The following is a 57671-nucleotide window of genomic DNA, read 5'->3' on the forward strand; positions in this document are numbered from 1 at the left end:
ATGAGCCGGCGTCCCGGAAACTGGGCGCGAACACTGTGTGCGGCTGCGGTTCTCGGCGGTGCGCTGCTGGGACCGCAGGGCACCGCGGAAGCCACTGTCACCCAGCCCGACCCGGACCTCTCCCATCTCGGGGAGGCGCAGGCGTTGGCCGGCAAACCCGCGCCACCGGTGCCGACTCAGAAGAATGCCCTTTGCGTGGAACAGTCGCTGAAGGGTGACACCCCGCGCGATGAACCCGTCGCGCAGAAGGTGCTCGATCTGCCCGCGGCCTGGCAGGCCAATCCGGGGCCGAACCGCAAGGGCGCGGGGCAGAAGGTCGCGGTGATCGACACGGGTGTGAATCGGCACCCGCGGCTGCCCAACCTGCAAGGCGGTGGGGACTTCGTCTCCGACGGCGACGGCACCACCGAAGACTGCGATGGCCACGGCACGTTGGTCGCGGGCATCATCGCCGCCCAACCCAGCTCGGACGACGCGTTCGTGGGAGTCGCGCCGGACGCGGAGATCCTGTCGATCCGTCAGCTCAGCGACGCCTACAAGGCCAAGGACTCGACCGGCGGCGACACGCCGGGCAGCATGAGCAAATCGGGGTACGGCAATATGCAGACCCTCGCCGCCGCCGTGGTGCGCGCCGTGAATATGGGTGCGACCGTCATCAATATCTCCGAGGACGCCTGCACGGGCGCCGGTGGCGACACCGCGGACGCGTCGCTCGGGGACGCTGTGCGCTTCGCCTTCGAACAGAATGTCGTGGTGGTCGTCGCCGCCGGCAATCTGGACCAGGCCAACGGCTGCGGAACTCAGAACGACCAATTCAGCAATAGCAAGACCAGCTGGGACAAGGTGAAGACGATCTCCAGCCCGGCCTGGTTCAGCAAGTACGTATTGTCGGTCGCCTCGGTCGATCCCAGCGGCGGCCCCTCCAGTTTCTCGCTCTACGGCCCGTGGGTGGGCGTCGCGGCGATCGGGACCAATATCATCTCGCTCGACAGCAAGCCCGGCGGGACCGGGCTCGTCAACGCCACCGGCATCGACTCGGGCCAGAAGGCCATCAACGGAACCAGTTTCGCCGCACCCTACGTTGCGGGCCTGGCGGCGCTGGTGCGGGCGAAGTACCCGGACTGGACCGCGCGGCAGGTGATGAACCAGATCATGCTCACCGCCCATCAGCCCGGTACCGGACGCGATGACCGCCTCGGCGCGGGCCTGATCGATCCGGTCGCCGCCCTCACCACACAGTTCCCGGCGAGCGCGCTCGGTGCGGAAACGCCCGAGCTGCCGATCCACGTCGGCGCCGCGAAACCCCAGGCCTTCCCCACACCTCGAAAACCGTCCGGCCCGCCGCGATTGCCGCGGCTCGTCGCCACCGTCGGCACCCTCGTCTGTCTGTCCGCGCTGGGAATCGGTCTCGCCGTATCGATTCCGTTCCGGCGACGCCGCCGCGACGACGAGCTGCCCGACCTCGATTCCTAACGACCGGAGAAATACCCATGGCTACCGAAGGTTTCGTGCGCCGGCCCCGCATCGCGCCACCCCGCGCACCGGGCGGTGAGATGGCGCTGACGGCGCCGCCGGAGATCCCGCGTCCGGTGCCCGCGCCGCTGATGAGCAAGCTGATGCCGGTCGTGATGGTGGTCGCCATGATCGGCATGCTTGCCATGTTCAGCCTGATGGGGCGGTCGGTGCTGACCAACCCCTACATGATGATGATGCCGATGATGATGATCATGTCGATGGCCGGCATGCTCATGGGCCAGCGCGGCAGCAGCAAGAGCTCCGCGGAGCTGAACGAGGAACGCAAGGACTACTTCCGGTATCTCGACCAGACTCGCCGCGAGGTCCGGCGGACCGGACAGAAGCAGCTGGAGACGCTGATCTGGAGTCATCCGGAACCGGCGGACCTGCCGTCCATCGTGGGCAGCCGGCGCATGTGGGAGCGGCGGCCCAACGATCCGGACTTCGGGCATGTGCGGGTGGGCATCGGCACGCACCGGCTCGCCGCCAAGCTGGCGCGGCCGGAAACCGGACCGCTGGAGGATCTGGAACCGGTCTCGACCGTGGCGTTGCGTCGGTTCGTGCGAACACATTCCGTGGTGCATCACCTGCCGACCGCGGTCTCGCTGCGCGCCTTCCCCGCCATCAATGTCGAGGGACCGGTCGAGGACGCGCGCGGGCTGGTGCGGTCGATGCTGATGGAGCTCACCGCGTTTCACGGGCCCGACCACGTCGCCGTCGCCATAGTCACCGCAGAACCCGATTGCACCGCCTGGTCATGGTCGAAATGGCTGCCGCACGTACAGCATTCGAGCGAACGCGACGGCATGGGCGCGACCCGCATGATCTACGGCTCGCTGGGCGAGCTGGAGACCGCGCTCGCCGACGACCTGCTCGAGCGCGGGCGGTTCATGCGCAATCCACAGCCGACGGCGGGTCGGCTGCACCTGGTCGTCGTCATCGACGACGGATATGTCAGCGGCAGTGAGCGTTTGATCAGCGAATCCGGTCTGGACGCCGTCACGGTCATCGACCTGAGCGCCGCCGAGAACAGCCTGGCCGCGCGGCGCGGGTTGCAACTCGTCGCCGCCGGGGGAGAGGTGTTCGCCAAGAGCGCGGCGGGCACCGAGAAGTTCGCCGATGCCGACAGCGTGACCCTCGCCGAGGTGGAATCGTTCTCGCGCAGCCTGGCTCGCTTCCGCATCGCTACCGCGGCGCAGATCGTCAGCCTCGGCGACAACACCAGCGCCAGCGACCCGGGCCTGATGAGCCTGCTCAAGATCCCGGACGCGGCCCAGATCGACCCGGCGAAGGTGTGGCGGCCGCGCGCCGGGCGCGAACGTCTGCGCGTGCCCATCGGCATCACCCCCGACGGCACACCCGTCGAGATCGACATCAAGGAATCCGCCGAGAATGGCATGGGTCCGCATGGCCTCTGCATCGGCGCGACCGGCTCCGGCAAGTCGGAATTCCTTCGCACGCTGATTCTTTCGATGGTCACCACGCACTCGCCGGATCAGCTCAACCTGATCCTGGTCGACTTCAAGGGTGGCGCGACCTTCCTCGGCATGGATCCGCTTCCGCACGTGGCCGCGGTCATCACCAACCTCGAGGAGGAGCTCTCCCTCGTCGACCGTATGCGCGACGCGCTCGCCGGTGAGATGAACCGGCGGCAGGAACTGCTGCGCTCCGCGGGCAATTTCGCCAATGTCAACGAGTACGAGAAGGCGCGCGCCGCCGGTGTGCCGCTCGACCCGCTGCCCGCGCTGTTCGTGGTCATCGACGAGTTCTCCGAGTTGCTTTCGCAGAAGCCGGATTTCGCGGATCTCTTCGTCATGATAGGCCGACTGGGCCGCTCCCTGCACGTCCATCTGCTGCTCGCCTCGCAGCGGCTGGAGGAGAACAAGATGCGCGGCCTCGATTCGCATCTGTCCTATCGCATCGGTCTGCGTACGTTCTCGGCCAACGAATCTCGCGCGGTACTGGGCATCACCGATGCCTACCACCTGCCCGGCGTCCCGGGTTCCGGCTACCTCAAGAGTGACGCGTCGGATCCGTTGCGGTTCAACGCGACCTACGTATCGGGCCCCTATGTCGCGCCCCGGACCGCCCGGCAGGCCGCGGACGGCACCACCGTCGTCGAGGCGCCACCGCGCGAATTCACCGCCGCGACGGTCGAGGTCCTCGAGCGGCCCGAACCGGAGAATCCGCTCGATCCGCTCGACCTGCTGCCGCCCCCGCCGCCGTCAGGCGACGAAGGTCTTCCCGACAGCCTGCTCCAGGTGGTCGTGAAACGCCTGACCGGTCACGGCCGCCCGGCGCACGAGGTCTGGCTGCCGCCGCTCGAGGAATCACCGACCGTCGACATGCTGCTCCCGGATCCGGACTGGCGTTCGCCGGTCAACCGGCACGGACAGCTGTGGATGCCGATCGGTATCATCGACAAGCCCTACGAGCAGCGCCGCGATGTGCTCACCATCAATCTCGCGGGCGCGCAGGGCAATGTGGCGGTGGTCGGTGGTCCGCAGTCCGGTAAATCCACCACGCTGCGCACCATCATCATGGCCGCCGCGGCCACGCACACGCCCGAACAGGTGCAGTTCTACTGCCTCGACTTCGGTGGCGGCTCCATGGCCGGTCTGGTCGGTCTGCCGCATGTCGGCTCGGTCGCGGGCAAGCTCGACTCCGACCGCGTCCGGCGCACCATCGCCGAGCTCACCACCCTGCTGCGCGAACGCGAAGAGCGATTCGCCGCGCTGGGAATCGAATCGATGGCGGAGTTCCGGCGGCGCAAGCACGCCGCGCTGGCCTCGGACCGGACCGACGACCCGGTGCTGGCCGACCGGTTCGGCGACGTGTTCCTGGTCATCGACAACTGGCAGGTCGTCCGCGAGGAATTCGACAGCCTGGAGCCGCTGGTCGGACAGCTTGCCGCCCAGGGGCTTTCGTACGGCATCCATGTGGTGCTGGGCGCGAACCGCTGGGGTGAGATCCGCGCCTCCGTGAAGGACATGATCGGCACCCGCATCGAGCTGCGCCTGGGTGACCCCTCGGACTCCGAGATGGGCCGCCGCGTCGCCGTGAACGTCCCGCTCAACCGTCCCGGCCGGGGTCTCACCCCGGACCAGCTGCACATGCTCATCGCCATGCCGCGCCTGGACTCCGACACCAATGCCCAGAACCTGGCCGAGGGCGTGGCCGCCGCGCGTACCGAGATGCAGGCCATCTGGGGCGACCGCCGCGCGCCCGAGGTCCGCACCCTGCCCGGCAGCGTGCCCCGCGAGCAGGCGCTGGAACTGGCTCGCCGCCACGGCATTACGCAGAGCGCGACCAAGGTCGTCATCGGCATCGGCGAGTCCGAGCTGCAGCCGATCGTCCTGGACTTCGGCTCCGACCCGCACTTCATGGTCTTCTCCGAGGTCGAGTCCGGCAAGACCACTGTGCTGCGCAACATCATTCGCGGCCTGGCGGAAAGCTCCGATGCCGACACGGCCCGCGTCATCCTCATCGACTACCGCCGCACCCTGCTGGGTGTGCTGGAAGGCGATCAACTGGCCGGGTATTCGACGTCCTCCCAGACCTGCGGCGGCATGATCAAAGAGGTCGTCAACTACCTCTCCAAGCGCATCCCGGGCTCCGATATCACCCCGCAACAGCTACGCGATCGCGACTGGTGGACCGGCCCGGAGATCTACGTCGTCGTCGACGACTACGACATGGTCGTCGCGGGCGGAAACCCCCTGGGCCCCTTGGTGGAATTGCTGCCGCAAGCCCGGGACATCGGCCTGCACGTCGTCATCTCCCGCAATATGGGCGGCATCTCCCGAGCCCTGTACGACCAGGTCCTGGGATCGATGAAGAACCTGTCGGTTCCCGCCCTGCTGATGAGCGGTTCCCGGGACGAGGGCAAGCTCATAGGCGATATCCGCCCCATGCGCCTACCCCCCGGCCGCGGCATCCTCTGGTCCCGCTCGCGCGGCGACGAAATGATCCAGATCGCCGACCTCCCCGCGCTGTAACCCCGTACCGGACAACAACGAAGCCAACCGGCCGAGCCGTGATGGAGCGGCCGGAAGGGGGCTCATCGCCATCCTGGCATGGGGTCGTCGCCGTCGCGATGGCGGCGCTCTGATCGCAGGGCTCAGGTGGTGGCGGCTGGGCCCGGTTCGGGGATCGGGTTGGGGTTGCGGGTGAGGGACCAGGTTGGAGTGGGGCCGGGGGCGAGGGGGAAGCGGGTGGATTCGCCGGCTGTGAGGGTGGGGCGGGTGGAGGTGAAGGGGGTCGTCCAGGCGGCGGTCGGACGTTCGAAGAGGGCTCGGGAGGGGCCGGTGGCTTCGGGGCCGGCTATCCGGGCCAGGCGGAAGCCTGCGCGGCGGTAGTAGGCGTGGAGGGACTCGTTGGTGGTCCAGGCGTCGAGTCGGACCCAGGCGCGGTGTTGTCGGCGGGCCAGGTGAGCGGCGTGGGCCAGGAGGGCTTCGCCGATGCGGTTTCCGGCGAAGCGGAGGTCGACGATCATGTAGTGGATGATCACGGCGTCGGCGAGTTCGCCGGGGGACCACAGGTTTTCGTCGGCGCGGTCATTGACGGTGATGGTGCCGGCGGGTTCGCCGTCCACCTCCGCGATCCACGTCTCGCCCTCGCGGACCGCGTGGGCCACGCACCGGACGAAGGCCTCGATGGGCAGACCCCCTCCGGGTCGGGTCCACTGGTCACTGCCGCGCGCCGCCAGCCAGCCGGTGCGTTGCAGCCGGAGCCGGGTGATGGTCCCCAGATCCGCCATGCGGGCCCGACGTAGGTGCGGTTTCATGACGAACCGGGTAATAGGGAATTTCCGAAGGAATGGGAATTTCCGGGCGGAAAGGGAGCGCTTAGTGTTTTACGAATAATGTCCGTTCCCTCACTATCGCCCAATTCGTATGCCAAACGGTTGCGAGCCGCTGTGGAACGATGCCGGGTCACTCGTGTGATGCGTTGGCGGTTGGCTCCGATGCGTAAATGATCGAGCAAGATCGTACCCGGACCGACGCCCAGCAGGGCCGCCTCCTCGGCGGTGGCGGGGCGTGCGCCGACGATGTCGCGGTGCGCGGTCTCGGCGTACCCGCGTTCGGCCAGTCGTCGCGTGGTGCCCTCCGGAATGTCGTGTGGTGCGTCGATTCCGGTGGCCTCGGCCAGATCTCGCGGATAGAAGCTGACCTCCCACGACCACGGCTCGTTGTCCAAGTACTGCATGATGGTGCGCGACACCACCCACTCGTCGCACTCGACGCCCAGCCAGTGCGCCACCTCCGGACTGGCCGGTTCCATTCTGGCGCTGAACTGTTTGGACGGCTCCCGTCCCGCGGCGCGCGCGATCTCGGAGAAGATATCATGCGCCGCCTTCGGCCGGTCCGGCCGAATATGGTTGGTGACAACCGATTCCAGCACCCCCTGACTGCGCACGATAGTGCCTCGGGAAGTTGCTGTGTAAACTAGATTTTCCGCCACCAGCAGTTGAATCGCGTTGCGAGCCGTCGTAATCGACACCTGCATCTGCTCGGCCAACTCATTGTGACTCGGCAGTCGATCGCCCGGTTCCCACTTGCCGGCGCGGATCTCCTCGCGGAGGAGGTCTGCGATCCGTTGATATCTCGGACCGTCCGCCATCTCGCTCCTCGGTTGTTGCTTCAAGGATCCGAAGTCTACTCCGGTAGTACTACTGCCGTGTAATGCTTGACACCAGCATTCTGAGGTTTATTGTAATGAACGTCCTGAATGCGGTGTTGTTATACGTCGAAGAACGCGAGGCAACGTGGCAGGTTCGGAGACATCAAACACGGTCGTTGCGGCATGGCCCGACATGTCCCCTGCGTGTGCGGACATGGAAGCGCAGCCCTTGGCTGCCGGCCTATTGCCGACCTCCGACCTACTCCTGCGCGCTTGTCGCGGTCACCGGGTGATCGGCGGACCCCTACTGTGGTTCGCCCACGACCTCGCGGTGCTGCACGAGCGGCGGCTGGTGGGCCGGGGCGGCATCGGTCCGGAAACCGACTCGACATCGATCATCGAAACAAAGCGTCGCCGAATCGAATTGGTCATGGCCATCGATGATTGGATCGTGCGCTCGGTTCCCCAGCATCGGATGGGTGCGACCTTGCATACCGAAACGGTCGGATCGGTCATCGATCGACTCGCCGAGGCTTCGGTTCGCGCTCATCACGCGTTGATGACCCTTGACGCGAATGATGAAATGCTACACGGTGCTTGGCACCATTTAGCCGAATTGTCGGACGCCTACGACGATCTCGTGCGCGATGTGCTGGCGGGTCGGCGTCGGCTGCCCGCCTGGTAAAACGAAACCTCACGCGCGGTCCGGGCTGAGGGCGGCCCGGACCGCGTATGCGTTCGGCGTGAAAGGTCATCCGCAATGACAGCCGCGGATGATTACTTCGGCAATCGCGGAATAGCGTCGTCGAGCAATTTCACGGCTTTACCGCAGGCGTCCGGTGAGCTCGACAGATCGGACACGGTGAGCTTCAACTGCTCGGCATTTCCTTTGCCAGTGGGGCGAACCAGGTAGCTCAGGTAGCAGTCGTTACTGGAGCGTGCGCCCGTGACGTATGCGGTGATCTCCCCGGCCTGCAGGGTCTCGTAGGTCCACTCGCCCTGATCGGGCCGGGTCTGATCAACCAGATCGATGCGCACCCAGCCGTCGCGGCCTATGGTGGCACAGGCATGCGGGGTGCGCTGATGGTCGGCGATATCGCCCGCGATCTCGCGAATCATGCTGTCCTGCACCACCGAACACGGATCCAGGCGCAGGATCGAATTCGACGGCACCTTCCGCTGCGGCACGTACTCGGTGAGCTGCTGCGCGACCGCGATCAGCGCCTGCTCCGCCGCGGCGCAGGCCGCACCCGGTTGCGCCGACGGATCCAGCTCGTCGGCCGACATCCGCAGCGGCACATTGCCGCCGGACTGGGTGACCAGCACGGTGTCGCACTTGTTCTCGACCGCTCCGGCGCTCAGGATCGGGCCCCAGGCCGCGGTCCGGCCCGTCGGCGTCAACTGGTCCACCCCGATGGCATGGTCGGGGATATCCAGGTTGTAGCGGACCTGTCGCTGCGTGGAGTCGACCACCGTGGTGCCGCAGCCGCCCTCGGGCGACGCCTCCGGATCGCCGGTGCGGGTACCGAGCTTCCCGGGCACCGCCTTGTCCATGACCGCGCAGAGATCCAGCAGTCGCAGTTCCGCCGCCGTCAAGTCCAGTGAAGGGTTCGCGCGCGGCTGAGCCTGCCCATCGGTCTGCGACCATCGGCTCATCCCCGCCAGCGCGCCGCTCACCACCACCATGCCGGTGATGGCCGCCGCCGCCCAGCCGATCGTACGCCGCCGCCGACCGGCCAAGCGCGCCAACTGATCCCGGTACCGGGTCTCCTGCTCGCCACTGGAGGACCACCATTCGGCATCGGCCCGGTGCGTCTCGAGGAACTCCAGAACCGGTTGCGGCCACGCCGATTCCGCGGGAATGCGCTCCGCCTGTTCGAGCAGCTGCCGCGCCGAGGGCCGATGCGCGTGATCCGGGGCCAGGCAGGACTCGACCAGTTTGCGCAGTGAATGCGGGACCGCCTGCAGGTCCGGGGTGGCGGACATGGATCCGGTGGCGGCCAGGACCAGCAGCATGCCGACCGCGTAGATATCGACCGCGGAGGTCACCGGCTGCCCCTCGGCCTGCTCGGGAGCCAGATACGCCGGAGCGTCGGATACCGCGTCCCCGGTGTCGTGCGCCCGGACGATGCCGAAGTCGATGATGCGCGGGCCTTCCGCCGTGAGCAGCACATTGCCGGGCTTGAGATTCCGGTGCACCAGCACCGCCCGGTGCACCTCGATCAGGGCCGTGGCCAAGCCGATCGCCAGCAGACGTAACCCCGACACCGGCAGCGGACCACATGCCGCGATGACCGTCGCCAGATCCGGCGCGGGGACGTATTCGGTGGCCAGCCACGGCTGTGCGGCATCGGGATCACTGTCCACCACCGACGCGGTATAGGGGCCGGTCAGCTGCTTGCCGGTCTCCAGCTCGCGCTGGAACCGCGCCCGGAACTCCAGGTCCGCGGTGTGCGACCGGTGAATCTGCTTGACCGCCACCAGCTTCCCGGTCGGCGTGCGGCCCAGCAGCACCCGGCCCATCTCGCCGGTGCCGATGACCGCGATCATGTGGTGCGGGCCGATCCAGCGCGGATCGTCGGGCAACAGCGCCTTCATCGCGGATCCCCCATGATCGCGTACTGCGCCGCCGCCAGCTGCCGGACATCGGTCTCGGTATTGCTGTAGACCACGGCCACATACCCGTCGCGCACCACCACACAGCGATATCGGCGCGCCTGCACGGATTTCGGATCCGGGCGGGTTGCCTGCGAACAGGTTGCGGCGGTCAGGCCGCGGACATTACGCATCCAGGTGTACTCCGAGTTCTCGGGGTCGTCTGCGAGGAACCGGCCATACTGTGCGGCGGCCTGCGAATCCCGCATCCGATACAGGTATTTGTTGTGGGACACCGCCAGCGCCGTCACACCGCTGCCGGAATATTTGCCGAAAGTGCGCGGAGGCTCGGGTGAGAGCGCCGCATAAGCGCGGACCCCGAAGGCGGCGAACATCTTCGGATCGGCCAGCGGATCGCCGGTGCGCACCAGGCGGGTCAGCAGGCCATCCGGATCGAGCGGCACCTCGGCCGGATCCGGGATCGGGGAGGCGTCGAAACCGGACAGCTCCGACACCTGTTTGCGATAGGTCGTGGTGACGACGTCGACCAGGCGGCCCAGATCGGGATCCGGCAGCTCGGCGTACACCCGGATCACCACGTTCTTCCACGCCATGATGCTGCCCAGCGAAGGAAGGCCGGGCCGCCAGTGACTCAGCGCGGCGGGGAAGGCATCCACTCCGACCGGCGCATTGTCGGGACTCGCCTCGAAATCGACCCGGGCCATCTCCGCCGCGGCGGACGCGGCCGAGCGCTCGTCCCGAAAAGCGGTGAGGGACACCGCCAGATACTTCCGCGGCGGACCGTCGCCCGTGGCCGCCCGATTCGAGGCGGCCATGCCGAACGAACCGGCTACCCCGAACGGCGCCGCCGCACCCCGCTGCCGCGGGGACAGCGCGGGCTCGTGGAGTCCGCGGTCGTCGGCGGAGATCCCGCCGCCGCGCACCGTCGTCAGGTCGGGATCGACATCGGTCGCGAAGACGATGTGATCGGCCAACCGCAATGATTCGGCGAAGACCCCGCGGATCCGGCTCGGCTGCCGATCGAAGGCGTCGTCGCCGTGGGTCGCGTACGGTCCGTAATCCGGTGCCCCGCCGTCATTTCCGCACGCGGTGGTCAGGACCAGCACTGCGGCGCCGATTCCGGCGAGGCAGCACCGCCCGAACCTCAGAGGCATGCGTTCCCCTCATCCACCGGTCAGTGGCGGGCCGGCCGTACGTGCAAAACCCGCATCGCGCCGAGGCGACCGGCGCGATCGAGCCACAAACTAGCACCCGTTCGAAGCCGTGTCATGTGCGGACGGCCCGGCCGAAGCCGCTGCCGCCGAACGGATTCGGAACCGGTCCCCGGACCGGCCCCGGCTCAGCCGCGATAACGCCGGTGATCGGCCCCGAAATCGTCGGCGACGGTGGCCGCCAGCTCGACGTACGCGCGTTTGACGGGCTTGCTCAGACGGTGCAGATCGATCTCCGCGCCCTCGCCCAGATGCGCGTCGTAGGGGATGATGTGCACCGCGCGGCAACGCGACAGGAAATAGTCGCGCAGCTGGTTGATGCCGACGTTCGGGGAGCCCGGCCGCGGCAGGTTGATCACCACCACGGCATTGCGGACCAGATGGTCGTGGCCGTGCAGGGACAGCCAGTCCAGAGTGGCGGCGGCACTGCGCGCGCCGTCGATGGCCGAGGAGGAGATCAGCACCAGCGAGTGCGCCAGATCCAGCACACCCGCCATGGCCGAATGCATCAGACCGGTACCGCAGTCGGTGAGGATGATGTTGTAGAAGCGCTGCAGGATGCGCGCGACCGCGCGGTACTCCTCCTCGCTGAATGCCTCCGACGCCGCCGGATCGCGCTCACTGGCCAGCACCTCGAGCCGGCTGCTGCCCTGCGAGGTGTGGCGGCGCACATCCGAATACCGCTGAATGTGCTCGTCCAGCAACAGATCCCGCACCGTCGACCGCGTCTGCAACGGCACCCGCTGCGACAGCGTCCCGAAGTCCGGGTTCGCGTCCACGGCGATCACCCGGTCCCCGCGGATCGACGAGAAGATCGAACCCAGACCCATGGTGGTCGTCGTCTTGCCGACGCCGCCCTTCAGCGACAGCACCGCGATCCGGTAATCCCCGCGCACGGGCTGCCGGATCCGGGCGACCAGCTCCTGAAGCCGTCGTTCCTCCGCCGACATCCCGGGATTGATGGCTCCACCGGACATGTGGTGCACGGCGCGCCGCCACCCCGAGCCCGGAGCCTTCTTGGCCCGCCGCAACGGCACATCGTCCAGTGAGGGCACCTGGCCACCCGCATAGCCCCCGGGACCGGCCGTACCCCAAACCCCCTGCGCGGGCCCGCCGGCCTCCGGCTGTCCGGGAGCGGAGACTCCGTACTGGTTGGGAGGGCTGTAGCCGGGCCGCCCGGGGTTGCCGTACTGCCCCGGTGCGCCTGCCTCGGACTGCCCCGGGGCTCCGAATCCGGGCTGTCCCGGGCCATCGGGCAGGTTGCCCTGGCCGGACCGATCGGTGTGAGCTGCGCCGTGTTCCTGCCTTGGTGCAGCCCAAGGCGTTTGCCCGCCCGGACCCCGCGGATCGGCAGTGGGCTGTCCGGACGTGCCAGGACCCCAATGCACCTGTCCCGAAGCGTCTTCACCCGGCACCCCCGTGCCGTGCGGCGCGGGCATAACGGTGTGCGGCCCGGTCAACCCGGCGGCCGCAGCCTCCGACAGGGGCGCGTTCGCCCATGGGTTCGCATCCGCGTCAATGGCATCCGCAGACCCTGGCCCGCCGGTCGTCGGCGTCGGCTGACCCGACGCAGGCGCGCCGGACGGGTTCGCCCACGCAGTCGGCTGCGGCGCACCGACTCCTGCCGGAAATCCCGGCGTCGGCGAAATCCCGGAATCGGGTTGGCCGGGACCGACGGCGTGTGGTCCGGTCGGACCTGCCGCGGCGGCCTCGGACCGGGGCGCGTTTGCCCACGGGTTCGCATCCATGCCGGGGTTGCCGGCCGCGGCGTTCGGGTTCGCGGTGTTCAACCCCTGGGCCCACGGGTTCGAATGCGGCGGAACGGGTCCCGCGGGGGCCCCGGAGTGGGGCGACGCAGGCCGGCCCCGGCCGTTCGAGAACTGCGGCGGCACAGGCGGTGCGGGCGGCATCCACTGGCCATCGCCGGGGATCCGCGACCCGGATCCTGGACCATGAGGCAGCGGACCCGGGATCGGGCCGGAGTCGTGTGCGGCGTCGTCGGAATGCGCGGGTCCGGAATTCTGCGGGCCGGTTCCAGGGTTCCTGTGATCGGGGATGAAGCCCCGCGCGGCGGACTCGGACGGGCGCTGCGCAGCGCCGCCGGGCGCCGGGGGGAGCGGCGGGCGATCACCGCGCGCGGAATCGTCCTGCGGTGCGGGCGGAACCGCGTCACCGACGCGCGGGTCCGCCGGCGGAGGGATCGGAACCTCCAGGGCGCGGTGGCGGCCGGGGGGCATCGACGGATCGAAACCGGGAGTCGGGTCGGGCTGTTCGCCGTCGCCGGGTGTGCCGGTGAGGTCTGCGAGCTGCGCGTCGAGCAGCCCGTGAGCTGCGGCCATCATGTTCGGCACGGGTGGGATCTCATTGCCGACCGGAGGGCCGGGCATCCGCGTGGTCGGGTCGGCGGGCGGGCGCTCGGCCGAAGGAGCCTGCGGCGCATCGGAATTCGCACCCGCTGTGCCGGACCGGTCCGCCCCTGCGGTGGAACCGCCGTCGGGAACCGGGGGGATCGGCGCGCGCGTGGTCGGCGGCGCCGGGGTGATGATGCCGGAGCCGGTGGCGTCGAGTTCGCCCGGCGCCGGGGGCAGCGGGGGGTGCGACATCTCGGTGGTGACACCGGCGAGGTCGGTGCTGCCCGGGCCTTCGTGCTCCACTTCGCCGGGAGCCGGGGGGAGCGGCGGGCGGGCTGCCCGAACCACCGAAGTGGCTTCGCCCGGCGAGGGCGGAAGCGGCATCCGGGTGGTCGGATCCGCTGGCGGGCGGACGGGGGCAACCGCGTCCGGGGCGCCCGTGGTGGGTGTTCCCGCAAGGGACGCGCCGGCCTGCGCCTCGACCGGACCCGCACCGTGCCGCAACGCGGGGGACGGCGGCAGCGGCGATGGCGTGAAGTCGGGCTGGCCGGGCTGCCCGGACTGGTCAGCCGGGTCCGTTGGTTCGGCCGGGGGCACCGGAGGCGCGGAGAAGCGCGAACCCTGGCTCGGCCCGAGCGGGCCCGAATGTGGCGCCGGCCGAGGCGGTTGCGGATCGGTCTGGCGCACGGGCTGCCCGCTGTTGGCGGGTGGGATGTCGAAGCGCGGGCCCGGTGCAGGCGTCGGCGGCCGACCGGGAGGCTGCGCCCCGGGCAAGCCCTGACCGTTGGGCGGCATGAACCCTTGGCCGTTCGGCGGGAAGGGGGCCGATGCCTGGCCGTTCGGCGGAAACGGTGCGGGGCTTTGGCCGTTCGGCGGTTGCGCTGGACCGTGACCGTTGGGCTGGGGCGGTTTCGTGCCGTGGCCGTTCGGCTGCCGGTTTTCGGACTGAGGGGCCGCACTACCGGACTGGACGGGGTTGGGAGGGTTGAAGTGGGTGCCCGGGTCGCGCTGCGGGATCGGAACGTTCTGCTGCGGAGGAGCCCACCGGTTGAACTCGGCCGAGTCGGCGCCCGGGGGCGCGGAGCGGTCCGGGCTCTGCGCGGGCTCGGCGGGTGCGTCCTTGCGGGGCTTGCGGGGCCGGCGGTTGCCGAAGAGACGGCGGCCGCCCTTCTCCTCGGGGATGACGTCATCCTGGGGGAGGTTCTCGACGGGAGCCTCGTACCCGGTAGTGGAGACGTCGCTCTCGGACAGCCAGGGTGGGAGCATGGGGAGGCCGTCGTTCTCGCGACTCACATCTACCCCCGGGTGCTCGATCGATCGTGCAAGACAGGGCGTAGTTTAGCGATCTCCGGCGGGGGTGCGCCCGGCGTATGTGACCGCCCGGTCGCATGCGCCGGGCATCGAGGCACGTTCCCCGTGCGCGGCGAGGATCATCCTTCGCGCACGGCGGGACCCCATCGCGGCACCTGTATTTGGCCGGATCTGGGGAAACAGGTAAGCTAGGTCGCTGGTGACTTACATAGTGGTTGTGGCATGTCCTTGTGCCGCCTCCAGTGAGTATGTCACCGGGTTGGCCGCGGCGCACCACCGAACCTACCGGTGCGCACCACCGAACATCAGGGCCGACCTGCCGTAATGAGCTTGAACCAACCAGGTTCAGCCTAACCGGGATCGCGGAGGATATGGCGAAGAAGGAAGGGGCCATCGAGGTCGAGGGCCGGGTGATCGAGCCGTTGCCCAATGCGATGTTCCGGATCGAGCTGGAAAACGGCCACAAGGTTCTGGCCCACATCAGCGGCAAGATGCGGCAGCACTACATCCGCATCCTGCCCGAGGACCGCGTCGTCGTGGAGTTGTCGCCCTACGACCTGACCCGTGGTCGCATCGTCTACCGCTACAAGTGAGTCACCCTCGCGGGTGCGTCAAAGACTTCCGGGGCCTCGAGTCCCGGGTTTTCCCCGGTCAAACCGGCCGGGGAAAAACTGTGTTCACGGCCAGTGAACACCAACCCAGATTGGATCTGACGTGAAGGTTCAGCCGTCCGTCAAGCCGATCTGCGAGAAGTGCAAGGTGATCCGCCGTCATGGTCGGGTCATGGTGATCTGCGAGAACCTGCGCCACAAGCAGCGTCAGGGCTGATTGCGGCCTAGTGCCGTGGTCGCCGGGACAGTGATTTCCTCACGTTCCCGGTCGCTCACCGCCAAGCACCGAACGCGGTTCGGATTGGCAATAAAAGAAGAACTCCCAGCGCCAGTCGCCGTCGCCGAGTCCCGTAGGGGACGGATGGCGGCCTACCCCCGGTACGGAGGCCGGGGCCCCGCTTACGAGGGGACGGACAGGGAGCAGACCTCCGCAAAAGTAAGGAATCGCCAACCATGGCACGTCTGATGGGCGTCGACCTCCCGCGCGAAAAGCGCATGGAGATCGCGCTGACCTACATCTACGGCATCGGCCGTACCCGCGCCAAGGAGATCCTCGACGTTACCGGCGTCAGCCCGGACCTGCGTTCCAAGGACCTCAGCGACGACGACCTGACCAAGCTCCGCGACTACATCGAGTCGCAGGACTTCAAGGTCGAAGGTGACCTGCGCCGCGAGGTGCAGGCCGACATTCGTCGCAAGATCGAGATCGGCTGCTACCAGGGCATCCGCCACCGCCGTGGCCTGCCCGTGCGTGGCCAGCGGACCAAGACCAACGCCCGCACGCGCAAGGGTCCGAAGAAGACCGTCGCCGGCAAGAAGAAGTAGGGATAGCGCATGCCTCCGAAGAGCCGGGCCGCTGGCCCGAAGAAGACTCAGAAGTCGCGTCGCCGGGACAAGAAGAACGTTCCCCACGGCAACGCGCACATCAAGAGCACGTTCAACAACACCATCGTGTCCATCACCGACCCGCAGGGCAACGTCATCTCCTGGGCGTCCTCCGGCCACGTCGGTTTCAAGGGCTCGCGTAAGTCCACCCCGTTCGCCGCGCAGCTCGCTGCCGAGAACGCTGCCCGCAAGGCGCAGGAGCACGGCGTCAAGAAGGTCGACGTGTTCGTGAAGGGCCCGGGTTCGGGCCGTGAGACCGCGATCCGTTCGCTCCAGGCCGCCGGCCTGGAGGTCGGCACGATCTCCGATGTCACCCCGCAGCCGCACAACGGCTGCCGTCCGCCCAAGCGGCGTCGCGTCTAGCGGGAAGGAAGAGTAGAAGACAATGGCTCGTTATACCGGCCCTATCACCCGCAAGTCGCGTCGTCTGCGTGTCGACCTCGTCGGAGGCGACCAGGCGTTCGAGCGTCGTCCTTACCCGCCCGGCCAGCACGGCCGCGCGCGGATCAAGGAGTCCGAGTACCTCATGCAGCTGCAGGAGAAGCAGAAGGCTCGCTTCTCCTACGGTGTCATGGAGAAGCAGTTCCGCCGCTACTACGAAGAGGCGAACCGCCAGAAGGGCAAGACCGGCGACAACCTGCTGCGTCTGCTCGAGTCGCGGCTGGACAACGTCGTGTACCGCGCCGGTCTGGCCCGGACCCGTCGTCAGGCTCGTCAGCTCGTCTCGCACGGCCACTTCACCGTGAACGGTGTGAAGGTCGACGTCCCCAGCTTCCAGGTCTCCCAGTACGACATCATCGATGTCAAGGAGAAGTCGCTGCCGACGCTGCCCTTCCAGGTCGCTCGCGAGACCCTCGGCGACCGTCAGGTCCCGGGCTGGCTGCAGGTCGTTCCCGGCCGTCTCCGCATCCTGGTGCACCAGCTCCCCGAGCGTGCGCAGATCGATGTTCCGCTCCAGGAACAGCTGATCGTCGAGTTCTACTCGAAGTAATGAGGTGCGCGTCAGCGCACCGCTGGTTGCGGCCCTGAAATACACAGGGCCGCAATAGCTCCCAATCGTGAGCGTCAAATAGTGGGCGTTCGAAGGAGGAAGAAAATGCTGATTTCACAGCGACCGACGCTGACCGAAGAGGTCGTGTCCGAGAACCGGTCGCGGTTCACCATCGAACCGCTGGAGCCGGGCTTCGGTTACACCCTCGGCAACTCGCTGCGCCGCACGCTCCTGTCGTCGATTCCTGGTGCCGCCGTCACCAGCATTCGCATCGACGGCGTGCTGCACGAGTTCACCACCGTCCCGGGCGTGAAGGAGGATGTCACCGACATCATCCTGAACCTCAAGGGCCTGGTCGTGTCGTCCGAAGAGGACGAGCCGGTCACCATGTACGTGCGCAAGCAGGGCCCGGGCACCGTCACCGCCGGTGACATCGTCCCCCCGGCGGGCGTGACCGTGCACAACCCGGACATGCACATCGCCACCCTGAACGACAAGGGCAAGCTGGAGATCGAGCTCGTGGTCGAGCGCGGTCGCGGCTACGTCCCGGCCGTGCAGAACAAGGCGTCGGGTGCGGAAATCGGCCGGATTCCGGTGGACTCGATCTACTCGCCGGTTCTGAAGGTGACCTACAAGGTCGAGGCCACCCGTGTCGAGCAGCGCACCGACTTCGACCGGCTCATCCTGGATGTCGAGACCAAGAACTCGATCTCCGCGCGGGATGCGCTGGCGTCGGCGGGCAAGACCCTGGTCGAGCTGTTCGGTCTCGCGCGCGAGCTGAACGTCGAGGCCGAGGGCATCGAGATCGGCCCGAGCCCGGCCGAGGCGGACCACATCGCCTCGTTCGGCCTGCCGATCGAGGACCTGGATCTCACCGTGCGGTCGTACAACTGCCTCAAGCGTGAAGGCGTGCACACCGTCGGCGAGCTGGTCGCCCGCACCGAGTCGGACCTGTTGGATATCCGCAACTTCGGTCAGAAGTCCATCGACGAGGTCAAGGTCAAGCTGCACTCGCTCGGCCTGTCCCTCAAGGATTCTCCGGCTTCCTTCGATCCGTCCTCCGTCGTCGGCTACGACGCCGCGAGCGGCACCTGGAGCGACAGCGGTTCGTTCAGCGACACCGACAATGGCGAGCAGGACTACGCCGAGACCGAACAGCTTTAGGTCATTCGGGGTGTAGCGCCCCGAATCGGCCTTCAACACAGGAGATTCAAACAATGCCCAAGCCCAAGAAGGGTGCCCGCTTCGGCGGGACGGCGTCGCACCAGAAGGCGATCTTCGCCAACCTGGCGACGGCGCTCTTCGAGCACGGTCGCATCACGACCACCGAGGCCAAGGCCAAGGCGCTGCGCCCCTACGCCGAGAAGCTCGTCACCAAGGCGAAGGCCGGCACCCTGGCCGACCGTCGCGAGGTCATGAAGGTGATCCGCTCCAAGGACGTCGTGCACGCCCTGTTCGCGGAGATCGGTCCCTCGTTCGAGGGCCGCGAGGGTGGCTACACCCGCATCATCAAGACGATCCCCCGCAAGGGTGACAACGCTCCGATGGCGATCATCGAGCTGGTCCGCGAGAAGACCGTGACCAACGAGGCCGACCGTGCCCGTCGGGTCGCCGCTTCGCAGAAGGCTGCCGAGGCTCCGGCCGAGGCCGAGGCCGAAGAGGCCGTCGCTGAGGCTCCGGCCGAAGAGGCTCCGGCCGAGGACAAGGCCGCGGAGTAATTCCACGCCTTCGGACTCGACAAGGGGTCTCGGGGAATTCCCCCTGAAACCCCGAAGGTGGAGATTCCATGAGTGAGCCCGCCGTCCCCTCCGGGTCGGCGGGCTTTCTCCATGTTAACCAGGAGATCGCTGTGACCGTGGGGGATTCGACGCCCGAACCGGTTTCGATTCGGGTACGGCTGGACATCAGCTACGACGGCACCGATTTCACCGGCTGGGCACGCCAGCCGGGCCTGCGTACCGTGCAGGGCGTGCTGGAGGACGCGCTGAGCAAGGTGCTGCGCGAGCCCATCCAGCTCACCGTGGCCGGGCGCACCGATGCGGGCGTGCACGCGGAAGGCCAAGTCGCGCACTTCGATACGCATACCGAGGTGGACGGCCCCAAGCTGGTGCACCGGCTGGCCCGTTTCCTGCCCAAGGACGTGCGGGTGAAGGATGCGCGCCTCGCGCCAGCGGACTTCGACGCTCGCTTCTCCGCCATCCGCCGCCACTACGCCTACCGTCTGACCACGGCTCCCTTCGGCGCGGAACCTCTCCAGGCTCGCAGCGTCGTCCCGTGCCGCCCGGGCCCCGATGTCGAAGCCATGCGCGAGGCCTCCCGAAACCTATTGGGCCTGCACGATTTCGCGGCCTTCTGCCGGCGCCGCGAGGGCGCCACCACCATTCGCGAACTGCAGCGCTTCGACTGGGTCCAGGACGGCGATCTGCTGACCGCCTATGTCAGCGCCGACGCGTTCTGCTGGTCCATGGTCCGCAGCCTGGTCGGCGGCGTCCTCGCCGTCGGCGAGGGTCGCCGCACCCCTGCCTGGATAGCCGGCCTGCTGAATGAACGCGAACGCTCCAGCTCCGTCACGGTCGCCCCGGCACACGGTCTCTCGCTCATCGCCGTCGACTACCCGGCCGATGCCGACCTGGCCGCCCGCAATGCCGAAACCCGCGAACTCCGCACCGTCCCCGACCCCGAATCCTGCTGCGGCGACTGACCCGGGGAACCGCTGCGAAATGCGCAGTGCGACTCATTGTTTGGCGCGGGGTGCGAAGTCTCGCTTCACCGGGTGCTGGATCAGATGGCGGCGGATAGTGCATGCCATGAGCAAATCGAGGCGTGGCGGCGGTAATCGGAAGAGTCGGAGCGGACGAGTCGCCGGGAGGCCGCGCACGGAGTACCACGCGGATCCGGAGGCGTGTGGGTGCGCCGCATGTCGCGGTGACAAGGTCGATCTGCGGGAGCCGATCGAGAGCGCTCTCGCGGTGGCTCGCGCTTTCGGGGACGGTACCGATCCCTTCCGGGTCGAGTTCCTGATCGCGGAGCTCCTCGTTCCTGGTGCCGCGGAGGAGCACGAGTTCGGCGAACTGTTCGGCGCGTGGTGCGTGCTGATGCTCGAGGCGGAGGCGAGCCCGCAGGCCTTGGGCCTGCTGCGCGGTATCGCCTGGCTTACCGGCGGCGAGCTGTCGCGCGCGGCACAGGCGGCGGCGGATCGGCTCGACGCGGCCGGAACGACCGCGCCGAACTGGGCGGTTCGGCTCGGCGCTCCGGTGCGCGCGGTCGAGTTCACCCGCTCGGGTGCCGAAGGTCGTTGCTTGCTGATGGGCAGTTTCGAGCGCGCGGGCGCTATTCACGGCTTCCTGGTGGGTGTTCACCGGCGTCGCGAGGATGTGGCGCACTACATCGTCCTGTTCTCGGGCGATGACGCGGCGGTGGAGCAGCAAATGACCGGGCGCGGGTTACCCGGCCGCACGGAGCGACTGTCGCCGTTGGATTTTCGCCGAGAGCTCGAATCGGCGCTGGACCGCCGGGCCCGGCAGGATCGCGCCGACCTGCATCGGGGCATCCTCCGCTGCCAGGACCCCGACGCCGATCTGCCGCCGTACGCCCTCGCGGCGACGGTCTTGCGGGCGCATCTGCGGGCGATCGGCTCGAACGTTTGATGCTGCTCGGAATGCCCGCCGGGCGCGGTGGAGAAATCGATATTGCGCCGGGATCGCGGCGCTGTTGTTGCGGGCTGGGGCGGGGTGAAAATGCCAGTCCGGGACGAAGATTCGTTGTGCGAGTTTCCGGGGGCAGGGGGCGGATCAGAGCGAGGGGGTGAAAGTTGGATGTTGTTAAGGGAATTCGGGGATCCGACTGAGGTTCGGGTGCGAGAATCGGGCGATGAGGGGCGGAGTCGAGCCCGCGGTGATGGAGGTTCGCTCCACACCGGAGGTTTCGCAGCAAGAGACTTTCGCGGAATGGGAGGCCGTGGTCGCGGCGGCCTACGTTCCGGTGGTGGTGACACCGGTGCGATCGGGGGAATTCCGTGCGCGCATCGTGCAATCGCGATTCGGCACGATCGATGTGTCCATGGTGACGGCCAGCGGCCAGCACCTCAGCCGCATTCCGCGGCTCATCAACGAGCCCGAGGAACCCATCCTGTTCGCCATTGTGACCACACACGGGCATGGCTGGTTGGAGCAGGACGGGCGGGTGGGGGAGTTGGCCGACGGCGGGCTCACCCTGCACGTCAGTTCCCGGCCCTTCAGCGTCCATTTCGAGCAGTCCTGGGGCGTGGTGGCGGTGCAGGTGCCGCTGTCCGAGGTGGTGGGCCAGTCGGGTGTGCCCGCGGACCGGCTGCCGACGGCGGTGCGCTTCCCGCCCGAGGGCGCGGCCGGCCTCGTGGGCCGCTTCTTCTGCGGACTGGCACAATTGCAGTACACCGCACCGGATCAGGCGGCGACGCTGGCCAAACACGGTACGGGACTGCTCGCTTCGGTGGTGCAGCTAGCGGCGGACGACCTGCCGCGCGACGAGCCCGCGCAGGCGCTGGCCAAACAGCGGGCGCTGGCCTTCATCCAACGCCACTACGCCGATCCCGAACTCACCATCGATCAGGTGGCCGGAGCCTGTGCGGTGTCCCGCCGGACCCTGTATCGGTTGTTCGAGCATGGAGAGGACGGCGTAGCGACCATGGTGCGGCGCATGCGCATCGAGCGTGCCCTCGCCCTGATCCGCACCGATCCCTCCCGGCCGCTGCTGTCGGTGGCCGGTGCGTCGGGCTTCGTGTCGGAGCGGCAGTTCTATCGGGCCTTCAAACGCGAAATGGGCATGACCCCTGGCGAATTCCGCTCGCATCATGCCTGATCAGGGGTTGAATCGCGGATGACGTGAATTGACAGCGATCTGGCACGGGCGGGCAGTCACAGTGGCGCGGCCGATCGGAATACTAGAGAAGCGCCGCCCGGTCGTCGCCTTCGAGCCGCCGACGACCGGGCAGGCGAGCTAACTCAACAATCCGGGCAACTGGTCCGTTTCGTCGGATCGGTCGGCTTCATTAGCAGATTCCTGGCGGCTGGTAGTGCAATGATGCAAGGTGTGGGTATCGCGTCCACTGCCAGCGCCGAAGTCCAGACGACCTCAGAGGTTTCCGCGCGGCAGGCATTCGAGCAGTGGGAGGCCATCGTGGCCGACGCCGTGCTCCCGTCGATCATCGAGCCGATCGGCAAAGGGCAGTGGCACGGCAAGCTGCGCTCCACCCAGTTCGACCACGCCAGTCTGACTCTGATGACCTCCAGCGCCCAGCGGGTGGTGCGCACCAAGCGCCAGCTCGACCAGGCCGCGGGGGAATTCCTGCTGGTGAATATTGTGGTGGATGGCGCGAACTGGACAGAGCAGAACGGCCGGATCACCGAGGGCGGGGCCGGGACCATCGCGTTCTACGACAGTGCCCGCCCGATCGAGAGCCGCACCACCGAGGACGCGGTGTCCACCATCGTGCGCGCGCCCATGAGCGATGTGCTCGACTACGCCGGGCTACTACGCGATGAACTGCCGATCGCCAAGGCGCTGCCCGCCACCGGGGCGATGGGCGTGGTTGTCGACTTCTTCCGGGGCATGGCGGCCCTGTCGGTCAAGGAAACCGACCGGGCCGCAAACGTTCTCGAATCGCAGATCGCGGCCATGCTCTCCTCCGCCGTGCTGTTGGCCAAGGGGCAGAGCTCGCCGGCGCCAGCCGATTCGGTCTACACCCGCCAGCAGGTGCTGTCGGTGCTGCGTCAGCGCTACACCGATCCGAACCTGACTGTCGACGAGGTGGCGCACGCCTGCCTGATGTCTCGGCGCACCCTCTACCGGGTGTGCGAGGACATCGGAGGCCCCGCCGCGCTGGTGCGGCGCATGCGAGTCGAGCACGCCCGGCGGCTCTTGCGGGCCGACCCGAACCGTCAGCTCTCGGCGATTGCCGCGGCATCGGGATTCGCCACCGATCGGCATTTCTACCGCGCATTTCGGCAGGAGACCGGCGTGACGCCCGGTCAATTTCGGTCACAACTGGACGCGGGCAAGCGCCGTCGATAGCACGGCATGGGATGTCGCTGTAACCGCCTCGTCTTCGGCGAAGGGTGATGTGAACGCGGTGCCGGCGCGCTCTACATGTCGCAGTGCCTCATAGACGAGCGCGGGGGGTACTGCTCAGTGTCCGTCGCAAGTCCGAGCTGACGCCGTTGGAGCGCAAGGTCTTCCGCGGTGGCGAGCTTGGGTCGCAAATCTTCCGCATCGGCATCGGCAGCGTCGCGGCGCAGGGCGGGCTCTGAGCAATTGCACCTGCCCACGCGGTGGGAGCGGGAGCGCACCGGCGCGCGGATCCACATGGTGACCTGGCCGGGGTTCATTGTGGCGCGGGACGTGGATTGGGTTGTGCGCGTGAACAATGCGGTCACACTCTGGTAGACGGAGCTGGCGACGCCGCTGGGCGGGCGTGAACACAGGGTTTGCTGTACGCCGATCTGGAACTGGATCCGAGCGGCGAGTCGGCCGCCTACCGAAAACTGGTACGTACCAATGCGGTGCATTGGCCCGATTTCTCCGGATCTGACACACTCTCCCGAAGTATTCGGTCGTACATGGGCCGACCATTGTCATCGAGGGATGGGGAGTGGAAGGGTCAGAAGCGGTCGATCGGATCGAGGTGCGGTCCGGACCGGAGCAGTCGCCGGCGGAGGCATTCGAGCGCTGGCAAGCGCATGTGAGCGATGCCTATGTGCCATTGGCGGTTTCACCAAAACCGACCGATCGTTTTGTTGGACATATCGAACACGCCCGATATGGCGACCTCGATCTGACCGTCGTCGGATCCTCCACTCAGTTCATTCGCCGCACCGATCGGCTGATAGCGCAGGCGAATGACGAGTATCTGATCGCGAGTATTCCGATTTCCGGGCACGGACGCCTGCAGCAGGACGGCCGGGTCGCCGACGTCCGCCCCGGCTCGATCGTGTTCTACGACACCACTCGTCCCTATCAGTGGGACTTGCAGCACGAGTGGGAGCAAGTCGTCGTACAGGTGCCGCTGAGCAGGCTGCGCGACCACTACGGCCTCTCCGATCCCGAAGTCCCCACTGCCACTGTCTTTTCCGGCGGAACCGCGCCGGGAATCGTGGCGCAGTTCTTCCGCGGCGTCGCGGGATTGCAGCGCACCGATCCGGCCGGGGCGGCGCTGCTGGCCGAGCCGGGCATGGATCTGCTGGCCGCGGCGGTGGTCGCGGCGTCCGGGCGCACCACGCATGACCAGTCTGCGGACGCCTTGAATCGGCAGCGGGTGCTGGCCTTCATGCGCAGCAACTGCGCCGATCCGGATCTCGGAGTTGATCGAATCGCGGAAGGTTGCCGCATGTCGCGGCGTACTCTTTACCGGGTGTTCGGCGAGTTCGAGGGTGGGCCCGGAACTGTACTGCGCCGCATGCGAATCGAACGTGCTTGCGATCTACTGCGAAATGCGCCACAGTTGCCGCTTTCGGCCGTTGCGAAAGCATCGGGATTCCTCACCGAGCGTAGCTTCTACAGAAGCTTCCGTTTGGAAATGGGCACTACGCCAGGGGCTTTTCGTACCCTGGCATGATCAGTCGGTGATTCGGCACTCATCGCCATTGTTCGGCCGGAAACTCTTGGCAAGCATCACGTTCCATGAGGGATAAGCGATGAGGATTACGGTGCGAGTCGCCGCCGTCCAGGCCGAACCCAGCTGGCTACGGTTGTCCGACGGCGTCGAGCAGGTCGTCGAACTGATCCGAGCAGCAGCGACGCGGGGCGCCCGGCTGATCGCATTCCCGGAGGCGTTTCTCCCCGGTTATCCGTGGTGGCGCTGGATCGATACCAATCAGTGGAATGTCGAGTACTCGACTCGATGCCGCGAGAATTCGATGACCCGGGATGGTGCGGAAATGCGCGCGATCGCCGAGGCCGCAGCCGCGTATGGCATTCACGTCATCCTCGGATTCGGTGAACGGCAGGATCGGCGAATCTATATGTCGCAGGCCGTGATCGACGATTCCGGCAAGTTGCTGTCGATGCGCCGCAAGGCGGGGCTGAACAGCGTGGAGCGCAAGATATTCGCTTCCGGCACCCCGAATCTGCCTGCGGTGCACCATACTCCGATCGGCAAGTACGGCGCGCTGTCCGGGCAGGAGAATCAGCGGCCGCTGCTCACCCGCGCGCTGCGCGCCGACGAGGAGCAGATTCACGTGGCGGCGTGGCCCGGCAGCCCGAACGGCGATGCGGCAGGGCTGGATTCGAGCACCACGGTCAGCCGCATGTACGCGCTCGAGGTCGGCGCGTTCGTCCTCGCGCCCACCGCGGTGGTGGGTGAGTCGGCGTTCGACGGCATGGGCGGCGTTCACCGGATGGCCGGACCCACCGGCCGCACCCGCATCTACGCCGCCGACGGCAGTGAGGTGGTGTCGCCGCTCGATGAGGGTGAGGAGGGCATCCTCTACGCCGATCTGGACATGGGCGCGGCGAGCGCCGGAGACCAGCGGTTCGATTCCGACCGCTCCACCCGCGACAGCAAGGGCTCCGTCCCGGCCCGCCGCGGCTCGCGCCGTCTCGCCGCGGGCTGGCAGTCCGGGCCCGACCGCTGGGCCCTCCCGATGTCCCTGGGCGCCGACCCCGGCGGCATCGCCGCCTGCTGACCCGACCTCGACTTACCGGGTGCTCGGCGATGCGGGCAATGCCGCGCGTACCCGGAGGCTCGGCGGATCAGTGCGCTCCCAGCCGGTTCCGACGTCTGGGCGGTCCGACGGGCTGGGGTTCGTCTTCGAGACCCTGGTGTCCTCAGGGGATTTCGGGGTGAAGACCCTGAGAGCTGCGAGAGGTGCCTAACTCCGCACCAGCCGCGCGATGGCGTCGGTGGCTTCCTTGATCTTGGCCTCGGCCTCCGGACCGCCGGCGATGGCCGCGTCGACCACGCAATGGCTGATGTGATCCTCGAGCAGGCCCATGGCGACGGCCTGCAGGGCCTTGGTCATGGCCGAGACCTGGGTGAGGATGTCGATGCAGTACTTCTCCTCCTCGACCATGCGCTGCAAACCGCGAGCCTGGCCCTCGATGCGGCGCAGGCGCTTGAGGTAGTCGTCCTTGGCGGTGATGTAGCCGTGGGTGGCGTGGTCGTGGCAGGACTCGGCGGCGGTGTCGGTGTGCGCAGCCATGTCTGTGGTCGCGGTCTTGTCGTTGGTCACCTGCGCTGTCCTCACTGCCGGGCGATAATACCCCCCTAGGGTACATGGTTCGCCCTGGTCCCACCACTCATACGCGCATGCGCGAGAATCGGGGCATGAGTTCGGATCCACGGGCAACGCTCGCCATCATCGGAGGCAGCGGGTTCTACGACTTCTTCGGCGACGACGCCATCACAGTCGAGGTAGAGACCCCCTATGGTGCGCCCAGCGCGCCCATCACCATCGGTCAGGTGGAGGGGCGCTCGGTGGCGTTCCTGCCGCGGCACGGCCGTAAGCACGAATTCTCACCGCATACCGTGCCCTACCGCGCCAATATGTGGGCTCTGCGCTCGCTGGGCGTGCGCCGCATCTTCGGCCCGTGCGCGGTCGGCAGCTTGCGCGCCGACTGGGGCCCGGGCACCGTGGCCGTTCCCGATCAGCTGGTGGACCGCACCTCCGGCCGCGCCCAGACCTTCTACGACACCGGTGGCGTGCACGTCTCCTTCGCCGACCCGTACTGCGACGAACTGCGTGCGGCCGCGACCGCGTCGCTCGGCGACGAGCTGCCCGCGCACGACTACGGCACCATGGTCGTGGTGGAGGGCCCGCGCTTCTCCACCCGCGCCGAGAGCCGCTGGTTCGCCGGACAGGGCTGGGAGCTGGTCAATATGACCGGGCACCCGGAGGCCGTGCTCGCCCGGGAACTCGAAATGTGCTATTCCGCAATCGCTCTCGTGACCGACCTGGACGCGGGCCTGGAGTCGGGTGAGGGCGTCAGCGCCGCCGACGTCTTCGCCGAGTTCGAGCGCAACCTGGTGCCGTTCAAGGCCCTGGTGCGCCGCGCCGTCGCCGCCGTCGAGGGCGACGACACCTGCGACAAGTGCCGCGTGCTCACGGGCACCGGCGTGCAGCTGCCCTTCGAGCTGCCCTGATCGAATCCCGATGGGATCGCCGCCCGAGCGATCGGGGCACCGCTCTGTGCCCCGCGGTGCGCCGTCGCACCTGCTCGTGGCGGCATCCACGGGATCGGTTCGCACACCCTGCATGCCCGTCTCCCAATAGGTATCGGGGTTACGCCTCTCGCTGGAGGTGAGCATTTCGGCCCGTTCGCCTACGCTGGGTTCATGAATGCGGGCGGTTCCGAACCCCTGCGCGTCCTGCTGACCGGCGCGGCTGGTTATCTGGGCTCCCACGTCCATCGCGCCTTGCTGGCGTCGGGCCATGACGTCGTCGCGATCGACGCGCTGCTCGCGACCGTGCACGGCCCGAATTCCGCTATCCCCGAGGATGTTTCCCGCATCGACATCCGCGATCAGGAAGCGCTCGAACCCCTGCTCGCCGATATCGACGTGGTATGCCACCTGGCGGCGGCCGTGCCGCTGCCGCAGGTCCGGGGCGCGATCGAGCCGGTGCCCGCCGCCCCTTCGAACCTCGCGGCGTCGCAGGATGTTCCGCACGCGCGCCGCAGTTCCGAGGACGGGCAGCGCGGCGGCGATGCCGCGCACGGGGCAGGCCCGTGCGTCCGCGCCCCGATCGGCCCGGACCGGGGCGGACCGGAGCGGCCGGGCGCGGAAGGCATGCGCTGGGCCGCGCTGTACGCCGCGCACAATGACGTGGGGACCGCTGTGCTGCTGGCCGCCATGGAGCAGGCGGGGGTGCGTCGGCTGGTGCTGGGCTCCTCGGTCGCGGTGTACGGCGAGGGCCGGTACCGGGGCGTGCGATGCGGGCCGTTCTATCCGGGATTGCGGCGGCGCGGTGATCTGGATCGAGGGCTGTTCGATCATCGAGCGCCGCGGTCCGGAGAGGTGCTGACCTGGGAACCGATGGGCGAGGACGCGCCATTGCGGCCCCGAAGCGCCTATGCGGCAAGCAAAGTCGCGCAGGAGCGCTACACGCTGGCCTGGGTGGCCAATACCGGTGGGAATGCCGCGGTGCTGCGGTATCACCATCTCTACGGGGAGCCGGTGGCGGACGGCCGTACGGTGCTATCGGCGGAATCCGGTGTGGTCGCGCGGTTTCGGGCCGAACTGGCGGCGGGCCGCCCGCCGCAGGTCTTCGAAGACGGCGGGCAGGTCCGGGATTTCACGCACGTGCGAGACGCGGCGGTCGCCACCGTGGCGGCCGTGGAACGCCAGGTGCCCGGTTTCGTGCCGTTGAATATCGCCTCGGGGCGACCGCTCACGCTGTGGGAGGTGGCCTCCACCATGGCCAAGGCGGTGGACGGCCCGACCCCGGTGGTGACGGGGCAGTGCCGGATCACCGATATCCGCCATGTTGTCGCACATCCGGAACGCGCCCGGCACGCCTTGGATTTCACCGCGCGCACGCCGCCGGCCAAGGGTCTGGCCGACTATGCCGCGCGCGGTATCGGGCGGCGCTGAACGCTCAGCCGATAGGCTCCCGGCATGGACACCCCGCTCCGGCTCGAGGTCATCATCGCCAGTGTGCGTCCCAAGCGGTTCGCGCCGGTGGTCGCGGACTGGTTCCTGCGGCGGGCGCGCTCCGACGCGGAGTTCGAGGTCGGTGTCATCGACCTGATGGACACCCCGCTGCCGATGGACCTCACCGAGACCGATGAGGTGCGGGCGTTCCAGCAGCGGATCGGGGCCGCTGATGCCCTCGTGGCGATTACCTCGGAGTACAACCACGGCTACCCGGCCTCGCTGAAGACCGCGTTCGACAGCGCCAAACGCGAATGGCGTGGCAAGCCCATCGGTTTCGTCAGCTACGGCGGCCTGTCCGGCGGCCTGCGCGCGGTGGAGCAGTTGCGGCAGGTGGTCGCCGAGATCCACATGGTCTCCATTCGCGAGACCGTGAGCTTCCACGAAGCCAAACGCCGATTCGACGCCGACGGCGAGACTCGGGACGGCGCGGCCATCGATGCCGCTGACCGCATGCTCCGGCAACTCGCCTGGTGGGCACGGGCATTGCGCACCGCCCGTGCGGCCGACCCTTATCCGGGTAGCTGAGGCGCGAAAGCGACTGCGGCGCGGGGCTGTCCGATGTAGATGGACTCGCGCGGAATGGAGACCAGCGTCAAGGCGACCTCGGTGGCGCCGGTGCGTAGGATGATCCGGTTTCCGACCGCTCCGGGCTGATGGATGGACAGGTCGGGTTTGCTCCCCGGCCAGCCGAGGGGGTCGCCGGTCAGGTAGATGGTGGTGAGGCCCGCATGGGGTGCGGGGGCGAGGACGCCGTCGACCAGGGTGGCGGTGAAATCGGCGTCGGGCTGATGGGTTTCGACGGCGACGGTGAGACGGTCGGGATTGCCTATGGTGATGACCAACTGTTGCCACGCCCGAGGGCGGTCGGTGCGGATGAGGATGCGTTCCCCTACGGCCAGAGCACGGAAGACGATCTGCTGGGCGAGGTAGAGCTCGCCCGCCAGATAAACGCTCGAAATGCCTTGCCCGACAATCCGGATGGCGACACCATTGCCCTCGTCGTCGGAACCGGCCAGCTGGCCGCAGCCGGCGGACGGCAGGTGCAGGGCCGCGAGGGCGGCGGTCTCGCGGATCTCGGTGGGGACGATGTCGTCCAGGCCGGGCACCGCGAAGGGCAGGTGCGCGAGCAGGCCCTCGCGGTGGCGGCCGTTCATGGAGATCATGTGCTGCTGCACCGGCTCCTCGGGCATTTCCCGGGCGGTGAGCCGCCAGGCCGCGCCGATGCGCACGGTGTCGGCGCTGTCGCCGGGGCGCAGCCGCACGGCCACCGTGGTGGCGCGCGAGGCGGGCAACCACAACTGGGCGAGCAGGTCGGAGGCCAGCTCCCGGGGATCCACGGCCGCACCGATGTTCACGCCATTGCCGAGTTCGACGTAGCGCCAGCGCTGAATCAGTCCGCCGGGGTCCAGACCGGCGGTGATCTGGAGCGCCGCCTGCCGGATCTCGGGGGCGGTGAGCAGCCGGGCCGAGCAGCCGCCGTCCGCGAGGGTGCGCACGATGCGCTGGGTGGCGATGGTGACCGCCCGGCACGCGCCGGTGAGTCCGCCGCCGCGCCGGGCCGCGGCCTCCGGGCAGCCGATCGGGTCGAAGGCGATGGCCAGCCACACCGTGCGGTGCGCCGTGGCGGGCAGCGGGCCGAGCAGGGTTTCGTAGATCGCGCCCGCGGGCGTGCCGGAGCGGCTGCGGTAGCCGTGCGAGACGATGTCGATCCCGGAGAGCAGAATGTCGTGCCGGCTCAGGCTTTTCGCGAGTTCCGGCAGCGGCAGCAGATGGGCGGAGTGCACGGTGGAGCGGCCGAGCCTCGTCAATCCCCCCTTGGGCGCGAGCAGTTCGACGACCGCGACCACGCGGCTGCCGTCCCGATAGAGTCCGAGCGAGCGGCCATCGGGGGCACGGAAGTCGATGATGTCGGCGGGCGGGTGGTCGCGGCGGGACCGGAACCGGCAGCGGGTGGCGATCCAGTCCGACACCGTACGTTTGCCGAGTGGTAGCACAAGAATCAGACCGACCACTATGCCGAGCGTGAGCGCACCCCACCAGGGCAATCCGCACGCCATTGCGATGATCAGAACGACCAGTCCGGCAACCTGGGCCCAGACCAGGTTCGCGAAGGAGATCCGGCCGAGCAACCGTCGCGGCGCCGTCGCCCCGGATTCGATCGTCATCGTCGGTCCCCCGGTTCCCCGATGTCGGCACCAGGCGGCGCACGAGTGCGCCCGCGCGGCAGCCGAGTGCGAATGAAGGTGCTGGTCACTGTACTGTGTTCGGCGAACCCAACGACTTGGCGGGGACTTGGATGCCTTCGAAACCCACGACCCGATGGCAGGTGAGCGGCTACCGCTTCCTGGTCCGTCGCATGGAGCACGCCCTGGTCCGCCGGGACGTGCGAATGCTGCACGATCCCATGCGCTCACAATCCCGCGCCTACGCCGCCGGACTCATTCTCGCGTGTGTCGCGCTGGCAGGTTGCGGAGTGTTGGCCCTGCTGCGACCACAGGACAAGATCGGGTCCAACAAGATCCTCGTCGGCAAGGATTCCGGCGCGGTCTACGTCGTGCTCGACAATGTGGTGCACCCGGCGCTGAATCTGGCTTCGGCGCGCCTGGCCGCCGGCGATGCGGTGAAGCCCGCGACGGTGAAGGAGTCAGAGCTGGCCACGAAGCCGCGCGGGCAGCTGATCGGCATTCCGGGCGCGCCGACCTCGTTGACCCTCGCCGACGGCCACGGCCGCACCTGGACGGTGTGCGACGCGCTGTCCAACGACGGCAGCCGCAATCTCACCACCTCGGTACTGGTCGGCGATCCGACCTTGGCGGACAAGGCATCTGCGCTGGCATCCGGCAGGGCGCTGCTGGCGCAGGGCAAGGACCACACCTACCTGATCTACGATGATCAGCGCGCCCGGATCGATCTGAACGATCGCGCCGTGGTCGATGCGCTCGACCTGCGCGGCCGAACCGCACGGCCCATCAGCCAGGGTCTGCTCAACGCCATTCCCGAGGTGTTGCCGCTGGTACCGCCACGCATCGAGAATGCCGGGGCCGCACCGAGTTACCCGCTCGGCGACCATCGCATCGGCGATGTCGTGCAGGTGCGCGCGGACAGCAGGTACTACGTGGTGCTGCCGGACGGCCTGCAGCCTGTCTCCGCGCTGACCGCCGACATCATCCGCAATACCTACCGATCCGACGCCGCCGACGACTACATCGCGCAGGCCGACCGCACCGGTGCGCCGGTCTCCTCGGCCTTGCAGGTGTCGAAGTATCCGGACAAGGCCCCGGTCATCGTTGACGGCAAGGACCAGCCCGTCGACTGCCTGTCCTGGAAGCCGGTGAGCTCCGCCGATACCCCTGACGGCAGCACACGCGCCGAGTTGGCCGTGCTCACCGGGCACGCCGTGCCGATTCCCGACCGCGCCGAGCTGGTTCCGCTCGCACAGGCCGACGGCAGCGGGCCGAATGCGGACAGCTTCTACCTGAAACCGGGTGCCGGGGCATACGTGCAGTCCACCGGCATCGAGCCGGACAGCCAGCGCCACGACAGCCTGTTCTTCGTGTCCGACTACGGAGTTCGCTTCGGCATCAGGAATCTGGATTCCGCCAAGGCGCTGGGCATGGACCCGGAGAAGGTGCGGCCGGAACCCGCGCCGTGGCCGATTCTCGGACTGTTGGCGCCCGGACCGACCCTCAGCCGGGAAGACGCCATGGTCGCCCACGACGGCGTGGCCCCGGACCCGAATCCGGCCAAGGAGCCGGTGAGAACCCAAGCGCCGAACGCGAACTGAGCTCAGATATCGCTGTCGCGGACGTCGAACCTGCGGCGCAGCGGGAACGAGGCCAGGAAGCCGAGCACCAGCAACAGCGCGACGACGCCGGTGCCGATCAAGGCCACGTTCCGTGGCGTGTGGTCGGGCGCGGGTGGCGGGTCGGGCAGGGCCAGCCGTTGATCCCGGGATCCGGCGGGATGCTTGGGCGGCAGCTCGCTGCGCAGCTCGGCGCTGAGCGCGGCCACGGGATCGACTGTGCCGTAACCGATGTAGGGATTCCAGCCCTCGCCGGGCGCGTGCGCGGTGGCCTCGATGCGCTGGATGACCTCGGCGGCTCGCATTTCCGGGTAGCGCGAACGCACCAGCGCGGCCACGCCCGAGACCTGCGGAGCCGCGAAACTCGTTCCGCTGTAGCGGACGACCTGCCCCTGATTGGTCACCTTCGCCGTGGTGAGCCCGGTATTGCGAGGGTCGAGCGAGATGATGTGCTCGCCCGGCGCGGCCACCCCGACCCACGGTCCGGGCACGGTGAATTTCGACGGCTGGCCGAAGGCATCCACCGAGCCGACCGAGAGCACGTACGCATCCCACCAGGCGGGCACCACATACGAGGTGACGTGATCCCACGGATCGTCGCCGGGATGCAGGGGATCCAGGCCCGGATTGCTCGCCTTGCAGGTGTCGGTATTGCCCGCTGACGCCACGATGACCACGTCCTTCTCGACGGCCGCGTAGCGCACGGCGGCGCCCAACGCACCCATGTCCGCACTGGTGGGTTCGGTTGTCGGGCAGGCGACCAGGGAGATATTGATGACCCCCGCTCCCGCGTCGGCGGCCCGCCGCACCGCGGAGGCCAGCGCGGAGATCTTGCCGTAGCCGTCGGGCATATCATCCGGACCCTTCTCCCGCCCCGCACCCTTGGTCTGATAGAGCGCGCTGGTCTGGCGGACGGTCATGATCCGCGCCTCCGGAGCCACCCCCGCGAAGCCCTGGCCCTCGGCCTGGGCGGCGCCGATCAGGCCGGCGACGATGGTGCCGTGGGCATCGCAGTCCTCGGTGCCGTCACCACCCGCCGCCACGTAGTCGCCGCCGGGTACGAGTCCGGGCAGTCGCGGGTGCGGGGATACCCCGGTGTCGATGACGGCCACCAGTTGCCCCGCGCCACGCGAGAATTGCCAGGCATCGGGCAGGTCCAGGGTGCGCTGGGTGGCGGGGATGGCGGGCCCGTCGCCGCCCGCCTGCGTGCTCGAGCAGGGGGAATTGGCGGGGTGTTCGGTCTCGCTGGGTGGCGTCGCCGGGCCGCTCGGGGGTAGCAGAGCGGAGTCGATGGGCGGCGGCCGATCCGCGGCGGCGATGCCCGGCAGGAGGACCGGGCCGAACGAAACGCTCAGCGCCAGAGCGAAAGCCGCGGCGGCGGCATGGAATGCCCTGGTGCCCCTATTCCCACCGGCCCCGGCGATCACGGTCACAGCTCGCGGACGAGCGAATAGAGGTCGGCCACCCAGAAGGTCAGCGGCACCACGGCCGCCACGAACCCGTACTCCAGCAGTTCCACGGCCCGCCGCAGGGGCGGCGTGGCCTGCCGGCGGGGCGCGATGATGCCCAGCACCAGCGCCGCCGCGGAAAGCAGCAGGGCCACACCGAAGATCGTGAGCGGCTGCCGTTGGGTGAGGGCCGCGCCGATCAGGACCAGCAGCACGATGGCCGTGCCGCCCGCGATGAGCACCACGGCCGGCTCCGCCCCCGCATAGGTACGACTGCGGAGCATGAGCACCGCCGCGCACACCAGCGCCAGCGCCAGACCGGGCCGATACGGGCGGTCCGCGATGGGATCCACGCCGGCGACCGCGCCGGCCGCGACCACCATGGTGGTCGCCGCGACCAATCCGGCCAGATATTCGCGCGCCCGTTCGGATTTCGCGCGCAGCACCTCCATGGTGGGCAGCGCGCGGTGGTCGTCGGGATCGTCCTCGGTGGGGTCGAGCGGGGTGCCGGGCGCGGGGACCGGCGGCAGCGGTAGTTCGGCCAGCAGCATGGAAAGCCTTGGGGCCAGGGACAATCCAGCTAAACTGAGGGCCGCCGCGCCGCCGCCGATCGCGTGCACGGGCAGACTCGTCAGCAGGCCCACCAGGGCGGCCGGGATGGCGAATACGGCCAGCGTGGTCACGCCGATGAACAGGCCCAGCCCGACCCCGCTCACCCGCCAGGCCACAATCGCGGTGGCCCCGGCCAATACCGCGCCGAGAAGTGCGTTGGCCCAGCCGTAATGACTCGGCACGAACAGCATGCCCGCGCTGAAGGCGGTGGGCAGCGCGCAGCCGCCCAGGACCAGCGCGCTCGCGCGGTCGTGATACATGCGGCTGAGCACCATGCTCGCGATGACCAGCAGCAGCGTGACGAAGGTCGCCACGGCCGCGCCGACCCGACCGGGAACGGCCGTGGGCGCGGCCAGCAGGCCGAAGCAGCCGACCGCTGAGATGGCCACCGCCAGAACCGATCCGGTCAGCCGGGCCGTGCGCGGCGTCCACCCGCGGAAGTGGTCGGCATCGGCGATCGCGACGTTGTACATGATGTCGTCGAACAGCGGTGTGGGCGCGATGTGCTCGGCGTTCTCGAGCATGAGCAGTTCCCCGTCGCGCACGCCCTGCTCGGCCAGGCTCAGGGAATTGGAGAACGGCGGTCGTCCGATGCGGGCCAGCACCCACTCGCGCGGTTCGAGCTGTTCGCCGTCGTGGTCGAAGTCGTTGGCGCGATTGTGCTGGTCGACCATGTCGACCACGCTCGGGATCACCAGGGCCACAGGCACATCGACGGGAATGGCCATATCGACCTGGGTGTGCTTGGCCAGAATGGTGACTCGCGCCAGGTCGGGTGCGCGGACCGTGCCGCGGAGTTCCTCGAGGTGATCCGTACGCGAGTGCGTCACGCACGCACTGTACGGCATGATGGTTGCCGTCCGTGCACTGAGCCCGCAAGTCAATCCGAATCCATGGGGAATCCTCGTCGATGAGCACCGTACGGTTCCAGCGCAGAGCTCGCCGGGAGATGCCCCGCTCGCCCGGCGGCGAGGTGACTCTGCAGCCGCCGCCGGAGATTCCGCGGGCGGTGCCCGCCAATCTCTTCGCGAAGCTCATGCCGGTGGTGATGGGTGTCGGCATGCTCGGGATGGTCGCGCTCACGATCACCTCCGGCAACGGTCTCACATCCAATCCGATGAGCCTCATCTTTCCGATGATGATGGTGTTCTCCATGGTCGGGATGTATGCGGGGCAGGGTGGCAAGGGGCAGAAGGCGGCCGAGACCGATGAGGACCGCAAGGATTATCTGCGCTATCTGGACCAGGTTCGCAGGGATGTGGAGGAGACGGCCGGGCAGCAGCGGGCGGCCGTCGAGTGGAGTCATCCCGCGCCCGGCCTGATCTGGATGCTGGCGGGCACCACCCGGATGTGGGAGCGCCGGCCGGGGGACAGGGACTTCTGCCATGCCCGCATCGGAATTGGTAGCCAAAGACTTGCTACAAGACTGGTCGCCCCGGAAACTGGGCCCGTCGAAGAGCTCGAACCCATCGCCGCGGTCTCGCTGCGGCGGTTCGTGCGCACCCACTCCACCGTGCCCGATCTGCCCATCGCCATCGCCATCAAGGGCTTCGCCGCCGTGCAGCTCACCGGCGATCGCACCCACGCCCGGGACATGACCCGCGCCATGCTGCTGCAGCTGGCCATGTTCCAGGGCCCGGACCAGGTGCTGGTCACCGTGGTCTGCGGGCCGGACACGGTGCGCGAATGGGAATGGATCAAGTGGCTGCCGCACACCCAGCACCCGGCCTCGCTGGACGGGGTGGGCGCCGGGCGCATGGTGTACGGCTCCATCCGGGAGGCGCACGCCGATCTGAATCCCCTGCTGTACAACCGGGTTCGATATTCGCGTAATCAGCCGCCCAACCCGAACCTGGTCCAGATCGTGCTGGTGGTGGACGGCGGACTGCTCGAGGCCGAGGAGGATCCCCTGCGGGAGACCGGCTTCGAGGGCGTCACCGTGGTCGACCTGTGCGAGTACGCACCCCGGCTGGCCGCCTCACGGGGTATTCAGATGCTGGTGGAGAACGGCGAGTGCGCCGGGCGCGGAGCCTCCGGGACGATGGAGCGTTTCGCCGTCATCGACCGCATTACCGCGCGCGAGGCCGAGCAGGCGGCGCGGCGACTCGCGCCGTATCGGGCCGCCGCGGCGCACGCCGCCGAGTCGACCGGCGCCGGGGGCGAGGCGAGCGCCGGTTGGGCGCAACTGCTGGGCCTGGGTGATGTCGGCGCTTTCACGCCGGAGACCGCGTGGAGGCCGCGCTACGGCCGGGAGCGGCTGCGGGTGCCGTTCGGCGTCGGGGCCGACGGGCTGCCGGTGGTGCTCGATATCAAAGAGGCCGCCGAGGGCGGTATGGGCCCGCACGGGCTGTGTATCGGCGCGACGGGTTCGGGTAAGTCCGAATTCCTTCGGACGCTGGTGCTTTCGCTCATCGCCACGCACTCGCCCGATCAGCTCAACTTCGTGCTGGTGGACTTCAAGGGCGGCGCGACCTTCCTCGGGTTGGAGGGGGTGGCGCATGTCGCGGCCATCATCACCAACCTCGAGGAAGAGGCCGACCTGGTCGACCGCATGCGTGACGCGCTGGCCGGCGAGATGAACCGCCGTCAGGAACTGCTGCGCGCGGCGGGCAATTTCGCCAATGTCTCCGAATACGAGAAGGCGCGGGCGGCGGGCGCGGATCTGGATCCCCTGCCCGCGCTGTTCGTGGTGCTCGACGAGTTCTCCGAATTGCTCTCGCGGCATCCGGATTTCGCCGAGCTGTTCACCATGATCGGCCGGTTGGGACGCTCACTGCACGTCCATCTGCTGCTGGCCTCGCAGCGGCTGGAGGAGGGGCGGCTCAAGGGGCTGGAGAGCCACCTGTCCTACCGCATCGGTCTGAAGACATTCTCCGCCAATGAGTCCCGGCAGGTGCTGGGCGTGCCGGATGCCTACAGCCTGCCCAACAACCCGGGTGGCGGGTATCTGAAGTCCGATTCCGGGGAGATCCAGCGGTTCCAATCCTCCTATGTCTCCGGCTTGTACGTCGGGGGCGGGTCGCAGCGCGATGCCGCGGTCGCCACGTGGACCGGCGAGATCGATGTGACCGCACGCCCGTTCACCGCCGGGCACGTGGATTTTCGTGCCGCTGATCGGATTCCGTTGCCCGAAATATCGGAATTGGTGGAGGCTCCCGGCGACACCGATCAGATGTCCACCCTGCAGATGCTGGTGTCGCGGGTGCGCGGGCACGGCCGTCCCGCCCACGAGATCTGGTTGCCGCCGCTCGGCGCGGCCCCGACCCTGGACGAACTGCTGCCGCGCTCGATTCTCACCGGCGACTGGAATCCCACTGCGGCCCTGCGCGCCCCGATCGGCGTCGTCGACCGGCCCTACGATCAGCGCCGCGACTGCCTGGTGGTGGACCTGTCCGGATCGCGCGGCAATGCGGCGGTGGTCGGTGGCCCGCAGTCAGGCAAATCGACGGCCTTGCGCTCGCTGGTCATGGCGATGTCGTTGACGCATACCGCCGAACAGGTGCAGTTCTACCTGCTGGACTTCGGCGGCGGCACCATGGCCGGCCTGGAGGGCCTGCCGCAGGTGGGTGCGGTCGCCAGCCGCATGGAGGAAGACAAGGTACGGCGCACCGTGGCCGAGATGGTCGCCATCGTGCGCCGCCGCGAAGCCGACTTCCGTCGGCTCGGCGTGGAGTCCATGGCCGAGTTCCGGCGGCTGCGCGCCACCGACTCCGGGGCCACGAGCACCGCCGCGGGCGTACGGGAGGATCCCTTCGGCGACGTGTTCCTGGTGATCGACGGGTACGGGGCTTTCCGGCAGGAGTTCGAGCTGCTGGAGCAAACGGTCATGAACCTTGCGGTGCAGGGACTTTCGTACGGCGTGCACGTGGTGTTGTCGCTGAACCGGTGGGCCGAGGCGCGCCCCGCGCTCAAAGACCAGATCGGCACCCGCATCGAGTTGCGGCTCGGCGATCCCATGGACTCCGATCTGGGCCGCAAGTTCGCGGCGCTGGTGCCCATGGCTCGGCCGGGGCGCGGTATGACCGCCGACGGGCTGCACATGCTGACCGCGCTGCCGCGGGTGGACGGCGACCCGGATCCGGCGACACTGGGAAGCGGAGCGGCGCAGGCAGTTTCGGTCATTACCCAGTTCACCCCCGGTCGTCCGGCCCCGGCGGTGCGCATGCTGCCGGCGCGGCTGCCACGAGCGGAACTGTTGCGACTGGCGGGGAACTGGCCCGCCGAGGTCGACAGTTCCCAGCCGTGCCTGCGTTTCCCGTTGGGCATCAACGAATCCGGGCTGGCTCCGGTCTCGCTGGATTTGGCCGCGAGCCAGCACTTCGTCATCGTCGGCGACTGCGAGTGCGGTAAGACCACGCTGCTGCGCTCACTGGTGCAGTCGATCTGCGCGTCCAACACTGCTGACCAGGCGCGCATCATCATGGGCGACTACCGCCGCACCATGCTCGGCACCGTCCCGCAGGGCTACCTCGCGGGCTACGGAACCACCGCGCCCCAGTTCACCCAGAACATGGCGGACCTGGCCGCCTACGTCACCCAGCGCATGCCCGGTCCCGACGTCGCCCCGCAGCAGCTCAAGGACCGCTCCTGGTGGCGCGGCCCCGAGCTCTACGTCATCGTCGACGACTACGATCTGGTCGCCAATGCCGGCGGCAATCCGCTGCACGTCATGGTCGACCACCTGGCCCACGCCCGCGACCTCGGCTTCCACCTCATTCTGGCCCGCCGCTCCGGGGGCGCGGGGCGCGCCATGTACGAGGCCACCCTCAACCGCCTCAAGGAACTCAACTCCGCCTCCCTGGTCATGAGCTGCAGCCGCGACGAGGGCATCCTCTTCGGCGACACCCGCCCCTCCCTCATGCCCCCGGGCCGCGGCACCTACGGCACCCGCGCGGGCGAGGAACTCATCCAAACCGGCTGGATGCCGCCGGCGGAGCCGTGACCGCTACCCTCCACCGCTGCCCGGCAAGCCGTGGCCGCGACGACAAGTGGGCCCCGGCGCTGTGCCAGAGCCCACTAGCTCGACGTTCCGGATGCGGCGGCGGACAGCGGCGACATCCGGATCACCCGCCCGACATCGACCGTCCGTCCTTCGCGGCGATCGGCGAGAAGCCATGAACCGCACCGTCTTCCGCGTCAGTGCCGCAGGTGGCTGTGCACCCGGCGGCTGGTGGCGCTGGTCGCCGCGTTCGTGCTGCCGGCCTTTTCGTATCCGAACGTGACCACCGATTTCGTGCCGACCGGGGTAACTCACCGGATACGCCCACAATGGTTTCGGCACCCAATCGCCGGCACGGATGCGCGACTGTCAACGGCACCCCGCCGTCCGCTGAAGGCTCGGGGAGGCGGTACCGCTCAGAAGAGGCCCGCGAGGGCGGTGTCCTTGGCCTGGAGTTCGGCGTTGCCGGTGCGGACCAGGATGGCGGCGCCGTTGAGGGTGGTGTTGAGCTGCAGGACGTGCTGGTTCCACATGCGCTGGAGGTCGGCGAACGCGTCGTTGGCGTCACCCTTCCAGTTGTTCCGCACGAACTCCTCCACGCTGCGGTGGAAGGCCTCGAGCTGGTCGCGGATCACTTCCGCGCGGCGGATGATCGAATTCGCGCCGTCGGCGACGCCTTCGAAATGGGCGGAGATGATCTGACCGTCTATTGCTGCCATGGTGAATTCCTTTGCCAAGTGTCCGAAAAGGGGTGAGGCCGAATCGGCTAGACAGCCGGGAGATCAAGGCTCGAGATCTGCGCGTTGACTTTTGATTCGTAGTCCCTGTCGTGCTCTTCGTAGTTGGAGCCGACCTTGATCAGCGTCTCGGCGGTGTGCATCAGCTTGTCATTGAGCTTGTCGGCTTGGAAGTAGTACCGCTGCATGAACGCGTTGAAGGCGTCGGCGGCGCCACCGCGCCAGTTCGAGCCGGCGACCATGCTGTCCTCATCGCGTTTCAGATCGGTGATGGCGTGCATGAGCATGTCGTGGGTGTTCTGGAACTCTTGGGCCTTGGCCTGAATGAGCTCATTGCTGGCTTCGAATGCACCGGCCACGGTGGCTCCTTTCGATTCGCGGGCAGACGACCTCTCAGTGATTTGGACGTAGGTCACGATCCGCCGGTTCCACCCCTGTTCCAGCTATTCGTCCGCGCACTCTGCACGGATCGTGGCCCTGACCAGTGTCGTTTGCCCCGGGGTGAGAGCTCCACGCGAGAGGAGGCTCGCCGACTGGCTACCAGGTGCTGTTCGCCATGAGCGCGTACTGGGCGGCGGCGCGCTGATACACATCGGCCAGCTGGTCGGAGTCCACTGTCGCCACATAGCGGCGGTAGACGATCGCGCAGCGATACCGCTTCACCTTGGTCTCGACATAGCCGTCGACGTCGTAGGCGACCGGACCCTCGCCGCAGCGGGCGCCGGGAACCTTCGGCGGTGCGTCGACGGCACCCGGATAGGCCGTACCCAAGATCGCGGACCACAGCGTGCGGGCCGCGTCCGCATCGCGGGCACGGAACAGCAGTGACGGGCCCTCGAAGTCGAAGCCGCTCAGGGCGAAACGATCCACGCCGCTGTCCGCCAGGACCCGCCGCCAGTGCTCCTGATCGTTCACCCGGTGCAGGAAGCCGCGTTCCCCGCCGGAGAATTCGCTTTCGAAGTACGGCAGCCCGAAGCCGTCAGGGTTCAGCTGCTGGCGCAACATGCCGTCCGGATCCCACTTCAGGCGCAAGATGCCTTCGCGATCAACGGGTTTCAGTGCGTCCAGCAGCGGCACTTGAGCGTCATAGATCTTCTGGGTGAGGTCGGTCAGCTCAGCGAGGTCCGGTTCCTTCCATGTGGTGAAGGTGTTGACGACATAGCTGCCGTGGGCGAGGAACGATCCCATGGTCGGAATGCCTGGCCGCCAATGAGTGTGGGCATCAGTGTATTTCGCCAGCGACACCGTTTGGTTGGCGTCGGCCGCCACCTGGAAGTCGACGCGCTCGAGGTCGGCGGCGGCCTTGCTCGCCGCGGCCGCGTCCGGAAACTGCATGACGAAAGTGAGGATGCTACCGGCGCCGGCCGGTAGATCGTGATACTGCGGCTTCGGCTGGTCCGCGCTGCTCGCGGCGAAGCCGAACAACATCTGATTGTCCCGCAGCACCGATTCGGAGCCCGTGGCCAGAATGCCGGCGGCCTCCGCGGCCGTGTCGAAGTGTTTGCTGCCCGTGGCGTATCTGAACCGCGGATCGACCTCCGGTCCGGTCACCACCTGTCCGTCGAGACGCATCGCCGCCAGTACCACGCCCTCATGCAGGGATGGGTAATAGTGGAACCGGGTCTCCAGTGGCTCGGTGACATAGTTGCCGACATCGAGGGTGCGGACATCGATCTCTCCGGGCAGCGCGGTCCCGCCGACGTGCGAACCGCAGCCGGTCAGTGCCGTCGCGGCAAGGGCGATGGCGCCCAGTCGAATTCGTCGCGATATCATCAGAGTTCCCCCGGCCCTTCGTCAGCGGGCGTTGACCAGCATGGCGTACTGCGCGGATATGCGCTGCTGAGCGTCCAGTAGCTGACCGGCCGACACCTCGGCCGCATAGCGATCGTGCCAGACGAAGCAGTAGTACGGGATGGCGCCCAGCGTCGGCCCGGTGTACTTGCGGCACACCGCGTTCGGCAGGTTCTGGGGCGAGTCGGCGCGCACGTAGGTCCGGCCGAGGCGGCTGTGCTGCTCGACGATCTCGGCGGCCCCGGCGGCGTCGCGGGCCCGATAGAGGTAGTTGCCCTTCCAGGCGACGCGGTCCACGCCGGCCTTCTCGAACAGTTTGATCTCGTCTTCGCCCTGCACCAGTTGCAGGCCGCCGTGGCGGTCGTAGACGCCGGGGATGCCGGCCTGCCCGGGATCGTCCAGGATGGTGTGCAAGGCCCGCCCGAGCACATTGTCGGGGTCGATGAGCAGGTCGGGCAGTTTGTCCTGCGGGGTTGCCGGGAATTTCGCGACCGCGGGGGTGATGGCCTCGATGCTGTGCTGAACGTGGGCGACCAGTTTGGGCAGGTCGCGCTCATCCAGCTCAGCCATCACATTGTCGATCACCCGGGTGCAGATCACGTATCTCCCGGTGGCATACCAAGAATGGAGCATTCCCGCTCCGTAGTGCGGACTGTTGTCCTTCACGTAGGCGAACGCGGCCGGGTACTTGTCGATCGCCACCTGTCTATTGTTCGGGTCGGCCTTCATATCGGTCTGCCCGAGCGCCTGGGCGGCATCGCTCGCGGACTTCTCGTCGGTGAACATCATCACGACGTTCTCGAGCTCGTAGGACAGGCCGGTCTCGTCGTCCGACCTGCCCGCAGTGACATAGCCCGCGAGAAAACCCTTCGCTGCCGCGTTCATCGGCTCCGGGGCGGAGTCCATGCGCCGCACCATCGCGGCCGACCCGAAGTCCACGAAGGGTCGGACGGCCGAAACCCACGGAACTGCCGGGTACTTCACCTCGCGCTCGATCTCCGACGGCAGTGGCAGATAGTTGGCCAGCCGTTCGATCTCGAGTGCCTTGGCCTGGTCCAGATTGACGGCCTTGCCGTAGGTCGTGGGTTTGGTCTCCAGATTGCCGGTGTCGAGTTTGGACAGATCGACGGCGGGCTCGGCGGGCTCGACCGGGCCGGGCGCGGCGTCGGAGCCGCAGGCCGCGGTGCACGCCACCGCTGCCGCGGCCGCCATGGACGCGACGGCGCGTGCGAGCTTGCGCATGGTTCCCCCCGGAAGAACGAACGATCGGTCGCTACCCTACTTGATTCTGTTGTGCAGCGCCGGGACCAGCTTGTTCACGAGTGTCTGCGACGAATCCGGGGACCAGCCGCGCACCGCGGCCACCGCGGCCGGATCGTCGAGCGGAATGACGACGGCCCGCGAGCTGGTGATTTCGCTGGGCAGCCCGAGCAGCCCACCGCCACCGGCCTTCTCGTCGCTGCGCACCGCGATGATGTACGAATCATCGGCCACCGTCAGCGACCCCCAGCCATCGGCGGGGCGCGGCGAGGGCTCGTCCCCCTTGGGCTGGTACTGGCTGTTGTAGACGAAGCCGAGGCTCTCCAGGAACTTCGCCTGCGGTGTACCGGCCAGGTAGATGCTGTATTTGGTGTTGAACTGCGCGCCGGTCACATCGACCATGGTGACGGACCTGCCCGCGAAGGCGGGATTGTCCTTGCGCGCCTTGTCCACCGGGCTGAGATCGGGATCCACCGAGGTCGCGGTGGCCAGGGCGGCGGTGGAAGTCGTTGTGGCGGACTTGGTGTCGTCGCTGCCCGTGGCCACGATGCCGATGCCCACCGCGAGGGCGACCGCGACCACGGCCGCGCCGATCCCGACGTAGAGCCGGTTGCGGTTGCGTGGCGTCTGCCCGGCCTCGGTCGGCTCGGAGGCGGAAACCGGTATGCGGCCCTGTGTTTCACCGCCGGGAAACAGCATGCTCGGCGGCGCGACCTGGATCGGATAGGTCGGAGAGGTGGTGGTGGACACCGGGTTGTACCCGGGCACGAGCACGGCCGTGGCGGCCTCGGTGAACTCTCGGCAGGAGTTGAAGCGCTCGGCCGGATTCTTCGCCATCACCCGCGCGAACACCTGATCCAGCTTCGCGGGCAGATGCGGGTCGACGTCGGTGGCGCGCGGCGGCGGCTCATGCAGATGGCCCATCATGACCAGCGCCGGTTGTGTTGCGGGATAAGGGTTCCGGCCGGTCAGCAGCTTGAAGAAGGAGCAGCCCAGGCTGTAGATGTCGGCGCGGTGGTCCAGCGGGTGGCCCGAGAGCTGTTCCGGCGGCGCGTAGGCGATGGTGGCGACGAAACCGCCGGTCTGGGTGAGCTCGGTCGTGTCCTCGGTGGACTTGGCGACGCCGAAGTCGGCGAGCAGGGCGCGCTCGTCCTCGCCGTCGACACTGGAGAGCAGGAAGTTGGCGGGCTTCACATCGCGGTGCAATAGGCCGCGGCGGTGCGCGTAGTCCAGGCCGCGGCCGATCTGCGTGATGATGGACAGCGCGCGTAGCGGCGGCATGGCGGCGGGATCACGTTTGAGCTCGGCCGAGGCGTCGGTACCCTCGACATACTGCATGGCGATCCACAGCTGGCCGTTCTCCTCGCCGCGATTGTGGACCGAGACGATATTCGGGTGGTCCATGCCCGCAACCACATTCGCCTCGCGTTCGAAGCGGCCGCGGAACTCCTCGTTGCGGGTCAGGTCCGACGAGAGCACCTTGAGCGCGTCCATGCGTGGCAGCTCGGGATGTTTGGCGAGGTAGACCGTGCCCATGCCGCCGGAGCCGAGGACCCGGACGATCCGGTAGCCGCCGACGATGGTGCCGGAACTTATCACAATGCCGCCTCCCCCGTGACTTCAGCGGGCGGCTGAGAGCCGTGGACCGTACTGCACCCGTGCCGCCGGCCAGGTGTTCGAATCGATTTCGGACGTACCCGAATGAGTAACCCAATCGGTACGAGATCAGCGCTCACTTTGGCATACGAAGACGTCTCAGTCGAATGGACGCAGGGATGGGCGACTATGTGGTCCGGAGCCGGGACGTAACCTGGGGATGTGCTGAACAACCCCTGCCGCGTGTTCCTCCGGGGCCGGTTCTCTTGATGGATCGGCAGGTCGAGGTGGTCGCGGGCGACCATGTGCTGAACCGGGTGGCGGGTGCGGTCATCCTGGTGGCGCATCGGGAGCAGGGCAGACTCACGCCCGATTCGCAGGCCGTGGTGGCGGCGCGGGCACTGGGCGAGCTGGTCGTCGACGCCACCGCGCAGGCGCCGGCCGAGCCGGGCCGGTTGGTCGCTCGGCAGGCCACCCGCTGGCTCATGAAGGAGGCCGAGCGCATCTCGCCCGGCGCGCCCATCGAATTCGGCATCCTGTCCGCCGCCGACAACGGCGGCCTGGCCATCTTCCTGCACGGCTCGGTGACGGCCGTGCTGGCCGGATCGGTGGTCGAGTACTACCGCGGCAGTGATGCCGCCTTCACCGTGGACCGGGTGGCCGAACCACCCGCGCGGGCCGCGGCCGTGTTCATCGACGAGAGCCGGCGGCGGCCGCCGGAGCTACCCGAGCGCGGAATCGGCTCGCTCATCGAGGGACTCGCGCCGGCGGCGGGCGCGGTGGTGTGGTTCGAGGGCGAACCGGTGGTGTCGCGGCGGCCGTCGCATCCGGCCGGGGCGCGGCGCCGGGCCATGGAACCGCCGCCGCCCACCGCTGCCTTCGACGCCGAACGGGATCCGGAGCCGGAAGCGATTCCCCTGGACCCCAACCTGATTCCGACGCGCACCTCCAATCGGATTCCCGCGAGCCTGGATGCCGATCCCGCGCTCGAACCGGCGGATCCCGACACCGAGCACCTCGACCTGCATCGCGCGCCCACCGAGATGGGCGGTTCGAGGGAGACCAGCGGCACCAACCCCGCGCCCAAACCCGATCCGGATCTCCAGCGCCGTCTGGAGGCGACCGCCAAGGCCACCGCGCTCACCGTGAAGGTGCTCGGATTCAAATGCGCGCGTGCGCATCCCAGCGATCCGCGGTCCGCCTTCTGCACCGTGTGCGGCATGCCGGTGGATCAGACCCAGCAGATCGCCGAGGTGATCCGGCCGCCACTGGGCATGCTGGTGCTCGACGACGGCATGACCTACATGGTGACCGCCGACGCCGTGGTCGGCCGCGACCCGGAGCAGTCCGAACCGGCGCGCGCGGGCCTGCTGCCCTTGCGCATCGACGACAGCTCCGGCGGCATGTCCCGCGCGCATGCCGAGATCCGCTTGGTGAACTGGGATATCACCCTCATCGACCACGGCTCCACCAACGGCACCCGGGTCCGCCCGCCGGGCTACCGGGATTGGATTCGGCTGCAACCGAATCAGCCGTTCACTCTGATCGCCGGCGCGGAAATCATGCTCGGCAACCGGGTCCTCCGCCTCGAGCCCATCGCGCCGCCGCCCTTCGGCTGAGCGACTCGGCCTCGTCTTTCAGGCGTGTTCGTCCCCTCGGGTACACAGGAAGCGCGCCGCCATATTCTGGCGTGTTGTCCGCCGGAATCTACAGGCGCGGGGTAGATCCCGGCCGCCCGCCGGGATGGCGAAGGACTGCCACGCGGATGACGGGACTGCCACTGGGATGACGAAGGGACTGCGGCGCGGATGACCGCACCGCACCGATGGCGAACCGCCCGCTAGGTATAGCGCGAGTAGCAGGTGTCCTGGTTGCCCAGCACACCCGCGCGGAAGGCATCCACCCGGGAGAAGCCGCTGGGCACGGTTTTGCCGTCGGTGTCGCTGGCGGCCAGGCCATCGGAGAGCAGACCGGAAACGGCCTCGTCGAGATCGCCCGCGGACAGCGCGATATCGCCCTGCGACTTGCTTCGGTTGGGGTCGGCCAGTTTTCCGGAGATCACACCCGACAGGCAGGCCGCGCGCAGGCCGGTCTTCGCGCCCGTCAGCGGCAGCCCCGCGGCATGCTGCACGGCCAGGGCGTAGCGCGAGATGAAGACGATGTAGGCGGTGAAATCGCCGGTCACATTGGCGGGCAGGGCATCCTGGTCGTCGGCGTTGGAGACGCCGCGATCGTGCAGCGCGGGCACATCGGTGCCGATCACATCGGTGGCCGGGCAGTACGTCACCGGGACGGTGTCGGCGCCGTTGCGGCAGTTCAGCTTCGCGGTGTCGTAGGTGTACTTGGGCTCGTCCTTGATCGGCATGATGGCGGCCATGGCCTTCGCCAGCTCCTGGAGATTGGACTGGTTCACCTCGGACTGGCCGTGCGTGGAGTCGTTGCCCAGGGTCTGCGGCAGATTGCCGCGGCGGCGGTCGATCTCGTTCTGGTCGATGCCCTTACAGCCCTTGGGCCCGTCGGTGAAACCGATCTGCACCGCCGTCACCCGCTCGAACGCCGAACCGTGCACGCTCTGCGGATCGTCGGGATCGGCGTCGCGGAAGGCCACGGTCGCGGCAAGCACCGCGTTCAGTCCGTCGGAGGTATTGATGGTGAAGTGCTCGGCCTTGCCCTCGGCCACATTCCGGATGAACGCGCCGGCGAAGCAGTCCGCCTGCTGCTCCTTGACGATGGTCGGGGTGCGGCGGCCGACGATCTTGGCCATCTCCTGGATGGCGTGCCCGTACTCATGGGCCAGCACCATGACCACCGACATCTTCCCGAACTCATCGACCACCGCGGGCAGCAGCACGCCACGATCCCAGCCGACCGAGCCGTCCAGACGGCAGTAGGCGGCATTCACGAGCCGGTAGCTCGACTCCCCGCAGAACTGCCCGGCCTGCGAGCGCGGCGTCTTGGCGCTCCACGAGATGAACTTGTCGACCGGGGCGAAGGTGCCGCCGAACTCCCGCGGGAACTCGCCCTGCCAATAGGTCTGGATGTCGTCGAGCGCGTTGAGCACCAGCTTGTCGATGGAGCCGCCATCGCCGTTCTCAGCGGTCAGCGTCGAATCCGGGACGCCGGGGCGCGGACCGTTGGGTCCGCTGGTGGTGGGCAGACCGGCAACCTTGAACGGGTCGTCGTAGATCGAAACCGCGCGACCGTGAACAGTTCGTGTACATCCGGACAAGAGCGCGACCGCCAGCGCCAACACACCCGCCACCATGAGCACGCGGCGAATTCCCGTGGATCGGCGCGTGCGCACCGCCTCCCCCTGGCGTCTCCCCACTTGCACTCCCTCGCAGGCCGATCGAAATCTCTGTCCCGGTATCGGGCGGACGGCCGCTGAGCGCAACGCCGGACTCCGGAAGCTTCGCTTATTATCCAGCCATGTCTTCACCGGGGGCGCAGCAGATCACCGTGCGTCATGATGGAACCGATCGAGTCTTCGACGCGGCCCAGCAGATCACCATGGGCCGGGCGCCGGAGGTGACGCTGTTCGTCGACAGCCCACTGGTATCGCGGGTGCACGCGATCCTCAGCTACGAGGCCGGGTCGTGGATGCTCACCGACAACGGCAGCACCAACGGCGTTTTCGTGGACGCCCGCCGCCTGACCACGCCGCTCGTCATCAACCGGCCCACCCAGGTGCGGCTCGGCGACGCCATCAGCGGGCCGCTGCTGCATTTGATGCCGCAGACCGCCCTGGGCGGCGGGGCGCCCCAGCCGCAGCGTCCGGGCATGGCGCCACCGCCCAACCGGCCGCCGTCGCGGCCGATGCCGCAGGTCGGTCAACCGCAGCCGCAGGTCGGTCAGCCGCTATCGCAGGTCGGTCAGCCGCTGTCGGGACAGCAGCCGCCGGTACAGCCGTTCGCCCCGCGACCGCCGGTGCAGCAGCGGCCGAACCCGCAACAGGCCTGGCAGCACCAGAACCCGGCCCAGCCCCATGCGGTGCCGCCCAATCCGAATCTCGCGCAGCGGCCGAATGTGAACCGGCCGGTGTCCGGGCCACAGCATCAGCAGCCGAATCCGGTGCAGCAGATTCAGCAGCCGAATCCCGTGCAGCAGCGGCAGACTCCGCCCGTCGGCACCCCGCCGACGCCGAATACGCCGCGCCCGCCGGTGAATCCGCTGCCGCAGGCCGTCGGCGACGCCATCAACATGACCACCAAGGCCGACACCTCGGCGCTGCCGCCCATCCGCGCCCGCGCCTCCACCGCGGCCATCGCGCGCGCCGACCGGATTCCGCGGACCGGCCTGAACATCGGCCGCACCAGCGACAACGAGATCGTGGTCAACGACCCGATGGCCTCGCGCAAGCACGCGCGCCTGGTGCCGGACCAGCAGGGCCTGGCCATCGAGGACCTCAACTCGGCCAACGGCACCTTCGTCAACGGCCGCCGCGAACAGCGGGCGCTGCTGCGCGAACGCGACATCGTCACCATCGGTAACGTCGACTTCGTCGTGCAGGAGGGCACGCTCGTGCACCGGCAGCGGCCGGTCGCCGAACAGGGCCTGCACGTGCACGGCGTCTCGTTCACCGTGGAGGGCAACAAGCAGCTGCTGATCGACGTGAACATGCAGGCCGGGCGCGGCTCGCTGACCGCGCTCATCGGCCCCTCCGGTGCGGGCAAGTCCACGCTGTCGAAACTCATTGCGGGAACCACGCATCCCTCCGCGGGCGTGGTCACCTTCGAGGGGCGCAACCTGCACGCCGAATACGAAGCGCTACGCTCCCGCATCGGCATGGTGCCCCAGGACGATGTGCTGCACCGGCAGCTGACCGTCAAGCAGGCGCTCAACTTCGCCGCCCAGCTGCGCCTGCCCCCGGACACCAGCAAGGCCGACCGCCAGCAGGTGATCGCCGATGTGCTGAAGGAACTTTCGCTCACCCAGCACGCCGACACCCGCGTGGACCGGCTCTCCGGCGGTCAGCGCAAGCGCGCCTCGGTGGCCATGGAGCTGCTCACCGGCCCCTCGCTGCTGATTCTGGACGAGCCCACCTCCGGCCTGGACCCGGCGCTGGACCGCCAGGTCATGACCATGCTGCGCGAGCTCGCCGACGCCGGGCGCACCGTCATCGTGGTCACCCACTCGGTGGCCTGCCTGGATATGTGCGATCAGGTGCTGCTGCTCGCACCCGGCGGCAAGACCGCCTTCTGCGGGCACCCGGGCAGCGTCGGGCACGTCATGGGCACCAGCGACTGGGCCGAGATCTTCGGCCGTGTCGCCGCCGATCCGGATCGGGCCTTCGCGAATTTCCGCTCCCGCCAAGCCTTCGCGGAACCACCCGCGCCGGTCCAACCGGTGGAACGGGCGAAAGCGCCGAAATCCAGTTCGCTCAAACAGTTCTCGACGCTGTCGCGACGGCAGCTGCGGCTCATCTTCGCCGACCGCGGCTATCTGGCGTTCCTCGCGGTCCTGCCGTTCGTGCTCGGTGGCCTCTCCCTGGTCGTGCAGGGCAAGAGCGGATTCGAATCCGTCGGCTTCGTGCAGGCGCCCGACGGCAGTTTCGTGCGCGCCAACAATGGCGAGGCCCAGCAGCTGCTGGTGGTGCTCATTCTGGGCGCGTGCTTCATGGGCGCCACGCTCACCGTGCGTGACCTGGTGGGCGAGCGGGCCATCTACTACCGCGAGCGCGCGGTCGGATTGCGTTCCGGCGCATACCTGATGTCGAAGGTGGTCGTCTTCAGCCTGGCGGCGCTGCTGCAGTCCGCCGTGATGGTCGGCATCGTGCTGGCGGTGAAGAAGCCGCCGAGCAAGGGCGCTGTGATTCCGATCGGAACCGTGGAACTCTATCTCGATGTCGCCCTGACCGCGGTGACCTGTGTGGTGCTCGGTCTCGCGCTGTCCGCGCTGGCCAAGTCCAATGAGCAGGTGATGCCGCTGCTGGTGGTGATCATCATGGCGCAGCTGGTGATGGCGGGCGGCATGATCCCGGTGACGGGCCGCGTTGTGCTGGACCAGCTTTCCTGGCTGTTCCCATCGCGCTGGGGCTACTCCGCCGGGGCGTCCACCGTCGATCTGCCCGAGCTGTCGGCCTCGTCCGCGGCGCAGCAGGACCACTTCTGGAAGCACACGGTCGGCGCGTGGACGCTGGACGTGTCCGTGCTCAGCGGGATCGCCGTGCTGCTCGCCCTGTTCACCTGGTCGCGTCTGCGCTTGAAGAAGTCGGCGGCGTGATCGGCCATTCGAGCGCGCAGGGGTGCGAAGTGTGTAATCGATCGCGCGCGCTGCGGGGCGAGCAGGCAGACTGATGACTGTGACGGCTCGAGTTGGGGCAGTGCATCTCGGCTGGGACGTGGTGTCGGTGGCCGCCGGTGGCGGCGGTACGCCCATCCGCCCGGTCCAGGTCGAAGGCACATACACACCGCCCGCATACCTGCTGGCGGATTCGTCCGGCCGGCTGCACACCGCCGGCGTGGACCGGCGTCCCGACGTCGGCATCGCCATCTCCGATGTGCGCGACATCATCGGGCACCCGCAGATCGTGGTGGCCGGGGCGACCTGGCCCGCCGAACTGGTCTTCCGGGCCCGCATGCACAATCCGCTGGCGTCGGTGGTCGACCACCTGGGCGGGGCGCAGCCGGATGTGCTCGCGCTGCCCTTCCCCGACGAATGGCCAGACCCCAAGGTCGACGAATTCGTGCGCCTGGTCGAGCAACTCGGCGTTCCCGCCGAACCGCTGCCCGAATCGGTGGCGCTCTCCGGCTATGTGCGCGCTCTCGGCCTGGTGCGCGCGCCCGGCCGCGGCCCGGGGGTCGGCGCGGTCGGCGTCTACTCCGACGGCCGCGAATGCCTGGTGGTCGCCGTGCACGGCAATGACGATCAACCCACCGAATCGGTCAGCGTGGCCATCACCGCCGAGGCGCTGCACGAGGCGCACGCCGCCGACAATGTGGTCATCGAGGTGATGGCCGCGGCCCGCGCCATCAATGCCGACACCTCGACCGTGCTGCTCACCGGCAATGTCTGCTTCAACGACGCGTTGCGCCTGGCCTTCCAGAACCACCTCGGCCACCGCTTCCAGGTCGCCGACCACCCCATGCACGCCCTCGTCCTCGGCGCGACCCACCTGCTGGTCGCCGACAGCGAAGGCGATCCGGCCTACGACCGGCCGCAGCAGGCCTCGGGTGCGGCACAGCCGTCGGCGGGCGGCGTGGATTCGCGTCCGGTCGAGCAGGGACCGCGCCACGTCACCGGCGGTCCGGCCGCCGGGCAGCCGTTGGCGCGCCAGCCCGAGCCGTTGGCCCAACAGCCGGAATTGATTCCCCGGCACATGGATTCACCGCCCACACCAGAGTCCGCCACGCAGCGGCCGGGTTCCGCGCGCGGCACCGGCCCCCAGCCGGCGATCGATCCGACCGCCGCGGCATCGGCCGGGGACGACTCGGCGGGCCGGACGCGTCGGCTGACCGCCGATGAGGCCGCGGCCATCGCCGCCGCGGCACAGGGCTCGCGGTCGGTCGGGACGGGGCCGCAACCCGCGGTCGATCCGGCCGTCGAGGGGATTACCCGCCGAATCACCCCGCAGGAGTCCGCATCTCAGGGCGGGCAGGGCGGCGCGGTGTCGCCGACCGGGTCCGGCGGCCTCACCCAGCGCACGACGGCCGAGCAAGCCGCGCACCTGACCGCGCAGGCGGGAGCGGCCGGTCACGTCCGGCACGAAGCCCCGGCCGCGGTCCAGCCGCCGAGTGACGATGCGGGGCAACGGGTTCCACGCGGCACCGAGGGCCCGGCCTCCGGGTCGCAGCCCGTGGCCGGGGGACGCGGGACGCTGCCGCCCGGGTTGGAGGGTGTGGGCGGCCGGTTCATGCGGCCGCCAGGGTCACCAGCCGATGATCAGATGACCGCGGTCATGGGCCGGGGTGAGCAGAGCGGTGCGGTGTCCGGCCAGTCGGGCACGCCCGCCGAGGCCGGGTATGGATCGGGTTCCGCGGGCGCGCAACAGGGTTCGGGCGGTGCGCCCGCCGGGGCGTACGGTTCCGGCGGCTACGGCCAGTCGGGCGGACACGGCCAGGCAGCTGGTCAGCCCGGCTACGGCCAACCGGGTGGGCAGCAGAGCAGCACGTACGGACCGGGAGGTTCCTACCCATCCGGCCAATCCGGGGCGGGCGCAGGGTCTTCCGGCTATCAGGGCGGCGTGGGCTACAGTCCGGCGAATCCTCGCGGCTCCGACGCGGGCGCTCAGGGCGGGTACGGTCCGGGCGGCGCACAGCCGGGCGGCGGCGGTCAATACGGCGCCGCGCCCGGTGTCGGCGGGCAGTATGGGCATGGCGGATACGGCTCGGCGGGTTACGGACAGCAGAGCGGATACGGACAGGCCGGTTACTCGTCCGGTCCCTATGGGCCCGAGGGGGATCCGTCCGATTCGGGTCGCGGGAATTTTGCTGGATCCGGCGGAAATGCTCCTGGTCAGCCCGGCGCGATGTACGGTGGACCGATGTCGACGGGGGCGCGTGGGGCGAATCCGCAAACGCCGGAAGATGCGGCTGGGCAGTCGGATTCGGACTCCGGCTCCGAAGGCGAGCGCAAACAGCGCAAGGGCAAGCTGTGGAACAAGATGCGCAAACCCTTCGGCGCGCCGATCATCGTCGGCGCGGCGGCGCTGTCTCTCATGGGCGGGAATTCGGACCAACAGGCCGAACCGGTCGCGTCAAGCCTGTCCTCCGACACCGTGATTCAGGTGGGCGGCGGGGGGCTACTCCCGGTCGATGAATCCTGTGCGGTGACTCCGTTCGTCTCGGGCCTCCCGCACCCGGGCATCGCCAATATCGGCGATCCACAGAGCTCGGACTGCCTGCGCTTCGGCATCGATACCCTGCGCTATACCATTCCCGGTCCGGCGCGCGGCGTCGATCCGGGCCCGCCCCTGCACATCTGATCCGTCCGCGTCGAGGTCCTCGAGCGGCAGCCAGTTCGTCATGGTCAGCAGCTCGACGCGGGAGACCCGCGGCGCGGGTCCGATATGCCCGGTGAGCGTCCAGGCGCGTTCGATGGTGAGCCGCAGCAGCCGCCGGGCCGCGTAGAACAGCAACACGGCCAACGGCAATTCGCCGATGCCGGCCGAGAGCAGTGCGAACCACAGATCCGGGCTGTTCCAGTCGAGGACGACGTCGAACCACGCGTCGCAGATCAGCAGCGTCCCGGTGATCATCGCCCACGGAATGAAGACCTGCCGTCGCCGCCAGGCCGTCCACGCGGTCATGCCGATGGCGCCGACCAGTGCGAAATCGAATCCCACCCAGGCGATATCCCACTGGCTCACCTGTCGCTCGGAGGGCAGGCTCACCGAGAGATAGGCGATCCACGGGATCAGGAAGACGAGGCTGCCGGTCACCACGGTCAGCAGGATCCGGCGCATGGCCGCCGCATGCGGGTGAGACACTGCCGTCACGTGCGGCGTCGGATGGATGCTTATCGCCATGGCGGCCTCCATTGGCAGGTCCGGCTCCTCAACCGTCGCGACGGTCTCCGTCCTCCAATACAATGCCCGTACCGGAGGAGGCCATTCCGGTTACGGTGTGATGTGGCCCACTCGTTATTCCGGGCCGTTCGGACCGCCGGGACCGGATTCGAAGGTCGCCGACCCCCGCTGGTAAGGTTGCTCGTTGGCGTGCGGTACGGCCGGGCAACCGGTTGTCGCGCGAGCCCCGGGTCTCCACCGGCCGCCGGGATCAGCTCGACCGTCACGCTTGGCTGGCAAAACCTACGACAGACAGGGATGCACTGTGCCTACGTACAGCCCCAAGGGCGGTGACGTGACCCGCAAGTGGTACGTCATCGACGCCACTGACGTAGTGCTCGGCCGTCTTTCCGTGCAGGCTGCCAACCTGCTGCGCGGTAAGACCAAGCCGACCTACGCCCCGAACGTTGACGGTGGCGACTTCGTCATCATCATCAACGCCGACAAGGTCGCCGTCTCCGGCAACAAGCGCGAAGACAAGGTGCTCTACACCCACTCCGGTCACCCGGGTGGTCTGAAGGGCCGTACCGTGGGCCAGATCCTCGACACTCGCCCCGACCGTCTGGTCGAGCGTGCCGTCAAGGGCATGATCCCGAAGAACAAGCTGGGCAACCAGATCATTCGCAAGCTGAAGGTCTATGCGGGCCCGAACCACCCGCATGCCGCCCAGCAGCCCATCCCCTTCGAGATCAAGCAGGTGGCCCAGTGACCGCTCCCGAGGAATTCAACGACGACTACGTCGTCGAGGACACGGCCGCGGAGGTCGTCGAGGAAGGTGACGGTTACGAGGCCGAGGCCGAGTACACCGAGACCTTCGCCGCCCCGGTCGTCATCGACCGTCCGGTGCAGACCGTCGGCCGCCGCAAGGAGGCTGTGGTCCGCGTTCGCCTGGTGCCGGGTTCCGGCAACTTCGTGCTGAACGGCCGCACCATCGAGGACTACTTTCCCAACAAGGTGCACCAGCAGCTGGTGAAGTCCCCGCTGGTCACCGTCGAGCGCACCGAGACCTTCGACGTGCACGCACGCCTGGTTGGCGGCGGCCCGTCCGGTCAGGCCGGCGCCCTGCGCCTCGCCATCGCGCGTGCCCTCATCGAGGTCACCCCGGATGACCGTCCCGCCCTCAAGCGTGCCGGCTTCCTGACCCGTGATCCGCGTGCCACCGAGCGTAAGAAGTACGGCCTCAAGAAGGCCCGCAAGGCGCCTCAGTACTCGAAGCGCTGATTTGCGCCGTATGGCTCTACCGTGCCCGGCTCTCGCGAGGGCCGGGCACGGTACGGTTTACACGGCAACCTGTACGAGAGCAGGCTCCCCGCAACGGTCTACGCGACTGTTGCCCCTTCCTTCCTGGACGCACTCCGCCGCGGAACGCGGCTACGGTGCGAGAGAGCCCAGGAGAGGGCCGGAAGCCTGCTCTCGTGCTGTATCGACCGACCAGCAGGGGTGTTGAGGTTAATGGGACGTTTGTTCGGCACCGACGGCGTACGCGGACTCGCCAATGAGTCGCTGAGCCCCGAACTGGCGCTGCGGGTTTCGGCCGCGGCCGCGCAGGTCTTGAGTCGGGGGAAGAAGCGTGCGCTGGCCGTCGTGGGACGTGACCCGCGCGCCAGCGGCGAGATGCTGGAGGCCGCGGTCACCGCGGGCCTGACCTCCGCGGGGGTGGACGTGCTGTCGGTCGGCATCCTGCCGACACCCGCCGTCGCCTACCTGACCGGCCTGTACGACGCCTGCCTGGGCGTCATGATCTCCGCCTCGCACAATCCCATGCCGGACAACGGCATCAAGATCTTCGCCGCGGGCGGGCACAAGCTGGACGACACCGTCGAGGACCGCATCGAGGCGCTCATCGCCGAGGGGACCTACACCCGGCCCACCGGCGCCGGAATCGGCCGCGTGCTCGGCCGTCCCGGACTGGGCGGGCACGTCTTCGACGTATACGACCGGTACAGCCTCGAGGGCACCCACGAGCGCTACGTCGAGCACCTGGTCCAGGCCACCGGCCGCGATCTGCGCGGGCTCACCGTGGTGGTGGACTGCGCGCACGGCGCGGCCTCCGAGGTCGGTCCCACCGCCTACCGCGAGGCGGGCGCGACCGTCATCGCCATCAATGCCGAACCCGACGGCCTGAACATCAACGACGGCTGCGGTTCCACGCATCTGGAGCAGATCCAGCGCGCCGTCCGCGAGCACGGCGCCGACCTCGGTCTCGCCCACGACGGCGACGCCGACCGCTGCCTGGCCGTGGACGCCACCGGCGCGGTGGTCGACGGCGACGCCATCATGGCCATCCTCGCCCTGGCCATGCGCGACTCCGGCGAACTCGTGCAGAACACCCTGGTCGCCACCGTCATGAGCAACCTCGGCCTGCACATCGCCATGCGCGAGGCCGGAATCACGGTGCGCACCACCGCCGTCGGCGACCGCTATGTCCTCGAGGACCTGCGCGCGGGCGGCTACACCCTGGGCGGCGAGCAGTCCGGCCACGTGGTCTTCCCCCGGTACGGCACGACCGGCGACGGCGTCCTGACCGGCCTGAAGCTGATGGCCCGCATGGCCGAAACCGGCCGGAGCCTGGCGGAACTGGCGAGCATCGTCACGACGGTCCCCCAGGTGCTGGTGAATGTCCCGGTGTCGGACAAGGCCGCCGTCGCGGTCGCGCCGTCGGTGCTGGAGGCGGTCGCCGAAGGGGAGCGCCTGCTGGGCACGACCGGCCGAATCCTGCTGCGCCCCAGCGGAACCGAACAGCTGGTCCGCGTCATGGTGGAGGCGACCGACCCCGCCCAGGCGCATTACCTGGCCGACAATCTGGCCAAGCTGGTGGCCGACGTCTAGGACCCCCGTGCGGTCCTACTGTCGCTCGCTGAGCCGCCCGCCGTCCATGTGCCAGCGGCGGGTGGCCCGGACATTGTCGAGCATGCGGCGGTCGTGTGTCACCAGCAGGACTGTGCCCTCGAAGGATTCGACCGCCTGTTCCAACTGCTCGATGGCGGGCAGATCCAAGTGGTTGGTGGGCTCGTCGAGGACGAGCAGGTTCACTCCGCGCGCCTGCAACAGCGCCAGCGCCGCGCGGGTGCGCTCACCGGGGGACAGGGTGTCGTTGGGGCGCAGCACATGTGGGCCGCGCAGGCCGAATTTCGCGAGCAGGGTGCGAACGTCGGATTCGTTCCAGTCCGGCACCTCGGCGCTGAAAGTGTCGGCCAGGGTGGCGTTACCGCGGAAGAGTCCACGCGCCTGGTCGACCTCGC

The 57671-nt window shown here is 68.4% G+C and carries 44 protein-coding genes (2 of these 44 cut by a window edge); 28 read left to right on the forward strand and 16 right to left on the reverse strand.

Annotation, left to right across the window (positions count from 1 at the left end):
- On the forward strand, positions 1-4 hold the final stretch of the coding sequence (eccD, locus tag GLP40_RS02130) for a type VII secretion integral membrane protein EccD (protein WP_328289571.1). Its footprint begins 1472 nt before the window's first position; only the last 4 of its 1476 coding nucleotides appear in the window; its start codon lies off the left edge, out of view; its stop codon occupies positions 2-4.
- Positions 1-1473, forward strand: a complete 1473-nt coding sequence (gene mycP / locus GLP40_RS02135) for a type VII secretion-associated serine protease mycosin (RefSeq protein WP_154786078.1) — start codon at positions 1-3, stop codon at positions 1471-1473. The genes eccD (GLP40_RS02130) and mycP (GLP40_RS02135) overlap by 4 nt, the downstream gene beginning before the upstream one ends.
- Before the next feature lie 17 nt (positions 1474-1490).
- Positions 1491-5513 (forward strand): type VII secretion protein EccCa, encoded by a 4023-nt coding sequence (gene eccCa, locus GLP40_RS02140; RefSeq protein WP_154786079.1) that lies wholly within the window; start codon positions 1491-1493, stop codon positions 5511-5513.
- A 122-nt stretch (positions 5514-5635) separates the two neighbouring features.
- On the opposite strand, the gene GLP40_RS02145 is transcribed toward eccCa (GLP40_RS02140), so the two are convergent.
- Both GLP40_RS02145 and GLP40_RS02150 read right to left on the reverse strand, forming a co-directional pair.
- Positions 5636-6301 carry a GNAT family N-acetyltransferase gene (locus tag GLP40_RS02145; RefSeq protein ID WP_154786080.1) on the reverse strand — a complete coding sequence of 222 codons (666 nt, stop codon included), beginning with the start codon at positions 6299-6301 and terminating at the stop codon, positions 5636-5638.
- A complete protein-coding gene (locus GLP40_RS02150; RefSeq protein ID WP_230329150.1) occupies positions 6298-7161 on the reverse strand; it encodes a GntR family transcriptional regulator in 864 nt (287 codons plus the stop codon). The genes GLP40_RS02145 and GLP40_RS02150 overlap by 4 nt, the downstream gene beginning before the upstream one ends.
- A 190-nt stretch (positions 7162-7351) precedes the next feature.
- Here GLP40_RS02150 and GLP40_RS02155 point away from each other — a divergent pair, with 190 nt between their 5' ends.
- Positions 7352-7822 (forward strand): DUF4254 domain-containing protein, encoded by a 471-nt coding sequence (locus tag GLP40_RS02155; RefSeq protein ID WP_230329151.1) that lies wholly within the window; start codon positions 7352-7354, stop codon positions 7820-7822.
- Between the two features lie 92 nt (positions 7823-7914).
- Here the strand turns inward: GLP40_RS02155 and GLP40_RS02160 are convergent, their stop codons facing one another.
- From GLP40_RS02160 to GLP40_RS35000, 3 genes are all read right to left on the reverse strand, one after another.
- Positions 7915-9735, reverse strand: coding sequence for a serine/threonine-protein kinase (locus tag GLP40_RS02160; protein WP_154786081.1), 1821 nt, complete (start codon positions 9733-9735; stop codon positions 7915-7917).
- Complete coding sequence (locus GLP40_RS02165; RefSeq protein ID WP_154786082.1) at positions 9732-10907, reverse strand: DUF7373 family lipoprotein; 1176 nt, start codon at positions 10905-10907, stop codon at positions 9732-9734. The genes GLP40_RS02160 and GLP40_RS02165 overlap by 4 nt, the downstream gene beginning before the upstream one ends.
- A gap of 185 nt (positions 10908-11092) precedes the next feature.
- Positions 11093-12613: a nucleotide-binding protein gene (locus GLP40_RS35000; protein ID WP_407671523.1), complete on the reverse strand. Its 1521-nt coding sequence runs from the start codon at positions 12611-12613 to the stop codon at positions 11093-11095.
- A gap of 2384 nt (positions 12614-14997) precedes the next feature.
- Here GLP40_RS35000 and infA point away from each other — a divergent pair.
- The 13 genes from infA (at position 14998) to GLP40_RS02235 (ending at position 25770) form a co-directional block, all read left to right on the forward strand.
- Entirely contained in the window at positions 14998-15219 is a 222-nt protein-coding gene (infA, locus tag GLP40_RS02175; RefSeq protein ID WP_040804562.1) for a translation initiation factor IF-1, read from the forward strand.
- A 121-nt stretch (positions 15220-15340) separates the two neighbouring features.
- Entirely contained in the window at positions 15341-15454 is a 114-nt protein-coding gene (gene rpmJ / locus GLP40_RS02180) for a 50S ribosomal protein L36 (RefSeq protein ID WP_033085975.1), read from the forward strand.
- 236 nt (positions 15455-15690) lie between these two features.
- Positions 15691-16062 (forward strand): 30S ribosomal protein S13, encoded by a 372-nt coding sequence (gene rpsM / locus GLP40_RS02185; protein WP_154786083.1) that lies wholly within the window; start codon positions 15691-15693, stop codon positions 16060-16062.
- A gap of 9 nt (positions 16063-16071) precedes the next feature.
- Positions 16072-16485 carry a 30S ribosomal protein S11 gene (gene rpsK, locus GLP40_RS02190; protein WP_029923717.1) on the forward strand — a complete coding sequence of 138 codons (414 nt, stop codon included), beginning with the start codon at positions 16072-16074 and terminating at the stop codon, positions 16483-16485.
- Between the two features lie 22 nt (positions 16486-16507).
- Positions 16508-17113 (forward strand): 30S ribosomal protein S4, encoded by a 606-nt coding sequence (rpsD, locus tag GLP40_RS02195; protein ID WP_154786084.1) that lies wholly within the window; start codon positions 16508-16510, stop codon positions 17111-17113.
- A gap of 105 nt (positions 17114-17218) precedes the next feature.
- A complete protein-coding gene (locus tag GLP40_RS02200) occupies positions 17219-18277 on the forward strand; it encodes a DNA-directed RNA polymerase subunit alpha (RefSeq protein WP_040855475.1) in 1059 nt (352 codons plus the stop codon).
- 53 nt (positions 18278-18330) lie between these two features.
- Complete coding sequence (rplQ, locus tag GLP40_RS02205; protein ID WP_154786085.1) at positions 18331-18831, forward strand: 50S ribosomal protein L17; 501 nt, start codon at positions 18331-18333, stop codon at positions 18829-18831.
- A 68-nt stretch (positions 18832-18899) separates the two neighbouring features.
- Positions 18900-19814, forward strand: a complete 915-nt coding sequence (truA, locus tag GLP40_RS02210) for a tRNA pseudouridine(38-40) synthase TruA (protein WP_154786086.1) — start codon at positions 18900-18902, stop codon at positions 19812-19814.
- Positions 19815-20208: 394 nt separating this feature from the next.
- Positions 20209-20760 carry a hypothetical protein gene (locus tag GLP40_RS02215; protein WP_154786087.1) on the forward strand — a complete coding sequence of 184 codons (552 nt, stop codon included), beginning with the start codon at positions 20209-20211 and terminating at the stop codon, positions 20758-20760.
- Positions 20761-20983: 223 nt separating this feature from the next.
- Positions 20984-21949, forward strand: a complete 966-nt coding sequence (locus tag GLP40_RS02220; RefSeq protein ID WP_154786088.1) for a helix-turn-helix domain-containing protein — start codon at positions 20984-20986, stop codon at positions 21947-21949.
- 231 nt (positions 21950-22180) lie between these two features.
- Positions 22181-23161: an AraC family transcriptional regulator gene (locus tag GLP40_RS02225; protein ID WP_196054492.1), complete on the forward strand. Its 981-nt coding sequence runs from the start codon at positions 22181-22183 to the stop codon at positions 23159-23161.
- A 667-nt stretch (positions 23162-23828) separates the two neighbouring features.
- Entirely contained in the window at positions 23829-24701 is an 873-nt protein-coding gene (locus tag GLP40_RS34685; RefSeq protein WP_154786090.1) for an AraC-like ligand-binding domain-containing protein, read from the forward strand.
- Positions 24702-24780: 79 nt separating this feature from the next.
- Positions 24781-25770 (forward strand): nitrilase-related carbon-nitrogen hydrolase, encoded by a 990-nt coding sequence (locus GLP40_RS02235; protein WP_154786091.1) that lies wholly within the window; start codon positions 24781-24783, stop codon positions 25768-25770.
- A gap of 186 nt (positions 25771-25956) precedes the next feature.
- Here GLP40_RS02235 and GLP40_RS02240 read toward each other — a convergent pair whose 3' ends face one another.
- The gene (locus GLP40_RS02240; protein WP_154786363.1) at positions 25957-26286 is read right to left on the reverse strand and encodes a metal-sensitive transcriptional regulator; all 330 of its coding nucleotides are present in this window, start codon (positions 26284-26286) and stop codon (positions 25957-25959) included.
- A 125-nt stretch (positions 26287-26411) separates the two neighbouring features.
- Here GLP40_RS02240 and GLP40_RS02245 point away from each other — a divergent pair, with 125 nt between their 5' ends.
- The 3 genes from GLP40_RS02245 to GLP40_RS02260 all read left to right on the forward strand — a co-directional run bounded on the left by GLP40_RS02245 (position 26412) and on the right by GLP40_RS02260 (position 29264).
- A complete protein-coding gene (locus GLP40_RS02245) occupies positions 26412-27227 on the forward strand; it encodes an S-methyl-5'-thioadenosine phosphorylase (RefSeq protein WP_154786092.1) in 816 nt (271 codons plus the stop codon).
- Between the two features lie 192 nt (positions 27228-27419).
- Positions 27420-28676: an NAD-dependent epimerase/dehydratase family protein gene (locus GLP40_RS02255; protein WP_407671515.1), complete on the forward strand. Its 1257-nt coding sequence runs from the start codon at positions 27420-27422 to the stop codon at positions 28674-28676.
- A gap of 24 nt (positions 28677-28700) precedes the next feature.
- Positions 28701-29264, forward strand: coding sequence for an NADPH-dependent FMN reductase (locus tag GLP40_RS02260; RefSeq protein WP_154786093.1), 564 nt, complete (start codon positions 28701-28703; stop codon positions 29262-29264).
- On the opposite strand, the gene eccE is transcribed toward GLP40_RS02260, so the two are convergent.
- On the reverse strand, positions 29249-30904 hold the full coding sequence (gene eccE / locus GLP40_RS02265) for a type VII secretion protein EccE (RefSeq protein WP_154786094.1): 1656 nt from the start codon (positions 30902-30904) through the stop codon (positions 29249-29251). The two genes, GLP40_RS02260 and eccE, sit on opposite strands and share 16 nt — an antisense overlap.
- Before the next feature lie 131 nt (positions 30905-31035).
- Here eccE and eccB point away from each other — a divergent pair, with 131 nt between their 5' ends.
- Positions 31036-32523, forward strand: coding sequence for a type VII secretion protein EccB (gene eccB / locus GLP40_RS02270; RefSeq protein WP_154786095.1), 1488 nt, complete (start codon positions 31036-31038; stop codon positions 32521-32523).
- Between the two features lie 2 nt (positions 32524-32525).
- On the opposite strand, the gene mycP (GLP40_RS02275) is transcribed toward eccB, so the two are convergent.
- Together mycP (GLP40_RS02275) and eccD (GLP40_RS02280) are read right to left on the reverse strand one after the other, a co-directional pair.
- Positions 32526-33974 carry a type VII secretion-associated serine protease mycosin gene (mycP, locus tag GLP40_RS02275; protein WP_328289572.1) on the reverse strand — a complete coding sequence of 483 codons (1449 nt, stop codon included), beginning with the start codon at positions 33972-33974 and terminating at the stop codon, positions 32526-32528.
- Positions 33971-35431, reverse strand: a complete 1461-nt coding sequence (eccD, locus tag GLP40_RS02280) for a type VII secretion integral membrane protein EccD (RefSeq protein ID WP_328289573.1) — start codon at positions 35429-35431, stop codon at positions 33971-33973. Before eccD (GLP40_RS02280) ends, mycP (GLP40_RS02275) begins: the two co-directional genes overlap by 4 nt.
- 80 nt (positions 35432-35511) lie before the next feature.
- Here eccD (GLP40_RS02280) and eccCa (GLP40_RS02285) point away from each other — a divergent pair, with 80 nt between their 5' ends.
- Complete coding sequence (gene eccCa, locus GLP40_RS02285) at positions 35512-39543, forward strand: type VII secretion protein EccCa (RefSeq protein ID WP_154786097.1); 4032 nt, start codon at positions 35512-35514, stop codon at positions 39541-39543.
- A 413-nt stretch (positions 39544-39956) separates the two neighbouring features.
- Here eccCa (GLP40_RS02285) and GLP40_RS02290 read toward each other — a convergent pair whose 3' ends face one another.
- The 5 genes from GLP40_RS02290 to GLP40_RS02310 all read right to left on the reverse strand — a co-directional run bounded on the left by GLP40_RS02290 (position 39957) and on the right by GLP40_RS02310 (position 44927).
- Entirely contained in the window at positions 39957-40259 is a 303-nt protein-coding gene (locus GLP40_RS02290; RefSeq protein WP_154786098.1) for a WXG100 family type VII secretion target, read from the reverse strand.
- 47 nt (positions 40260-40306) lie between these two features.
- Positions 40307-40636 carry a WXG100 family type VII secretion target gene (locus tag GLP40_RS34325; RefSeq protein ID WP_196054493.1) on the reverse strand — a complete coding sequence of 110 codons (330 nt, stop codon included), beginning with the start codon at positions 40634-40636 and terminating at the stop codon, positions 40307-40309.
- A gap of 178 nt (positions 40637-40814) precedes the next feature.
- The gene (locus tag GLP40_RS02300) at positions 40815-42050 is read right to left on the reverse strand and encodes a DUF7373 family lipoprotein (RefSeq protein ID WP_154786100.1); all 1236 of its coding nucleotides are present in this window, start codon (positions 42048-42050) and stop codon (positions 40815-40817) included.
- A gap of 21 nt (positions 42051-42071) precedes the next feature.
- On the reverse strand, positions 42072-43310 hold the full coding sequence (locus tag GLP40_RS02305; protein WP_154786101.1) for a DUF7373 family lipoprotein: 1239 nt from the start codon (positions 43308-43310) through the stop codon (positions 42072-42074).
- Positions 43311-43346: 36 nt separating this feature from the next.
- The gene (locus tag GLP40_RS02310) at positions 43347-44927 is read right to left on the reverse strand and encodes a serine/threonine-protein kinase (protein WP_328289574.1); all 1581 of its coding nucleotides are present in this window, start codon (positions 44925-44927) and stop codon (positions 43347-43349) included.
- Positions 44928-45193: 266 nt separating this feature from the next.
- On the opposite strand from GLP40_RS02310, the gene GLP40_RS02315 reads away from it, so the two are divergent.
- Positions 45194-46543, forward strand: a complete 1350-nt coding sequence (locus GLP40_RS02315) for an FHA domain-containing protein (RefSeq protein ID WP_154786102.1) — start codon at positions 45194-45196, stop codon at positions 46541-46543.
- A gap of 221 nt (positions 46544-46764) precedes the next feature.
- On the opposite strand, the gene GLP40_RS02320 is transcribed toward GLP40_RS02315, so the two are convergent.
- Positions 46765-48189, reverse strand: coding sequence for a neutral zinc metallopeptidase (locus GLP40_RS02320; RefSeq protein WP_154786367.1), 1425 nt, complete (start codon positions 48187-48189; stop codon positions 46765-46767).
- A 164-nt stretch (positions 48190-48353) separates the two neighbouring features.
- On the opposite strand from GLP40_RS02320, the gene GLP40_RS02325 reads away from it, so the two are divergent.
- From GLP40_RS02325 to glmM, 5 genes are all read left to right on the forward strand, one after another.
- Positions 48354-51146, forward strand: coding sequence for an ATP-binding cassette domain-containing protein (locus tag GLP40_RS02325; protein WP_196054494.1), 2793 nt, complete (start codon positions 48354-48356; stop codon positions 51144-51146).
- 79 nt (positions 51147-51225) lie between these two features.
- Positions 51226-53847: a hypothetical protein gene (locus GLP40_RS33535; protein ID WP_230329152.1), complete on the forward strand. Its 2622-nt coding sequence runs from the start codon at positions 51226-51228 to the stop codon at positions 53845-53847.
- A gap of 847 nt (positions 53848-54694) precedes the next feature.
- Entirely contained in the window at positions 54695-55138 is a 444-nt protein-coding gene (gene rplM, locus GLP40_RS02340; RefSeq protein ID WP_326309446.1) for a 50S ribosomal protein L13, read from the forward strand.
- Positions 55135-55650: a 30S ribosomal protein S9 gene (rpsI, locus tag GLP40_RS34330; protein ID WP_328289575.1), complete on the forward strand. Its 516-nt coding sequence runs from the start codon at positions 55135-55137 to the stop codon at positions 55648-55650. Before rplM ends, rpsI begins: the two co-directional genes overlap by 4 nt.
- A 231-nt stretch (positions 55651-55881) precedes the next feature.
- The gene (gene glmM, locus GLP40_RS02350) at positions 55882-57258 is read left to right on the forward strand and encodes a phosphoglucosamine mutase (protein ID WP_154786105.1); all 1377 of its coding nucleotides are present in this window, start codon (positions 55882-55884) and stop codon (positions 57256-57258) included.
- 15 nt (positions 57259-57273) lie between these two features.
- Here the strand turns inward: glmM and GLP40_RS02355 are convergent, their stop codons facing one another.
- Positions 57274-57671, reverse strand: the end of a protein-coding gene (locus GLP40_RS02355; RefSeq protein ID WP_328289576.1) for an ABC-F family ATP-binding cassette domain-containing protein. The gene runs 1258 nt beyond the window's last position; the window shows 398 of its 1656 coding nt (coding positions 1259-1656); the start codon falls outside the window, past its right edge; its stop codon occupies positions 57274-57276.

The sequence above is a fragment of the Nocardia aurantiaca genome (assembly GCF_009708175.1).
Taxonomy (GTDB): Bacteria; Actinomycetota; Actinomycetes; order Mycobacteriales; family Mycobacteriaceae; genus Nocardia; species Nocardia aurantiaca.

Coding starts and splice junctions, on each gene's coding strand:
- mycP (WP_154786078.1), top strand. CDS start 1: ATGAGCCGGCGTCCCGGAAACTGGGCGCGAACACTGTGTGCGGCTGCG.
- eccCa (WP_154786079.1), top strand. CDS start 1,491: ATGGCTACCGAAGGTTTCGTGCGCCGGCCCCGCATCGCGCCACCCCGC.
- GLP40_RS02145 (WP_154786080.1), bottom strand. CDS start 6,301: ATGAAACCGCACCTACGTCGGGCCCGCATGGCGGATCTGGGGACCATC.
- GLP40_RS02155 (WP_230329151.1), top strand. CDS start 7,352: ATGGAAGCGCAGCCCTTGGCTGCCGGCCTATTGCCGACCTCCGACCTA.
- GLP40_RS02160 (WP_154786081.1), bottom strand. CDS start 9,735: ATGAAGGCGCTGTTGCCCGACGATCCGCGCTGGATCGGCCCGCACCAC.
- GLP40_RS02165 (WP_154786082.1), bottom strand. CDS start 10,907: ATGCCTCTGAGGTTCGGGCGGTGCTGCCTCGCCGGAATCGGCGCCGCA.
- infA (WP_040804562.1), top strand. CDS start 14,998: ATGGCGAAGAAGGAAGGGGCCATCGAGGTCGAGGGCCGGGTGATCGAG.
- rpsM (WP_154786083.1), top strand. CDS start 15,691: ATGGCACGTCTGATGGGCGTCGACCTCCCGCGCGAAAAGCGCATGGAG.
- rpsK (WP_029923717.1), top strand. CDS start 16,072: ATGCCTCCGAAGAGCCGGGCCGCTGGCCCGAAGAAGACTCAGAAGTCG.
- rpsD (WP_154786084.1), top strand. CDS start 16,508: ATGGCTCGTTATACCGGCCCTATCACCCGCAAGTCGCGTCGTCTGCGT.
- GLP40_RS02200 (WP_040855475.1), top strand. CDS start 17,219: ATGCTGATTTCACAGCGACCGACGCTGACCGAAGAGGTCGTGTCCGAG.
- rplQ (WP_154786085.1), top strand. CDS start 18,331: ATGCCCAAGCCCAAGAAGGGTGCCCGCTTCGGCGGGACGGCGTCGCAC.
- truA (WP_154786086.1), top strand. CDS start 18,900: ATGAGTGAGCCCGCCGTCCCCTCCGGGTCGGCGGGCTTTCTCCATGTT.
- GLP40_RS02215 (WP_154786087.1), top strand. CDS start 20,209: ATGCTCGAGGCGGAGGCGAGCCCGCAGGCCTTGGGCCTGCTGCGCGGT.
- GLP40_RS02220 (WP_154786088.1), top strand. CDS start 20,984: ATGAGGGGCGGAGTCGAGCCCGCGGTGATGGAGGTTCGCTCCACACCG.
- GLP40_RS02235 (WP_154786091.1), top strand. CDS start 24,781: ATGAGGATTACGGTGCGAGTCGCCGCCGTCCAGGCCGAACCCAGCTGG.
- GLP40_RS02240 (WP_154786363.1), bottom strand. CDS start 26,286: ATGGCTGCGCACACCGACACCGCCGCCGAGTCCTGCCACGACCACGCC.
- GLP40_RS02245 (WP_154786092.1), top strand. CDS start 26,412: ATGAGTTCGGATCCACGGGCAACGCTCGCCATCATCGGAGGCAGCGGG.
- GLP40_RS02255 (WP_407671515.1), top strand. CDS start 27,420: ATGAATGCGGGCGGTTCCGAACCCCTGCGCGTCCTGCTGACCGGCGCG.
- GLP40_RS02260 (WP_154786093.1), top strand. CDS start 28,701: ATGGACACCCCGCTCCGGCTCGAGGTCATCATCGCCAGTGTGCGTCCC.
- eccE (WP_154786094.1), bottom strand. CDS start 30,904: ATGACGATCGAATCCGGGGCGACGGCGCCGCGACGGTTGCTCGGCCGG.
- eccB (WP_154786095.1), top strand. CDS start 31,036: ATGCCTTCGAAACCCACGACCCGATGGCAGGTGAGCGGCTACCGCTTC.
- eccCa (WP_154786097.1), top strand. CDS start 35,512: ATGAGCACCGTACGGTTCCAGCGCAGAGCTCGCCGGGAGATGCCCCGC.
- GLP40_RS02290 (WP_154786098.1), bottom strand. CDS start 40,259: ATGGCAGCAATAGACGGTCAGATCATCTCCGCCCATTTCGAAGGCGTC.
- GLP40_RS02300 (WP_154786100.1), bottom strand. CDS start 42,050: ATGATATCGCGACGAATTCGACTGGGCGCCATCGCCCTTGCCGCGACG.
- GLP40_RS02305 (WP_154786101.1), bottom strand. CDS start 43,310: ATGCGCAAGCTCGCACGCGCCGTCGCGTCCATGGCGGCCGCGGCAGCG.
- GLP40_RS02315 (WP_154786102.1), top strand. CDS start 45,194: ATGGATCGGCAGGTCGAGGTGGTCGCGGGCGACCATGTGCTGAACCGG.
- GLP40_RS02320 (WP_154786367.1), bottom strand. CDS start 48,189: ATGGTGGCGGGTGTGTTGGCGCTGGCGGTCGCGCTCTTGTCCGGATGT.
- GLP40_RS02325 (WP_196054494.1), top strand. CDS start 48,354: ATGTCTTCACCGGGGGCGCAGCAGATCACCGTGCGTCATGATGGAACC.
- glmM (WP_154786105.1), top strand. CDS start 55,882: ATGGGACGTTTGTTCGGCACCGACGGCGTACGCGGACTCGCCAATGAG.